This is a genomic window from Pseudomonas peradeniyensis (genome assembly GCF_014268935.2).
Classification (GTDB): Bacteria; Pseudomonadota; Gammaproteobacteria; order Pseudomonadales; family Pseudomonadaceae; genus Aquipseudomonas; species Aquipseudomonas peradeniyensis.
Map to the genome: position 1 here is coordinate 844,817 of NZ_JABWRJ020000001.1, position 57,671 is coordinate 902,487.

The following is a 57,671-nucleotide window of genomic DNA, read 5'->3' on the forward strand; positions in this document are numbered from 1 at the left end:
CATTGCGTTTTCATACGCCTCTCAGGACCCATGTCATGAGCCTCGATTCCTTCGATCGCGCACTGCTCGACGCCGTGCAGCGTGACGCCAGCACTTCGCAGATCGAGCTGGGTGCGCAGGTGAACCTGTCGTCAGCCGCGGTCAATCGCCGGCTGAAGAAACTCACCCACGACGGCGTGATCCAGCGAACCGTGGCCCAGGTGGACGCTGGCGCATTGGGCTACAGCCTGACCGTGATCACCGAAGTGGAGGTGGAGAACGAGCGACTCGACCTGCTCGACGCCATGAAGCGCACCTTCATGGCCTGCCCACAGGTGCAACAGTGCTATTACGTGGCGGGGGAATGCGACTTCGTGCTGATCATGCTGGTTCGGGACATGGAACAGTACACCCAGCTGACGCGAGCGCTGTTCTTCGAGAGCAACAATGTCAAGCGGTTCAAGACACTGGTGTCGATGAGCAATGTGAAGACAGGCATGCAGGTGCCTGCGGCCTGAGTCGATGCCGACGTGATCGATTCAGCCGCTTTGCAAAAGGTACACGAAGCGCTCCGCAGGCCACTCCTTGCGGTCGTGCTCCTGGCCGTTGCCCAGTTCCACGAGCGATAGACTGGGACGGGTGTCAGTCCACCCCGATTTCCTCCATGAACTCGGCCAGGAATGACGCCAGCCGCTGATGCCTGAGCGCGGCCAGGCGTGCGCCTTCGCCGGTCTGCAAGCCCGAGGCGAGCTTGAGCAGCTTGGTGTGGAAATGCTCGATGGTGAAGCGGTTGTCGCGATAGTCCCGGCCTGCGGCGGTGGGGTTCTCGACGTCGTAGAGCGCCGACCCCGTGCGCCCGGACACATAGAAGCAGCGGGCGATGCCGACGGCGCCCATGGAGTCCAGGCGATCGCTGTCCTGGAGGATCTTCGCTTCCAGGCTCTGCGGCGAAAGGCCCGCCGAGTAGCTGTGGGTCATCACCGCATGGGTCACCTGCTCGATGCGCGGTTGCGGCCAGCCCATGTCGGCGAGGATCGCGGCGGCGCGTTCGGCCGACAGCGTCGAGGCCTGCGAGCGCAGGGGCGAGTTCTTTTCCACTGCCACGCAATCGTGCAGCACGGTGGCGGCGAGCAGCACTTCGAGGTCGCCGCCTTCCCTGGCCTGGATACGCCGGACATTGCTCCAGACCCGTTGCAGATGGGCGAGGTCATGGGAGCCGTCGTTACTGTCGGCGGGCAGGTGGGGCAGCAACTCGGCCGCGAGGGTCTGCAAGGGGAAGAAGGGCGTGTTGGTCAATGAAGGGCTCCAGCGGATCAGGGGAAAGGCGCAACGTCGAATTGTCCCAGCAACAGCATCAGTAGCAGCAAGAGTACGACAAGGCCGATGGCCGCCGTCCACTCGGCCTCGGCGCGCTCGGTGTACCAGGCGCCCCTGGACGGGTACCTGCCCAGCGTGGCCAGCTTCACCAGTGGCCAGCCGAGCGGATAGCACAGGCTGCGGAACAGGACATGAACGGAGAGTTCGCTGATCATCGGAGGCTCCTGCGGCCATGGTAAGGACGGTGCCAGGCTGCCCACTGCCGTCAACTGGCGTACTGGGCGATACCGTTGCCGAACGACCAGTTCTCCTTGCGCACCTCGACCAGGTTGATGAACACATCCTGCGGTCGCACGCCGGCCTCGCGCTCGAAACCTTCGGCGATGGCCTGGTACAGCGCCTTCTTCTGCTCCAGGGTGCGGCCTTCGTTGAGGGTGATCTGGATGAACACCTGGCCGTCGGAGCGTTGGATGCCCAGGTATTGCGGGTCGTTCACCAGGCGGTCGCCGTCGTGTTCGGTCAGGATCTGGAAATTGTCGTGCTCGGGCACATTGATCGTTCGCCGCATGCAGGCGTAGACGATCTGGCCGAGTGTGCGCAGATGAGCCGGGTCGGGGTGGCGCTTGATATCGATGCGTACCAGTGGCATGTGGACTCCTTGGACGATGGCCAGGCGAGACGCAGAAGCTGGTAGGGCAGGATCAGGCATGAGCCCGGACAGGCGCCGGGCTCGGGAAGGCAACTACCGTTACTGTGGCAGCAGCTTGAGGGCACGCTCGCTGGCGTTATTGAAGACCTCGATCAGCCTTTTCGCCAGGGCGTCTTCGATGGCCGCGGCGGTGAGCAGGCCCTGGGTGAAACCGATGCCCTGGTCCTTGGCGACAGCCAGCTGCTGGCTGTTCTCTGCCTCGGCCATGTCGCCCAGGTAGTGGGCTGCACGATAGGCGTAGCGCTCGGGGAGTGTCAGCTGTTCGAGGTCCTTGAGCGAGAGGGCGAACTGGCTGGCGGCGGCGGGCTTCAGGCTGAGTTGCTCGAACTGGAGCAGGCTCAGGCGATCGGTAGTCAAGGCGAATCTCCGTTTCATTGCGGGAACACCCGGTTACTGTCCTGCCTTTTGCCGGTCAACGCAAGGGTGGCCAGGGCAGTGGCGCGAAAAGAATCCGCTTTCCCACGGCATGGGTGGTCCTGCTGGAGGGACAAGGCGGTGCTTGGCTCAGGTGCTAAAACGTTCTAGCCTTCGCGTTTTGCTCATTTTCTCAAGGAATGCCTGCATGATCACCACCCTCAGTCGCCGCCGCGTGCTCCAGGGCGCGCTCGGCTGCTCGGCCCTGCTGACCCTGCCCACCTGGGCGGACGATTCGCTGCGCCAGGCGATGCAACAGCTCGAGGCGGCCAGCGGCAGCAGCATCGGCCTGTGGGCCCTGGACACCGGCAGCGGTCGGCAACTGGCCTGGCGTGGCGAACAGCGCTTCGCCTTCTGCAGCACCTTCAAGGCCGTCCTTGCCGGTGCCGTCCTGCACCGCAGCGTGTCCGAGCCGGGCTTGCTGGCGCGGCGCATCGCCTATGGCACCGAGCAGCTGGTGGTCTATTCGCCGGTCACCGAAAAGCATGTCGGGCCTGGCATGACCGTCGCCGAACTGTGCGCCGCCGCCGTCCAGTACAGCGACAACACCGCTGGCAACCTGCTGCTTGAGCTGGTCGGCGGTCCGCCCGGGCTGACGGCGTTCGTCCGTGGCCTGGGCGATCCGACCTTCCGCCTCGATCGCAACGAGCCGACGCTGAACACCGCCTTGCCGGGGGATCCGCGTGACACCACGACGCCCCTGGCCATGGGCATGACCCTGCAGCGCCTGCTGCTCACCGATGGCCTGCCCGCCGCCGCGCAACAACAGCTGCAGGCCTGGCTCAAGGGCAACACCACGGGCGATGCCCGTATTCGTGCCGGGCTGCCGAAGGACTGGGTGGTAGGCGACAAGACCGGTTCGGGCGACTATGGCGTGGCCAACGATGTCGCGGTCATCTGGCCCAAGGGCCGGGCGCCGTGGATCCTGGTGGTGTTCAGCCGCAGCACGAAACAGGATGCGCCGTGGAACAGCGAGACGATCGCGGCGGCCACGCGGATCGTGGTGCAGGCCTGGAAGGGCTGAGCAATCGCACGGGCCTCATCGCGGGGCAAGCCCGCTCCCACGAACGGTGGGGCGCGTGCTCATCAGCGAGGGAGCGGGCTTTTCCCGCGATGAGGCCACAACAGGCCATCACCCCACCCGCACCCGCCGCCGCTTCTTGCGGTACATCTCGCCATCGGCATGGCTGAGCAAGGTGTCGGCATCCTCGCCATCGGTGGGATAGCAGGCCACGCCGATGCTGCAGGACGGCATCCTGACATCGCCGAACTCGGCCCCGAGCGGCTCCTCCATGACCATGGCGATCTGCTCGACCACCTCGTACACGGCGTCCTCCGACGGCACGTCGGTCAGCAGCACGATGAACTCGTCGCCACCGATCCGCGCCACGGTGTCCGCTTCCTGCACGCTGTCCTGCAGGCGTTGGGCGATGGTGCACAGCACGCGGTCGCCGGCCGCATGGCCGTGTACATCGTTGATACCCTTGAAGTCGTTGACGTCGAGGAACAGCAAGGCCAGTTGGCGCTGCTGATGGCGGGCGGCGCGCAGGGCGGTGGCCAGGCGGTCGTTGAACAGCGAGCGGTTGGTCAGCTTGGTCAGCGGGTCGTGATGGGCGAGAAAGCGCAGTTCCTGCTCGGCCTGGGTGAGGGCGGTGATGTTGCGCGCGACGCCGATCCGCGCGCCCACTTCGTCGGACCAGAAGGCCGCCCAGAGGATATGCACGATCTCGCCATCCTTGCGCACATAGCGGTTGCGAAAGTCGAAGTGCGGGGTGCCGTCCATGACCCGGACGATCGAGGCGCGGGTGGCCTCCAGGTCGTCCGGGTGCATGTAGCGGGTGATCGGGGTGCCGGTCAGTTCGTCGGCGCGGTAGCCGAGCAAGGCTTCGCAGGCGTTGCTCACGAACACGATGGTGTCGTCCCGGTCGACCACGAACACGGTGTCCAGCATCAGGTGGATCAGCCTGGGGTAGAGCGCTTGCAGGTCGACGGGCATAGGGCAGGGGTGTCCGATACGGGTAGCCCGGTCATGGTCCGATCACGCAGGGCGGCCGCGCGAGGTCCTGCAAGCCGCCGGGGGCCGCTCGCCGCGCCCGTGCAGCATACACAGGGTCGGGGGCGCGGCACACTACCTGTGGGCAAGCAGACCGTCGGCTACTTCAAGTGCCCTTGTCTGGCGGAAACGGCAACCGCCCCAGCAACTCGACGATTGTCGTCGCGCAGCGCCCATCGGGGTCCAGGTCCGGATCGAAGACCGTGACCGTCATGCCCCGGCAGCGTCGGTCCGCCACGAACGGGGTGAGGATCCTCGCCAGGTCGTCGGGGGCGATGCCCGGTGACCCGGGGCTGTCGACCGCGGGCATGATCGCCTGGTCCAGCACATCGACGTCCAGGTGTATCCAGAACCCCTGGCCAGGTACCTGCTGGAGCGTGTCCCTGATCCGTGCGATGACCGCGTCCGGGCCGATGGCCAGCGCCTCGAAGACGTCGATTCGGTTGATGGCCGTATGGTTGACGTCGGGCCAGGCGAAGTCGTGATCACGGTTCTCGCGCTCGCCCAGCTGGACAACCTGGGCATCGGCCACCAGCGGACCCGCTATGCCGGGCCAGTCGGTCGCCAGCGCCTCGCCACGGCCAGTGGCCAGGGCCAGGTCCATGCCGGCGACGGCACCCAGGCTTTGCGCCGGGTCGTAGTTGCCGGGGTGGCGGAAGTCGCTGTGCCCGTCGATGTGCAGGAGCGACAGCGGGCCTGCGTGGCGCGCACCGGCCAGTGCGCCGAGCAGGATGGAGCAGTCTCCGCCGATGACCAGTGCGAAGTCGTCTTGCAGCGTGGCGGCACGCACCAGGTCCGCCAGGGCGAGGTTGAACGCGCGCAGGGCGTGGCCGTTGCGCAGGCGGGTGCCGGGTTGTGCCTCGGCTGAGTAGAGCGGACGTGGCAGATGCCTCACGCTGCTGGCATTGATCGCCTGCAGCAGACCCGCTGCCAGCAGGGCTGACGGGGCGCGCCAGGTGCCGGGTTGGTGGCCTGGCCTGAGGGGGCTGAGGCCAAGGTTCGAGGGGGCGGCGATGACTTGCATGGGGCAGACCTTCGCTCGGTTGACGGCCTAGAGTTTCCAGCATCCGGCGAAGCGCTTGCAAACCCCTTCGCGTTGATCCAGTTCAGCCATGCTGCGCAGGTGTTCGAGGTTGATCTGCGCAATCGTCTCCTGCAGGACATAGTTGTAGTAGTAGGCCATGTCGCGCATGCGCTGGGCCTTGCTCGGCAGGCCCGCGTCGTTGTTGCCACCGGCCCAGACCTGCAACTGCTCGTCGCGCACGCTGCGCAGGTAGGCGCGGTTGTCGGCATCGAAGCGTTCCAGCGTACGTGCCTTGAGGTTGGCGAGCGCCTCGGCGAGCGTTTGCAAGTTCTGCTGGTACTGCTGCCAGTAGGACTCTGGCAGATCGAGGCCCAGTTCCCGCTTGCGCGCCGCTACCTGGACTTCGGGGGAGGCTTGCCGAGTGAGGGCGACGGCTTTACGCAACGTGGTCAGTTGCTCCATCTCCGGGGTGACACTGTCGCGGATGATGCTGTCGATCAACTCGGTGCGCCGGGCGGTGTCGGGCAGCGGCGTGGGTTGTTTCGGGAATATCGCCGAGGTACCCCAGCAGGCGCTCGGGATGGTGTCGATCATCGGATAGGGCTGGCGCTGGTCCTTGCCCTCGACCCGTTGCAGGCGCACCAGCGTCGCCTGGCAGTAACCAGGCGACTGGTCGAAGCGCAGTTCATATTCGGAGCCTGCCTGCGGTGTCAGGGTGAACGAGGCCGAGCAGACCGTGGTGGCGCCCTGGGTGTTGGCGCGAACATGTACTGGCTTGCCAGGTTCGAGGCGGATTTCGTAGTAGCTGTTGCTGTTTGCCGGCGGCGGCACGCTCATGTCGGCGCGCCGACGCGAGTCGGGCACGAACAGGTTGTTGAGCATACCGGTGGTCCGACCTTCACAGCGCTCGCTGTCGAACAGGTCGAGGGTGGCGCTGCCATTGCCCGAGATGTAGCGCAGCTTGGCGGCATCGGGGCGGGTGCTGTCGATGTAGGTGCCATTGATACTGCAGGCACTGACCAGGGAGAACAGGGCGAACAGGGCAAGCAGGCGGGCGGCGGGGGGCATGATCATCCGTGAGTGAGGCCGTGGGGGCGCCGATGCTAGGGCGATTCCGGCAATTCGTCCAGTGGGCCGGCAGCAGGTCTGCTGAGGGGTGCCTAGCCACCCAGGGATGGGCAGTTGTCGAATGTGTCGCGCTCCGGCAAATAGTGCATGGGCGGGCTTCGCTCGAGGAACATGTCCACAAAGCCATCCCCGTTTACATCCTCGAAATGCACGCCGGTCTTGGTGCTTATCGTGCAAAGCGCCTTGCCACGCATTGAAATGAGGTTGAAGTTCTCGCTGCCACTGGACCACAGGGTCGTCTCGCTGAGGCCGTATCGATCCAGGTAGACATTGTCCATTACCGCCTGCGACGCCTGAAGAGCCAGGGCCGAGCAGGCCAGCAGGGTGATCAGGCGCCGGTTGCGGCTGTGGAGCGTATGCACCGGCTCACGGCGCAGGACACCGATGCCCCAGAGCAGGCCCGCCGGCAAGGCAACGAGGACCAGGCCGAGGATGATCAACCCAAGGTAGTAGAACTCTTCTCCTTCCTTGTAGAACACCCACTGGTTGTTCAGGTAGAGGAGAGCGTTCGCCAGCGTACAGACACCGACGAGGGCCAGGTATTTCGCGGTCGGCTTGAACACGTGCAGCGTTTCCCTACTTTTCAGGAGCCATCGGCCTGGCTGGCCATCAGTGCGTTGAGTTCACCATAGCTGTGTGCCTTCAACCCGCTGGTGTCGAGTTGGCCGCTTTCCAGGAAGCGCTGGGCCAGGCCGCTCATGGCGCCATAGAGAAACTCGGCGATGCTCGATCCGGCACTCAGGCGGCGAACGCCAAGCTGTTGCAATTCGGCCGGGCCGGGCAAGCCTGCGCGCCAGAGCAGATTGACCGGCAGCGTCACCTCCCGGCACAGCGTGGCGATCTCGCCGGGCTCGACCACGCCAGCGGCGAACAGCCCGTTCGCGCCGCCAGCGGCATAGTGCGCAGCGCGCCGCAGGAGCTCCTCGAGGCGCTGTTCGGCGGGCAGCAGGTTCTTCAGGTAGACATCGCTGCGCACGTTGATGAACAGGTCGACCCCGCGCCGGCTCGCGGCGTTTCTGGCGGCGTCGAGCTTGGGCAGGAGCTGTTCGGGAGGCTGTGTGCCGTCCTCGATGTTGATCCCCACCGCGCCGGCGGCGATGACCGTGTCGACGACCTTGGCGACCTGCTCGGGGGCGTCCGAATAGCCGCCTTCGATATCCACCGTCAGCGGCACGCTGAGCACCCTTGCCATCGACTCGACGGTGCCGGCCAGCAGTGCCAGGGGCAGCTTGTCGCCGTCCTGGTAACCGTGCGACCAGGCCACGGCGGCGCTGCTGGTGGCGACCGCCTGGCTGCCCTGGCGCTCGACCAGGCGCGCGCCGCCGGCGTCCGCCACGTTGGCCAGGAGTAACAACCCTTGCTGGTGAAGACCATGAAATGCGCGATCCAGTGCTGCCATGACGACATGACTCCCTTGAACATCCTGTTGATGGTTCACTGCGTGGCCTAGGCTCTGTACGAAATGTATCTGCACTCGCCCATACTGCGTTGAAACGGGGCTCGGAATGCTCATGTACTCCAGTACACTCCGCTTCCTCCCCCCGTTTCGCCTTGTCTGGCCTTCGCGCAGACACATTTCGTACAGACCCTAGATTGCCATTTTCCCTGGGGTTCGACGAGCGTGTTGCAGCGCCTCGAAAGGACCAGCCCTCAAAGCCTGCCGATCTTCTCCAGCTCAACCCCAAGCTGATCGCGCCCGAGGCGGTCCAGGGGCAGGGCGAGGAACGCCCGGCAGCGCCGTTCGATATGCGCCAGGGTGGCGCGGAAGGCGGCGTCGATGGCCTGCTCGTCGCCCACCACCTCGGACGGGTCCGCCAGCCCCCAGTGGCACTTCAGCGCCGGGCCGAAGTACACCGGGCAGGTTTCTCCGGCGGCCTTGTCGCACACGGTGATGACGATGTCCGGCGGGTTGTGCGCGAAGGCGTCGTTGCCTTTGCTGCTCAGCCCCTCGATGGCGATGCCGGCCTGCTGCAGGGCGCTCAGGCTGCGCGGCAGCACCTGGCCCCTTGGAAAGCTGCCGGCGCTCACAGCCTGCAAGCCCGGCGGCGCCAGGTGGTTGAACAGGGCTTCGCTGAGGATGCTGCGGCAACTGTTGGCCGTGCACATGAACAGGACTCGCATGGGGCGCTCCGGGTATCAAAGGCTCAGGCGCAAGGCCAGGGCCGAGAGGGTGATCAACAGGACCGGCAGGGTCAGCAGGATGCCGACCTTGAAGTAGTAGCCCCAGGTGATGCGCATGCCCTTGCGTTCCAGCACGTGCAGCCAGAGCAGGGTGGCGAGGCTGCCGATGGGGGTGATCTTGGGGCCCAGGTCGCAGCCGATGACGTTGGCGTAGATCATCGCTTCGCGCACCAGGCCCTGGGCATCGCTGGCCTGGATCGACAGGGCGCCGATGAGCACGCTGGGCATGTTGTTCATCACCGACGACAGCAAGGCGGCGAGCAGGCCGGTGCCGAGGGTGGCGCTCCACAGGCCGTGCGCGGCCAGGCGGTCGAGCAGTTGCGTGAGCAGGTCGGTGAGGCCGGCGTTCTTCAGGCCGTACACCACCAGGTACATGCCCAGCGAGAAGATCACCACCTGCCAGGGCGCCTCGCGCAGCACGCGGCGGGTGGAGATGCGATGGCCGCGGGCGGCGACGGCGAACAGCATCGCCGCGCACACCGCCGCCACCGCGCTGACCGGCACGCCCAACGGTTCAAGGGCGAACAGCCCGACCAGCAGCACCACCAGCATCCAGCCGCCGACCACGAAGGTGGCGCGGTCATGGATCGCCGCCTCGGGGGCCTTGAGCGCATCGAGGGTGTAGTGACGGGGCAGGTCGCGGCGGAAGAACAGCCACAGCACGCCGAGGGTGGCGGCGACGCTGACCAGGTTCACCGGGACCATCACTGCGGCGTACTCGCCGAAGCCCAGGCCGAAATAGTCTGCCGAGACGATATTGACCAGGTTCGACACCACCAGCGGCAGGCTCGCGGTGTCGGCGATGAAGCCGGCGGCCATGACGAACGCCAGGGTCGTGGCGGCCGAGAAGCGCAAGGCCAGCAGCATCGACATGACGATGGGGGTGAGGATCAGCGCGGCGCCGTCGTTGGCGAACAGTGCCGACACCGCCGCGCCCAGCAGCACGCAGAAGGCGAACAGCCGGTAGCCGCTGCCATTGGCCCAGCGCGCCACATGCAGGGCGGCCCATTCGAAGAAGCCGGCTTCATCGAGCAGCAGACTGATGATAATGATGGCGATGAAGGTGGCCGTGGCGTTCCAGACGATGGCCCAGACCGCCGGGATGTCCTGCAGCGAGACCGCACCAACGGCCAGGGCGATCAGCGCGCCGAGTGCCGCGCTCCAGCCCACGCCCAGGCCACGGGGTTGCCAGATCACCAGCACCAGGGTGAAGACGAATACCGCGATCGCGATCAGCATGGGTGTTTTCCGGGGGGCAGGTTCAGCAGCAGGCGGCGCGTTGCGGGCGGCCGTCCATGTGCTGCAGGCGGGTGGTGTTGTCGTGCAGCCAGGCTTCGTTGGCCCGCAGGGTCAGCTGCAGCAGGTCATGTACCCAGGCGGGGAGCTGCGGGGCGAGGCGGTAGTACACCCACTGGCCCTGGCGGCGGTCCTGCAACAGGCCGCAGTTGCGCAGTTGAGCCAGGTGGCGGCTGATCTTCGGCTGGCTGTCACCGAGGGCGCACATCAACTCGCAGACGCACAGCTCGCCCGACTGGGCGATCAGCAAGGTGGCACGGGCGCGGGTCTCGTCGGCGAGGCATTTGAATACCTCGGGGGGCGTGAGCATAGTGATGGCCTATACATATGGAAAATCGAATATACGAATTTTCATATGTATCGCGCAACCCTATCGCGGGGCAAGCCCGCTCCCACGCTGTGCAAGCTAAATCAGCAAGTTATGTTTTGTTCCAGAGGGAAGCAGGCAGCGCATGGACTGTTCAGCGGCGATAGTAGCGGTGGTCGTCGTCATAGCGATGTCGCAGGGCGCGTTCGTGATGGCGCTCCCAGTAGCGCTGCCGTTCCATTTCCCGGCGGTGCTGCTCCCGGCGCCATTGTTCGCGGCGCCACTGTTCCCGACGCCAGTCGTCGCGGTGATCGTGCCAGCGCTCGTCATGTCGGTAGCGATCGTCATGGGCTAGCAGGGGCGCCGAGGGCGTGCTGGCCAGGCTTGGCCAAGGGTTTTCGCTGGCCTGGCGGTCCGCCAGGTCGAGGGTGTGGGCGGGAGGTGTCGAAGTCTTCATCGGTGTGGCGGATGCCGAGCCTGCGGCCGCGAGTGCGAACAGGCCAACGAGCAGCATGCATGGGGCAGGGAATTTCATGAGTGAAGACAACCTCTGATTGGCAGTTGAGCGTGCGTTTGGTGGCTGTGAAACCACCGTGGAACGCACTCACCCAATAGACCGGTAAAACAAAAAAAGTTCTGCCGGGCCGGTACCGGCGTAGTCGACGAATTCGACGCGTTACGCTGACAGGGCGGGAATGTATTGGTCAGAAATATGCGCTAATGCATTTATTGTTATTGCATAAATGCATGCAAATGCATAGAATATCTACCTGACGGCAAGCCACATGGCACGCCGGCAGGTATCAGTTTTAGCAAGGAGCAGTACCGATGGCACAAAAAGGATATACAGAACTGCAACCCCTGGTGATCGTTCCGGATCGCGTACAGACCTACGGGCCTGGCGGTGGCGGCGGTTATGTCGGCAACGCCGGAGGGTGGGGATTGCAAGAGGGACCGCGCCGAGGCGAGGGCTCGGGCGGCACGATTCGCGACATCGCCACGCCGAACGTGATGTCCGAGTTCATGAACGAGCAGATCGCCAACCAGGCCGTGATCGATACCGAGTACACCGCTCGTTTCAAGACCCTGACCGCCGACACCGAACGTGAGCTGGAGCAGAACAAACTGGCGGCCAAGGCAGGCCAGGCACTGACCCCGGCCCAGGCGGCTGCGGCCGAACAGCAGGCGGCGGTGAAGTTGATCGAGGCGAAGAAGGCCCAGTACATCACTATTGCCCCCAAGATGTATGGCATGTACGGCCAGAGTCCGTACTTCCTCATGGAAGTACTGCCGCAGCAGATGATGCGTGAGCTTCTCAACTCCCGAAAAATGACCCCCGACAGCCTGATGAAGCTTTGGGCCTTGTATGACGATGTCTACAAGTCGGCACTGGAGGTCAAGGCACTGTCGATGGCCGTGGGCGTGGTGGCGGGTAAGCTGGCAGGGCTGGCGCAGCAGCGTGACCGACTCGAGGCACAGGCGGTACCCAGCGAGGCGCAGCAGGAACAACGCCTGGCGCTGATCGCCCAGGAACGGGATATTCATTTCCAGCAACTGCCGGAGTTCCTGCAGAACGAAGTGATCAAGGCCGCTGGCAGCGTGGCGAGCATGTCCACGGCCCAGGCGTTGAACCACTACAAGGCGCTCATGGAGGGCATGGCCGCAGCCAAACTGGCCGCCGTCGGGCCCATCGTGGCACCACCGCCTTACAGCCGGGGCGGCATCACCATCCGCTTCTCGCCGAACAACCCGAAGATCAACGCACCGTTGAGCAAGCCTGAGCTGGAGGCGTTGAATGAACTGGTCTTCCTGCAGAACAACACCGAGATCGGCCGCAAATGGCTGAGCTACCATGACGCCCTGCTCAAGAAGGAGTCGGCGCGCCAGCTGAATGAAACGGCGGCAGCCATGGGCGGCCTGGCAGAGCGCGCCGGTGATGCCGACCAGATCAAGGATGCGGTCAAGTTCACCGCCGACTTCTACAAGGACCTGACCGCCAAGTTCGGTGACAAGGCATCTGCGCTGGCCAAGGAGCTGGCCGACAAGGCCCAGGGCAAGCGGATTCGCAACGCCCAGGAGGCGCTCAAGGCGTTCGACCAGTACAAGGACATCCTCGACAAGAAATTCAGCGCCAAGGACCGTCAAGCCATTGCCAATGCCCTCGAGGCCTTGGACAAGGAGCGCATGGCCAAGGACCTGGCCCGCTTCAGCAAGGCCTTTGGCTCGGTGGGCAATGTGATGGACTTCGTCGACCTGGCCACTGAAGCCCGCAAGGCGACCCAGACCGGCAACTGGACCCCGTTCTTCGTCAAGGCCGAAACCATCCTGGCGGGCAAGGCGGCCACGGCGGCGGTTGCGGTGATGTTCGGCATGTTGACCGGAGCGTCACTGGGGATCGTCGGTTTTGCCCTGGTGATGGCGATCACCAGCGCGCTGGTGACGGATGAGCGGGTGGCCAAGCTCAACGCGTTCATCATGGCGCTGTAAGGTGGGTTGGGCTGAGTGCGCTCAGCCCTTGGCGAACAGCCGGTAGAGCAGGTAGGCAGTACCCAGGGGGATGGCGAACAGCATGCACAGGAAGGACAAAAGGGCATTGAGGCCCGGGCTGTTCACATCCTCGCTGAAAAAGCCCCTGGTCCAGATTCGACGGCCGGCCAGCCGGTACGCACAAGCCTGCACCAGGTATCTGGCGAAGGGGTAGAGCAGGGTGCTGAGCACCATGAACAATACCCACCCAGGCGATTGGTAGAAGGCGTCACCGCTGGCGGACCAGGCGATACTGACCGCCAGCAGGTACAGGCAAGCCATTGCCAGGTGGCGGGTGAAATACTGTCGATCCATGTGGTACTCATCACGTACAGGCGTTGGCGCATTTCTGCGCCAACGCCTGTTTATGTTCGGGCAGGGGGCATCATTGCAGAATTGTGGGTTTCGATGAACCCATCCAGCTGATGGCCATGGCTATGCCTGCGAAGGACTGAACTGGCTGAAAATAAATGATAAGTATTATCATACATGTATTTCGCCTGCCTCCGGAGAGCCGCCGCATGCCTTCAACCAACCAGGGACTGACAGCCAATGTGGGGCGCGAGGCCACGCTTGAGGTCTGCAGGTATCGTTGCTGCGTGGTCTGTTGCTGATGAAGCCGGGCGTGGCGGATGAGCGGTGGCCCGGGGCACGCCTCCAGTTATCGCGAAGAACACTACTTGGTGGCCTGGCCATGGGGGGCGTGCTTGCCGCCACTGGCTATGGCGTTGATCCGCTTAGTCTGAAGCCAGCCCTGTTCAGTGACTGCGCCACTGGCACGGGACAACGACGTGGCTGGCGACTGGCACCGGGCCTTTCGGTGCTACTGGACAGCCGCAGTGCGCTGGACAGCGTTGGCCGCGCCGTGACCTTGCAACATGGGCGGGTGCTGCTGGAGGTGACACAGGGCGCAGGTGTCAGCCTGCGAACCACCCAGGTACGGATCATGCCGGGGCAGACGGCACGCTTGATCGTCCAGCAACAGGCGTCCGCCACCCTGGTGCAGATGCTCGATGGCATGGCATCCATCGCATGGGGTTCGGCCGCTCCGTTGATACTGGGCGCCGGTTGGCAGCAATTGTTCGGCGACACGGGCAGCGCCCCGAGGGTTGCATTGCCAGATGGGGCCGGCGCCTGGACTCACGGACACCTGGTGGCCGAGCGCATGCCCCTGGCCGAGGTGCTGGAGGAACTCGACAACTATCGCCCCGGCGTGCTCAGGTGCGACCCGCGGGTCGCGGGATTGCAGGTCAGCAGATCCTTGTCCCTTGACCAGCCGGACGACAGCCTGGCTCTGCTGAGCGAAGTGCTGCCGGTCCGGGTCCAGCGGGTGCTGGGGTTCTGGGTCAACGTGGTGCCGGCCTGAGCCTGCCGGTTTCCACTTGCGGGACAGTGTGCGGCCGGGACTTGCAACGCGCCGCACGCGTCAGTCACTCACTTCACCTGGCCGTTGTACACCACGGTCGCGGCGCCATCCTTCTTGATGGTCAGCTTGTTGCCCTCGGCCATGCTTTCGACCATTTCCGAACAGCCGTCCACCTCGGCCTTGCCATCCACGTACTCGCCGCTGGTGTCGAAGCTGAAGACATAGGTGGACGCTGGGCAGGCATTGCCGCCTTCGCCCGTGGACACCACCAGCACATAACGGTTGGGGCCGAAGGCGTAGGCTTTCTCGATGGCGACGTAGCCGGTGCTTTCGGCGTCTGTGACGATGGACTCCATGACATTCATCACGCCTGCCCGGGACTGGTAGTTCAACGCGGTGCCCAGTTCCATGCTCTGGACGCTGAACGGACCGGCGCCTTCGTCGCTGATCGGCAGCGGTGCATAGGCGATGCTTGGCGCCAGCGGCGCGGTGACGGCGGGCTTGGCCAGTAGCGCGGCCTGAGGCTGCGGGTTGACGCACTGGCCGCTTTCACAGATGCGCTCACCCTTGCAGTCGGTGTCCTTGGCGCATTGGCCGGACACCGCGGAGGGCTGTTCGGCCTTGTCGCAGCCGGCGATGGCCAGGGTGAGGAGGGTGAGGGCAAGCAGTCGCTTCATCAGCGAAGTCCTTTTCATGGATGAGGGCTGCGTAGTATCGCCAATCCGTTGGCGGATGTCGTGGGGCTGAACCTAGTGTGGTGTTTCACAAATAACGACCATAACTCGCGGCGCTTTTTGCGCTCATGCGGCGTTGTCGCTCCTCGCCGTAGCTGGGCTACGACTCGTCGCGACGCCTTGCCTGAGCGCAAAAATCGCTCGCGAGTTATTGGTCGTATTTGCAAAACACCACACTAGTTATTCACCAACAACTCCGGCCCCAGATACCGGTTGATCTGGTCGATGTCATCATCCCCCAGGCTGCCCACCGCCGAGGCCAGGCGCAGGCGTGACATCAGGTAGCGCAGCTTGGCCTCGAACAGGTCATGCCGTGCCACGAACAGCAGCTCCTCGGCGTCGAGCACATCGGCGTTGGTGCTGGTGCCGCCGGCACTGAAGCCCTTGCGTGCCGACAGCAGCGAGCGTTCGTTGGAGGCCACCGCCTTTTCCAGCGCGTGCACGCGCAGGGCGCCGCTTTGCACGCCACGAAACTCGCGGGTGGTGCCGGTGATGACTTCCTGTCGCGTGGCATCCAGTTCGTCCAGGGCCTTGGCGCTGTTGGCGCTGGCCTGGCGGCTCAGCGCACTGACGCCGCCGCCGCTGTAAAGCGGAATGTTCAGCTCCAGGCCGATCGAGCTGTAGTGGTTGCGCTGGTTCAGCTCGGAGATCGACTGGCTCTTGCCGGCGGTGTAGCCGGCGACGAAGTCCAGGGTTGGCCAGTGGCCGGCCTTGGCGCGCTTGACCTCTTCCTCGGCCAGCGCGTAGCTGTGCCGGCGCGCCTGGATCACCGGGCTGTCGGCCTGGGCCCTGGCCAGCCAGTCGCGCAGGTTGTCCGGCAGCAGCGGCGGGGTGGCGAAGTCCGCCTGCAGGGTGGTCAGCGACACGGGTGTCTCGCCGATGTACTCGGCCAGCTTGCGGCTGGCGTTGGCCAGGTTGTCCTGGGCCTCGATCAGTTCGGCCTCGGCGAGGTCACGGCGGGCCAGGGACTCGTCGATGTCGGTGATGGTGCCGGCCCCCAGTTGCATGCGTCGCCTGGCTGAGTTGAGCTGCTCTTCGAAGGCACCGAGCTTGGCCCGGGCCAGGCTGATGGTCTCGCTGGCCAGGAGCACGTCGAAGTAGCTGTCGGCCAGGCGCACGGCGGCGTCCTGGCTCTTGGCGTCGAACACCGCCACGCTGTAGTCGGCGCGTTGCTGGCCCTGGCGGTATTCGGCCATCTTCTGCTTGTTGAACAGCGGCTGGCGCAGGCGCAGGTTGGCGCCGGTGGCGTCATAGTCGAGGTCGTTGTCGATGCCGTGCTGGCGCTGGCTGCCGTCGATGCGGTTGGCGTAGGCCGAGGCGTTGACCTGCGGCAGCAGGCCGGCCTGGCCGATGGCGCGGTTTTCCAGACCGGCCTGCTGTTCATGCACCGCGGCGCGGTAGATCGGCCCCTGGTACTGCAGCAGGTCCCAGGCTTGCTTGAGGTCCATGGCGCCTGCTGGCGACGCCAGCGCCAGCAGGCACAGGCCAAGGCAGTGGCGGTTCATCTCATTGCTCCTTGAACGCGGCGTCGACGCGTTCGAGCAGGGGCTTGAGCAGGTAGCTCAGCAGGTTGCGCTCGCCGGTCTTGATGGTGACGGTGGCGGGCATGCCGGGGCGGATATGGTTGCTGCCGAGCAGGGCCATGCCATCGGCCGTGACCTCCACCTGGGCCAGGTAGAACGGCTGCTTGCTTTCCTCGTCGAGCAGGCGATCGGCGGAGACGGTCAGCACGCGCCCGGGAATGTTCGGCGTGCTGGCGTGGTTGAAGGCGGGGAAGGCGATGTCCACGGCCAGGCCCGGGGCCATGCGGTCGATGGCCTGCACCGGGATCATCGCGTCGACCTGCAGCGGTTCGTCGAGCGGGACGACCTCCATGATCCGGCTGCCGGGCTGGACCACCCCGCCGACGGTGGCGATGCTCAAGGCCTGGACCATGCCGTCGATGGGCGCGCGGATGATCGTATGGGTCACTTCGTAGTCCAGGGCGCGCAGGCGATCGGCCAGGGTGGTGCTTTCCTTGGCGGTGTCGGTCAGCTGCGACTGCACCTCCTTGAGGTAGTCGTGGCGGCGCTGCAGGACGCGCAGCCTGAGCTCGTTGATCTGGCTGCGCACCCGGGCGATGTTGTTGAGGTTCTCGGCCTGGCCGGCGGAGAGGTCGGCGTTGCTGCGCTCAAGCTCCAGCAGGCGGTTGCGCGGCACGTAGCCTTCGGCCGCGAGCATGCGCGTGCCTTGCAGCTCCTGGCCGAGGAAGCCGATCTGCGAGGCGCGGGCGCCATACACCTGCTGCAGGCCCTTGAGCTGCACCGCCGAGGCGGCGAGGTTCTCCTCGAGGATGCCGATCTCGCCGGCCAGGCCCGCGCGGCGGGTCGCCAGCAGGTGCTGTTGCAGGTCCATGGCCGCCAGCAGCCGCGGATCGTCTGCGAACTGGCGTAGCAGGGCAGGGGCGAAGGTCACCGTGTCGTGGCCGTCGCGCTCGGCCTCCAGGCGGTTCTCCACGGTCTTGCTGACAATGTACTGGGCGCTGACCGCGCCTTGCTCGGCCACCGCATGCAGGGCGTCGAGGCGTACCAGCGCCTGGCCTTTGTTCACCCGCTCGCCCTCGTGCACCAGGATCGCTTCGACGGTGCCGCCGGTCAGGTGCTGCACGGCCTTGCGGTTGCTGGTGACCTTGACCGTGCCGGTGGCGACCACGCCGGCGTCCAGGGGCGCCAGCCATGACCACAGGAGGAAACCGCCGAAGCCGGCGAGCACCAGCCAAAGGCCCCAGCGCACGGGTTTGCCGACGTCGAGGTCGATCGAGGTGCCGTCGCTGGGCAGCAGTTCGGTGTGCGTGGAATGGATCATGATCGGTCACTCCCGTACCTTGACGGCGGCCAGCGGGGTCGCGGCGCCAGCGGGGATCACGCTGGCCGTGCGCAGGGCGGCGAACACTTCTTCACGGCTGCCGAGCATCTGCACGGCGCCGTCGCGCAGCATCAGCACCTTGTCGACGGCGCAGAGCACGTTGGGGCGGTGCGAGATCAGCACCACCGTGGCGCCGCGGCCCTTGAGCTCGGCGAGGGCGTCGACCAGGGCCTTCTCGCCGAGGTCGTCGAGGTTGGCGTTCGGCTCGTCCAGCACGATCAGGTTGGGCTCGCCGTACAGCGCGCGGGCCAGGGCGATACGCTGCTTCTGGCCGCCGGACAGCGGGCCGCCGTCGCTGTCCAGGCGGGTGTCGTAGCCCTGGGCAAAGCGCAGGATCATGTCGTGCACGCCGGCGCTCCTGGCGGCGCGAATCACTGCCTCGCTGTCCACTTCGGCGAAGCGGGCGATGTTGTCGGCGATGCTGCCTTCGAACAGCTCGACATCCTGGGGCAGGTAGCCGAGCCAGGGGCCCAGTTCGCGCTTGTTCCAGGTGAAGATGTCGGCGCCGTCCAGGCGTACCTTGCCAGCCTGTGCCGGCCACACCCCGACCAGCAACCGCGCCAGGGTCGACTTGCCCGAGGCGGACGGGCCGATCACCCCGAGGCTTTCACCCGGGGTCAGGCCCAGGCTGACGCCTCGCAGGATGGTACTGCTGGTGCCGGGCGCGCCGGCATAGACGTTCTCCACCGCCAGCATGCCCAGCGGCCGTTGCAGCGACATGCTCGGCGGGCGCTGCGGATAGTCCTGCAGCAAGCCGTTGAGCCGCCCCCAGGCCAGGCGGCAACCGAGCAGTGGCTTCCACGCGGCGATCACTTGCTCCACCGGGCCCAGGGCCCGGCCAGTCAGAATCGAGCAGGCGATCATCATGCCCGGGGTGATCTTGCCCTCGATCGCCAGCAGGGCCCCGGTGCCGAGGATCAGCGACTGCAGGGTGATACGCACGAAGCGCCCGATGCTGCCGATGACGGCGGCGCGGTCGGAGGCCAGGGTCTGCATCTGCAGGATGCGCAGGTGGCTCTGGAACCAGCGCTGGCTGATCGACGGCAGCATGCCCATGGCCTCGATCACCTCGGCGTTGCGCAGGTTGTTGTTGGCGTAATGGGCGCAGGCGAGGGCGGCGTGGTTGGCCTCGCCCAGGGGCTGCTTGGTGGCCTTTTCGGTGAGCCAGGCCAGGGCCGCGAGGATCAGCGAGCCGCCCAGCGTGACCAGGCCGAGCAGCGGGTGGATCAGGTAGGCGACGAGCAGGTAGATCGGTGTCCAGGGCGCGTCGAAGAAGGCGAACAGGCCGTTGCCGGTGAGGAACTGACGCACCTGCGCCAGGTCCTGCAGGGCCTGGCCGGGGCTGCCGCCGGCACGGCTGAGGTTGCGCTCGAAGGCGGCGCTGAACAGGCGCCGGTTCAGCGCCATGTCCAGGCGGTTGCCGACCCGCACCAGCACCCGGCTGCGCAGCATCTCCAGGGTGGTCATCAGCAGGAACAGCCCCACCACCAGCACCGTCAGCATGCCCAGGGTGGTGAGGTTGCGGCTGACCAGCGCGCGGTCGTACACCTGCAGCATGTACACGGCGGGCGTCAACATCATGACGTTTATCACCCCGCTGAACACCGCCAGGGCATAGAAACTGCGTCGCAGTTGAAACAGTGCCTCGGCCAGCTCGGAGCGGGTGCCTGTCTGCCTGGTCATCGGGGGAGCCTCCCTCTGCGCAAAATGCCGACCGCCGTTGCGGTGGTCGGGCTAAAAGCCTTGTGGTTGCTGGCCTGCAGAAGGTTTTGTCGCTCTTTTGGCGGGTTATTCCGAATACGTTGCAGGGAGCCCACTAGCAGCAGAGTAGGTTGTGTAGAAATATCTTGTAATATCTTTTTGCTCTATATGTTCCTTCAAGTTCCTATTAAAAACAGTGGCTTGAGAAGCATTATCGATGCGAGGTATTTTTTGCTGACGAAATATTGACAAGATTTTGCCGCGCAACTTTAGTCTTAATCAGTTCGTGGGAACTTTCGCCGCAGGCCTGCTGTCGCCCCGACCCCTCGCGAATCCTTGTCGACATTCCTGTGGGAGCAGAACATGACTCGTCTCCTGTTCTTGTACCGAGTGAATGGGCTCTACAGGACGTTCCCCTGCCATTCGAGAAACCATGGCCCGCCCCGGGCCCGGGAGCGCCGCGCCTGAGCGACGGCGAGCCCTGAACCTTCGCGAATCCGAGGCACGTAGCCCGCATGACGGGTAACGCTGTCGCGCGCCTGTATTCGCCATAAAAAAACCAACCGCATGACCGTGCACGCCACCGACCGGGCGCGACGGGCGCCTGCGCCTCGCTCCCGACAGACAGAGGTCAGCCATCATGGCCAATTTCAGCAAGTCCGACCTGCAATTCATCCTCCAGCAGATCTTCATCGCCGAGGCCCACGCCCAGGGCGCCAGCCTCATCGACCTGCTGCCCAACAGCCAGGTGCCGTTCGGCCTGCGCACCGTCGACGGCAGCTACAACAACCTGGTGACCGGGCAGAGCGAGTTCGGCGCCTCGGACAACGCCTTCCTGCGCCTGATGGATGCCCAGTACCGGGCGGCGTATGCCGGCACCGGCACGGTGAGCGACAGCCAGCCGCGCACCATCAGCAACCTGATCGTCGACCAGACCGCCAACAACCCGGCCGCGGTCGATGCCAACGGCGGCGCCGCTCCGGTGCTCAGCCCCGGCATCGACGGGGTGTTCGGCACCGCCGATGACAAAGAGGTGTTCTTCATCCCCAACCAGTCGCCGGACGCCGGCCTGACCGCCGGCTTCAACGCCTGGATGACCTTCTTCGGCCAGTTCTTCGACCATGGCCTGGACCTGGTCACCAAGAGCAGCAGCCAGATGGTGTTCATCCCGCTGCAACCGGACGACCCGCTGTACGTGGCCAACAGCCCGACCAACTTCATGGTGCTGCCACGCGCGGTACGCAGTGCCGGTGCCGATGGCGTGGTCGGTACCGCCGACGATGGCCAGACCAACACCACCTCGCCCTTCGTCGACCAGAGCCAGACCTACAGCTCGCACCCCTCGCACCAGGTATTCCTGCGCGAGTACGCCCTCGACGCGGCCGGTCACCCGGTGGCCACCGGGCGGTTGATCACCAACCGTGACCTGGGCGCCGATGGCAAGTTCGGCACCAGCGACGATGGCAACGGCGAGAACGGCGGCATGGCCACCTGGGCCGTGGTCAAGGCCCAGGCCCGCGACATCCTCGGCATCAACCTGACCGACGCCGACGTGCACCGGGTGCCACTGCTGGCCACCGACGCCTATGGCAACTTCCTGCGCGGACCCAACGGCATGCCGCAGGTGGTGATCCGCGTGGGCAATGGCGCCGACGGCATTGCCGGTACCGCCGACGACGTCACCCAGCTGGTCGAAGGCAATCGCGCCGCGCCCATCAGCCTGGCCAATGCCGTGAGCACCGGCCATGGTTTTCTCGACGACATCGCCCACAACGCCGAGCCGGTGCTGGTCGGCGGGGTGCTGCAGGCCGATGCCGACAGTGCCGTGGGCAATGCCCAGCCCATGGGCCCGGGCGGCAACAACCTGACCTACGACAACGAACTGCTCGACGCCCACTACATCGCCGGTGACGGCCGGGTCAACGAGAACATCGGCCTGACCGCCGTGCATCACGTGTTCCACTCCGAGCACAACCGCCTGGTCCAGCAGACCAAGGACACCATCCTCGCCTCGGGCGACCTGGCGTTCCTCAACGAGTGGTTGATCGACGATGTGGCCGCCTTGCCCGCCACGCCCGCCGAGGTAGCGGCGCTGGTGTGGAATGGCGAACGCCTGTTCCAGGCGGCCAGGTTCGGCACCGAGATGCAGTACCAGCACCTGGTGTTCGAGGAGTTCGCCCGCACCATCCAGCCTCAGATCGACGAGTTCCTCGCCCCCAGTGGCTACGACACCTCGATCAACCCGGCGATCCTCGCCGAATTCGCCCATGTGGTGTACCGCTTCGGCCACTCGATGCTGACCGAGACCGTCGACCGCTTCGACCCAGCGTTCAACCCGATCCTCAGCGATCCGGACAACCCGGACCAGCAACTGGGCCTGATCGCCGCCTTCCTCAACCCGCTGGCCTTCGCCGGCAGCGGCGCCACCGCCGATGAAGCGGCCGGGGCGATCATCCGTGGCGTGACCCGCCAGCTCGGCAACGAGATCGACGAATTCGTCACCGAGGCGCTGCGCAACAACCTGCTCGGCCTGCCCCTGGACCTGCCGGCGTTGAACCTGGCCCGTGGCCGCGACACCGGCATTCCCTCGCTCAACGAGGCGCGGCGCGAGTTCTACGCCATGACCGGCGACAGCCAGCTCAAGCCCTACATCAGCTGGGTCGACTTTGCCGACCACCTCAAGCACCCCGCGTCGCTGGTCAACTTCATCGCCGCCTACGGCACTCACGCCTCGATCACCTCGGCGGCCACCCTGGCCGACAAGCGCGCCGCCGCCCTGGCCCTGGTGCTGGGCGGCAGCGGCGCGCCGTCCGACCGCCTGGACTTCCTCAACGGCAGCGGCGCCTGGGCCAACGTGACCAAGGCCGGCAAGGACGGCGTGCTGGGCACCGCGGACGACCTGAGCGGGGTGACGGTGACCGGGGTCGACGCCATCGACTTCTGGGTCGGCGGCCTGGCCGAGCAGAAGATGCCCTTCGGCGGCATGCTCGGCTCATCCTTCAACTTCGTCTTCGAGACCCAGCTGGAGGCCCTGCAGAACGGCGACCGCTTCTATTACCTGTCGCGTACCGCGGGCCTTAACTTCGGCGCGGAGCTGGAGAACAACTCGTTCGCCAAGCTGATCATGGCCAACTCCGATGTCACCCACCTGTCCAACACCGTGTTCCTCACCCCGACCTTCACCCTCGAGGTCAACCAGGCCAACCAGTTCACCGGCCTTGGCGGCGACGGTCGCGCCGACCCCACCGGAGGGATCGAGATCAACGGCGTGGAGATCGTGCCGCTGGTCATTCGCGACAACCCCGACACCGTGGGGCCGGACGGCAACTACCTGCACTACACCGGCGAGGACCATGTGGTGCTCGGCGGTACCTCGGGCGATGACATCATCCTTTCCGGCGAAGGCGACGACACGCTCTATGGCGATGGCGGCAACGACTACCTCGAGGGCGGCGCCGGCAACGATGCCGTGCTCGGTGGCGCAGGCGACGACATCATCACCGATTCGTTCGGCGACAACCGCCTGGAAGGCAACGCCGGCAACGACGTGATCGTCGCCGGCAGCATGCTCGCCGCCGGCAATCTGATCCTCGGCGGCGACGGCCAGGACTTCATCATCACCACCGAGGACATCAGCACCACCTTCGGCGGCCAGGGCGACGACTTCATCCTCGGCGCCAAGACCAACCTGCCGCCCACCGGCAACGAAGGTGACGACTGGATCGAGAAGGGCACCCAGGACGGCGCGCCGGGCGACAACTTCGCGCCGCTGCTCACCGATGAAGTGGTGGGCAACGACATCTTCGTCGGCGGTGGCGGCTTCGACGAAATGATCGGCGAGGGCGGCGACGACATCTTTGTCGGCAGCGATGCCCAGGACAAGATGGACGGCATGTCCGGCTTCGACTGGATCACCTACAAGAACGATCAGGTCGGTGTCACCGCCGACCTGAGCCTGGCCGCGCTGGCACAGCCCCATGGCAACGCGCCGAACCAGAACGCCGGGGTGTTCAACCCGGTCGGCGCCTCGCCGGCGTCGATCCTCGATCGCTTCGCCGAGGTCGAGGGACTGTCCGGTTCGCGCTTCGCCGACGTGCTCAAGGGCGACGACGTCGATGCGGTTACCATCCTCAACCATGGCGGCACCACCGGCAGCGCCCTGAGCAATGTCGCGCTCATCCGCGGCTTGGCGCAGTTCCTCGCCGACGCGGGGCTGCCGACCACGGGCTTTGCCACCGGCAACATCCTGCTGGGTGGTAATGGCAGCGACCTGATCGAGGGCCGTGGCGGCGACGACCTGATCGACGGCGACAAGTGGCTCAACGTGCGTATCGCGGTCTACGCCGCCGATGACGTCGACCACACGGGGCCAGAAATCGCCAGTTTCGACAGCATGGTCGAGATGATTCCGTTCATGCTCGACCGCACCTACAACCCCGGCCAGCTCAAGGCCATCCGGGAAATCCTGCCCGGCACCTCGACTGGTGGCGCGGCCTTCGACACTGCGGTGTTCTCCGGGGTGCAGGCCGAGTACGTGGTGACCCAGGACACCCGCGGCACCGCCGACCTGGCGGACGATGTGTGGACCGTGGCCGATACCGTGGCCGGGCGTGACGGCACCGATACCCTGCTGCACATCGAGCGCCTGCAGTTCGCCGATGCCCAGCGCGTGCTGGTGCCGGGCCTGAACGCGCAGCCGACCGGCAGCCCGAGCCTCAGTGACGGCAACGGTGGCGCGATCACCGTGGGCGATATCCTCAGCGTGAGCATGGCCGGGGTGCGCGACGGCGACAACGTCACGGCGGGCAACCCGCTGGGCACCCTGGCCAATGCCTCGGTGTCCTACTACTGGCAGTTCGAGGCCGACCCCGGTAGCGGCGTGTTCGAGGACATCATCCTGCTGCCGGCCGGCGACCTGGCGTTCCAGAGCGCCGATGGCACCGCGTTCAAGGTGTCGCCGGACCTGGTCGGCCTGTCGCTGCGGGTCAAGGCGATCTACCAGGACGCCCACGGCACCACCGAGGTGCTGTTCTCCGCGCCCACCAGCGTGGTCGAGGCCGGCGCGCCGGTGGTGCCGACCGCGCCCACGCCGGTGGTCGATGCCAGCGCGGGGGGCGAGGGCCTGCACATGGTCCGTTCCGACCTCAACTTCATCCTTGCCCAGATCAAGATCGCCGAAGCGGATGCCGCCGGGCAGGACATCCTCTCGCTGATCCCCAACATCCGCGCACCCTTGGGCCTGCGCGCGGTCGACGGTTCGAACAACAACCTGATGAACCTCAATGGCCATGACCACACCGAGTATGGCGCCGCCGACAATGTCTTCCCGCGCCTGACCGACCCGGTGTTCAATGCCGCCGAGGGCGCGCCTGCCGGGTTCTTCGGCCCCGGCTCGCCGGCCATCCCCGGCTCGTCGTACCAGCAGACCAGCGGCTACGTGTTCGACTCAGAGCCGCGCACCATCAGCAACCTGATCGTCGATCAGACCTCGAACAACCCGGCGGCCTACGCCAGCGCCTACGACCCCGGGGCCAACGGTGTGCTGGACTTCGGCACGCCGGGCAACGACGACCAGCTCAAGGACGGTGTGCGGGTGGTCGCCAGCCCAGGCATGGATGGCCAGTTCGGCACCGGCGACGACCATGATGTCTTCCTGTTCGAGAACACCTCGGCGGATGCCGGGCTGTCGGCGCCGTTCAACGCCTGGATGACCTTCTTCGGCCAGTTCTTCGACCACGGCCTGGACCTGGTCACCAAGGGCGGTTCGGGAACCATCTTCATACCTCTGCAGCCGGACGACCCGCTGTACGTGCCGGGCGGCGCCGCCAACTTCATGGTGCTGACCCGGGCCACCAACCTGCCGGGGCCGGACGGCATCCTCGGCAACGCCGACGACATCCACGAGCACACCAACACCACCACGCCGTTCGTCGACCAGAACCAGACCTACAGCTCGCACCCCTCGCACCAGGTCTTCCTGCGCGGTTACCAGCTCAGCGCCAGTGGCCCCATCGCCACCGGCCGGCTGATCACCAACCGCGACCTGGGCGCCGACGGCAAGTTCGGCACCGGTGACGACAGCGAGATCGGTGGCATGGCCACCTGGAAGGTGGTCAAGGCCCAGGCCAACGACATCCTCGGCATCCACCTGACCGACGCCGACGTCGACAACGTGCCGCTGCTGGCCACCGATGCCTACGGTAACTTCATCAAGGGGCCGCATGGCTATCCGATGGTGGTGATGAAGGGCGCCGACGGCCTGGGCGGCACCGCCGACGATGTGCTGGTCGAAGGCAACCCGCTGGCGCCGATCGACCTGGCCAACGCCGTGCGCACCGGCCACCAGTTCCTCGCCGACATCGCCCACAATGCCGTGCCGGTGTCCATCGGCGGCGTGCTGGCGCCAGATGCCGACAGCGCCACCGGCAACGCCGTGCCGGTCAACCCGCACACTGGAGCCAACCTGGCCTACGACAATGAACTGCTGGACGCCCACTACATCGCCGGCGATGGCCGGGTCAACGAGAACATCGGCCTGACCGCGGTGCATGCGATCTTCCATTCCGAGCACAACCGGCTGGTGGCGCAGACCCAGGACACCGTGCTCGACTCGGGCGACCTGGCCTTCCTCAACGAGTGGCTGCTGACCCCGGTCAGCGCCTTGCCCGCCAGCCAGGCCGAGATCGACGCCCTGGTGTGGAACGGCGAGCGGTTGTTCCAGGCGGCCAAGTTCGGCACCGAGATGCAGTACCAGCACCTGGTGTTCGAGGAGTTCGCCCGGACCATCCAGCCGCGCGTCGACCTGTTCTTCGCCCCGACCCAGGTCTACGACGTCGACCTCGATGCCTCGATCGTCGCCGAGTTCGCGCACACCGTGTACCGTTTCGGCCACTCGATGCTGACCGAAACCGTCGACCGCTTTGACATCGACTTCAAGGTGATCGGCGACCCGGCCAGCGCCAACCCCGAGCAGCAGATGGGCCTGATCGCGGCGTTCCTCAACCCGCTGGCCTACGCCGCCAGCGGCGTGACCCCCGAGGAGGCGACCAGCGCCATCGTGCGCGGGGTGACCCGCCAGGCCGGCAACGAGATCGACGAGTTCGTCACCGAGGCGCTGCGCAACAACCTGCTCGGCCTGCCGCTGGACCTGCCGGCGATCAATATCGCCCGTGGTCGCGATGTCGGCATCCCCTCGCTCAACGCCGTGCGCCGCGACATCTTCGGGCAGACCGGCGATACCCAGCTCAAGCCCTACACCAGCTGGGTCGACCTGGTGCAGCACCTCAAGCACCCGGAATCGCTGATCAACTTCATCGCCGCCTACGGCACCCACGGCTCCATCACCTCGGCCACTACCCTCGACGGCAAGCGCGCCGCGGCCCTGGCCCTGGTGTTCGGTGGCGCGGACGCGCCGTCCGACCGCCTGGACTTCCTCAACGGCAGCGGTAGCTGGGCCAACGTGACGCTGGCGGGCAAGGACGGGGTGCTGGGCACTGTCGATGACCTCAAGGGCGTGACCGTGACCGGCGTCGATGCCATCGACCTGTGGATTGGCGGCCTGGCCGAGGCCAAGACCCCGTTCGGCGGCATGCTCGGCAGCACCTTCAACTTCGTGTTCGAGAACCAGCTGGAGAAACTGCAGGACGGCGACCGCTTCTATTACCTGGAGCGCACCGCCGGCCTGTCGATGAACGCCGAGCTGGAAAGCAACTCGTTCGCCAAGCTGATCATGGCCAACACCTCGGCCACGCACCTGCCGGGCCTGGTGTTCTCCGACCCGGGGTTCTACCTGGAGCTGGACCGCAGCAAGCAGTACAACGACGGCCTGGGCAACGCCGACCCGCTCGGCGACAACGGCCAGCAGGTGGTGTTCCGCGACAGCCCGCTGACCGAAGGGCCCGACAGCAACTACATCCGTTATGCCGGTGACCAGCACATCGTGCTGGGCGGCACCCAGGGCGACGACATCCTCGTCTCCAGCGAAGGCGACGACACGGTCTGGGGCGACGGCGGCAACGACCGCATCGAAGGCGGCTACGGCAACGACCAGCTGCGCGGCGGTGCCGGCGACGACATCATCAGCGACATGGGCGGTGACGACAACATCCAGGGCGGCGACGGCAACGATGTGCTGCATGGCGGCAATGGCGTCAACCTGATCATCGGCGGCTTCGGCAACGACTTCATCGTCACCGGCGAGGATGCTTCCGAGGCCATCGGCGGCCAGGGCAACGACTTCATCCTCGGCAGCAAGGCCAACGAGCAGGACATGGGCAACGAAGGCGACGACTGGATCGAGAAGGGCACCTCGGACGGCGCCCCCGGCGACAACTTCGACCCCCTCGGCAACGACCCGGTGATCGGCAACGACGTGTTCGTCGGCGGCAACGAGAACGACAAGTTCAACGGTGAAGGCGGCGACGACATCATGGTCGGCAGCCTCGGCTTCGGCGATCGCTACATCGGCGGTTCCGGCTATGACTGGGCGACCTTCAAGGGCTTGGCCCAGGGCGTGACCGTCGACTACAGCGACCGCTTCTTCGATGTGCCGCCGGTACCGGGCTCGGGGGCTTCGGCGCTGGTGCGCTTCGACATCATGGAAGGGCTGTCGGGCTCGGCGCACGGTGACTTCCTGCGCGGCGACAACGAGGACGCCACCTCGCTGCCGACCGCCGGGGCCACCGGCAGCGTGCTCACCAACATCAGCCTGATCAACGGCCTGGCCGGGCTGCTGCCCGTCGGTGCGACCTTCTACGACGGCGGCAACATCATCCTCGGCGGCAGTGGCAGCGACCTGATCGAAGGGCGTGGCGGCGACGATATCCTCGACGGCGACAAGTGGCTGAACGTGCGCATCAGCGTGCGGGCCAACAGCGACGGCAGCGGGCCGGAGATCGCCTCGTTCGACAGCATGGAGCCGATGGTGCCGCTGATGCTCAAGGGCACCTACAACCCCGGCCAGCTGGTGATCGTGCGGGAGATCCTCAGCGGTACCGACCAGTACGACACCGCGCTGTTCTCCGGTATCGCCACGGACTACCGCATCGTCGTCGAAGGCAACACGGTGATCGTCACCGACACGGTGGTCGGACGCGACGGTGTCGATCGCCTGACCGGCATCGAGCGACTGCAGTTCGCCGACGGCGCCCAGGCTTCCGGCGTGGGCAGCGCGCTGAACAACGGCCCCAGCGGCCACCTGGCGATCGTCGACGATGCCACCGGCCTGCGCGACGACACGCCCGTGGCCGGGCAGTTGCTGCGGGTCAGCGACCTGGCGGTGCACGATGCCGACAACCAGGGCGCGAGCAACCCCAGCGGCGCGCTGAACGGGCCGGTGGCCTACTACTGGCAGGTGGAGAACATCCCCGGCACGGGCGTCTACGAGGACATCACCTTCGTCGCCGCCGGCGAGGTCTCGCGGGCGATCGGCAGCACCTACCGGGTGGCGGACGATGTCGCCGGCCTGAACATCCGCGTGCGGGCGGTGTACCAGGATGCCAAGGGCACCCTGGAGATCGTCGACTCCTCGGCCAACAGCGCGCCCAGCAGCGGACCCGCCGTGGCCGGGCTGCTGGTGCAGAACCAGGTGCTGAGCGCCAACCCGGCGACCATCGTCGACGCCGACGGCATCGGCAGCGCGCCGTTCACCTTCCAATGGCAGATGAACAACGGCGCCGGCTGGGTCGATATCGCCGGTGCCACCGCCAGTACCTTCACCCTTGGCCAGCCCCAGGTCGGCCAGCATGTCCGGGTGCAGGTGGGCTACGTGGATACCTTCGGCGTGGCCGAGCGCGCCGCCTCCGACATCCTCGGACCAGTGGCCAACGTCAACGACGCGCCGACCGGCACGGTGCTGATCAGCGACACCACGCCGGACCAGGGGCAGCTGCTGACCGCCTCGACCGCCGGCATCGCCGATCTCGACGGGCTGGGCGCCTTCAGCTTCCAGTGGCAGCAGGGCGTGGGCGGCAACTTCGTCGACATCGCCGGCGCCACCACGGCGAGCTACACCCCGGGCTTCGCCCAGGGCAACCAGCAACTGCGGGTGATCGTGCGCTACACCGACGGCTTCGGCGCCCAGGAAACTGTGACTTCCGCCGCGACCACGGCGGTGCGCCTGCTGACCGGCGTCACCCTGGTGGGCACCAACGCGGCGAACACCCTCACCGGCGGCGCCGGCAACGATGTGCTGCGCGGCCTGGGCGGCAACGACACGCTCAATGGCCTGGGCGCGGTGGACCAGCTGTTTGGTGGAGCGGGCAACGACATCCTCAACGGCGGTGACGACGGTGACTTCCTGTTCGGCGAGGACGGCAACGACACTCTCAACGGTGGCGTTGGCGCGGATGCCATGGACGGCGGCCTGGGCAACGACACCTTCGTGGTCGACAATGCCGGCGACAGTGTCGTCGAGGCGGTCGGTGGCGGTACCGACCTGGTGCAGACCAGCCTGCTCAGCTATCAGCTCGGCGCCAACGTCGAGAACCTCACCTTCACCGGCAGCGGCAACTTCACCGGCACCGGTAACGCGCTGGCCAACACCCTCACCGGCGGGGCCGGCAACGACCAGCTCAATGGCGGCGCCGGTGGTGACCGGATGGTGGGCGGTGCCGGCAACGACACCTATATCGTCGACTCCACGTCGGATGTGGTGGTCGAGGCGGGTGGCGGTGGCATCGACACCGTGCTGACCGCGCTGGCCAGCTACAGCCTGAGCGCCAACGTCGAGAACCTGACCTACACCGGCGTCGGTAATTTCGTCGGCACCGGCAACGGGCTGAACAACGTCATCACCGGCGGTGCCGGCAACGACACCCTCAGTGGCGACGGCGGCAACGATACCCTGGTCGGCAACGCCGGCAACGACACGCTCAACGGCGATGCCGGCAACGACCAGCTGATCGGTGGCCTCGGCGCCGACAGCCTGAACGGGGGCGGTGGCGACGACAGCCTTGACGGAGGGGAGGGCGATGACGCGCTCAATGGCGGTGTCGGCAACGACACGCTGCAGGCCGGGGCGGGCAACGACAACCTCGACGGTGGCGTCGGCATCGATGTGGTGGCCGGTGGCGACGGCAACGACACGGTGCTGGGCGGTGGCGGCAACGATATCGTGCAGGGCGGCAACGGCAACGACTTCGTCGATGGCGGGGCCGGCGACGACATCGTCAGCGGTGGTGCCGGCAATGACTCGCTGGTGGCCAGCGACGGCAACGATATCTTCCAGTTCGCCGCAGGCTTCGGCACCGACCAGGTGTTCGGCTTCGATGCCGCCCCGGCAGGCGGCCAGGACCGGTTGGATATCACGGCGCTGAGCATTACTGCGGCGAGCTTTGCCGTCAGTGTCAGCATTGCCGATGTAGGCGCCGATACGCTGGTCAGTTTCGGTGGGCCTGACTCCATTCGCCTGGTCGGGGTGGGGGATGCGACCAGCGTGACGGTGGCGGACTTTATCCTCGCGTCTTGAGGGAGCGTGTGCCGTTGTCGCGGGCAAGCCCGCTCCTGCAGGAGTGGACTTGCCCGCGATGGGCCATCAGAAATCGTAGCTCAGGCTGGTGTAGTAGAACGCCCCCTGCGCTCCTTCGGGGCTGGTGATCGAATACTTCGGCACGCCGTACAATTGCGCGCCCTCGAGCTTGTCGGGGTGGCTGTCGAACAGGTTGATCGCCCCCACCGACAAGGTCAGCCCCAGCCCGAAACGGTAGGCCACGTCCAGGTCGGTCACCCACTGCGCGCCGAAGGTCTGGTCCAGCGCCGGGTTGGCGGCGTTGCGGTTCTGCCACTGGCCGTAGCGGCGCTGGGCCACGGTCACGTTCCAGCCCTGGTACTGCCAGTTGGCGCTCAGGGTCAGCTTGTCCTTGGGCGTGCCGTCCTCGATCAGCCCCTGGGTGTTGCGGCCGATGATCTGGTTGCCGGCAATGCCGCCGACATCGTCCAGCCCGGTGATGCGCGTGTTGGTGCGCGCATAGCCGCCGTTGAGGTCCAGCCGGCCCCAGGCGCCGAGGTCGAGCTGGTAGTGCCCGGCCAGTTCGATGCCGTCGGTGCGGGTGTCGGCGATATTGCTGTAGAACGCCGCGCTCTGGATGTTGGCGTACGGCGTGCCGGCGAAGATCGGCCCGACCACCGAGGCCGGCAGCTGGTCGGACAGGGTGATGCGGTTGTCGATGTCGATGCGATAGGCATCGACGGTCAGCGACGCGTTGGCCAGCGGACGCCATACCAGACCGACCGAGAAGTTGGTCGACTCCTCGGGCTTGAGCGCCTTGCCGCCCAGCAGCCGCGCCTCGGGGCTGTCGGCACGCAGGGTGCGCTGTTGCACCTCGACCCAGTTGCCGCTGCCCGGCGGCTGCTCGACCACCTGCACGCTGAACGACGACAGCCCCGACTGCACCAGCGACGGCGCGCGGTAGCCGGTGCTGGCGCTGGCGCGGGCGGCGATCTCGGGGGTGAAGTCGTAGCGCAGCGACAGCTTGCCGTTGGTGGTGTCGCCGAAGTCGGAGTAATGCTCGCTGCGCAGGGCGAAGCCGGCCTGGAGTTGCTCGGTGATCTGCCCTTCGAGGTCGAAGTAGGCGCCGATCACCCGGCGGTCGAGGGCGGCGGCGTCGACCTGGGTGATGCCCGAATAGTAGCCGGGGATGCGCCGACCGGTCAGCGGGTCGACGGTGTTGAACAGCGGCCCGTTCTGCCAGCCCTGGGCGTCGCCGGCGCTGAGTTGGTAGTTTTCCTCGCGCCAGGCCAGGCCGGCGGACACCGTCAGTGGCTTGAACAGCAGGTCGGTGGCGAAGTCGCGGGTCCAGTCCAGGGTCAGGTTGGTCTGGTCGGCCTCGCGTCGACCGGTGTAGAGGGTCGAGGCGCTGGCCGTGCCCCAGCTGGGGTTGATGGCGTCGCGGTCGGTGGAGTCGACGCGGTTGTTGCCATGGTTCAGGGCCAGGTCGAAGTGCCCGAGGGTCTCGTCCTCGTAGCGCAGGCCGCCGGTGACGGCGTAGTCCTCCAGGCCGTAGCGGGTGATCGGCAGGCGCCCGTCCGGGTAGCGCGCCAGGGCCACGCTACCGTAGTTGCTGCGCAGGGTAGTGGGCGGGTCGAAGAAGTTCTCGGCGTCGGTGTTCTTGTGCGCGTAGGTGGCCAGGCCGTAGGCGCTCAGGCCATCGCCCAGCCCCATTTCGGCGTTGGCGGTGAAGTTGTACTGGTCCGAGACATTGCCCGAGCCCCAGCGCCAGTTGCGGTAGCGGTTGCTCTGCTCGCGCGGGGTCGCGGTGCTGGTGGAGCCGGGGTAGAAGATCCGGTTGTCGTCGCGGGTGTCGCTGGCCGGGTCCTGGCTGCCAGCGTCGAAGGCCAGGGTGAGGAAACCGTCATTGGGCAGGGCGAAGCCTTTCCAGCCGCTGAGCTTGCGCTGCAGGCCGTCGCCTTTGTCGTAGCCGCCGAAGCGGTAGCCGAGGTTGCCGCCTTCGTCGCGCTCCTTGAGGACGATGTTGATCACCCCGGCGATGGCGTCCGAGCCGTACTGGGCGGCGGCGCCGTCGCGCAGGATCTCCACCCGCTCGACCGCCGCCAGCGGGATCAGGCTCAGGTCCACCGCCGCCGCGCCACGGCCGTTGGCCAGGCCCTGGCGGGTGACGTTGGCGCTGGTGTGGCGGCGCTTGCCGTTGACCAGCACCAGCACCTGGTCGGAGGCCAGGCCGCGCAGCGAGGCGCCCTGGGCGATGGAGCCGGCGAAGGCGCCCTGGGGCGACTGCGGGTAGTTGAACGAGGGCGACAGCGCGGTGAGGGCGCCGGACAGGTCGCGGGCGCCGGTTTCCTGGAGCTTGTCGCCGCTGAGCACGTCCACCGGGGCGGCGCTTTGCAGGGCGGTGAGGTCACTGCGGTGAGTGCCGACCACGACCACGGTGTCGAGGCGGTCGGTGGATTCGGCGGCCAGCGCGGGCACGGCGAGGCTGCCGATGGCCAGGCTCAGGGCCAAGGGGGTGTGGTGGGGCATGGGGATTCCTGCTGAAAAGAAGTGTGGGCTGTGTCGGCCCTGTCGCGAGGCAAGCCCGCTCCCACGCCAGACCTGCAACGGCAGCGTTGGCGTGGGAGCGGGCTTGCCCCGCGACAGGGCCGCAAAGGGCGACCTAGAACCGGCTGGTAACGCTCATCCCCACGGTGCGCGGGTCGCCATAGGTGATCACGTACTGCCCGGCACCGCCGTTGGGCCGGCCATGCACCTGGTAGCGGCGGTCGGTGAGGTTGTTGACGAAGCCGCTGACGCTGAGCTTGTCGTCGGCGCTGAACCAGCTCAGGCGCGCATTGGCCAGGGTGTAGTGGGGCTGGCTGAGGGTTTGGTCGGCGCTGCTCTGGCGGTCGGCGAGGAAGTACTCCTTGTCACGGAAGCTCACGTCGCCCCCGGCCACCACGCGCCCGGGCACGTCCAGTGGCAGGGTGTAGTCGGCGCCCAGCGACACCACGTTGCGCGGCGAGCGCACGAAGCTGTTGCCGCTGTAGTCGCCGGTCACCGCGCCGGTGGTGGGGTTGGTGTTCTTGAAATCGGTGTACTCGGTGTCGAGGAACGACAGGGCCGCGCGCAGGTGCAGGCGCTCGGTGGGCTGGCCCTCGATCTCAAGCTCGGCGCCCTTGACCTTGCCCTTGGCGCCGTTGGTCAGGGCGGTGGTGAGCACGCCGTTGTTGACCGTCAGCAGGTTTACCTGGATGTCCGAGTAGTCGTAGTAGAAGACGTTGGCGTTGACCGTCAGGCGCCGGTCGAACCACTCGGACTTCAGCCCCAGCTCGTAGGCGTCCAGCTCTTCCGGATCGACCGTGGTCAGCTGCGCCAGGCTGGTGGAAAGCCCCGTGTTGAAACCGCCGGAACGGAAGCCATGGGCATAGCGGAAGAACACCCGCAGGTTGTCGTTGATGCGGTACTCCGGGGTCAGGTCGTAGGTCCAGGCTTCCCAGGTCTTGTCCTGCTGGCGGTTGCCGTTGCTGCCGGCGCCGGCGATGGGGATCAGCGGGCCGTTGGCGCTGGCGCGGGTCAGCTGCACCAGGTCCAGGTCGATGTCCTTCTTTTCCTGGGTCCAGCGCAGGCCACCGGTCACGCTGAAGTCGTCGGTGAAGTCATAGGTGACGTTGCCGAACAGCGCGTAGCTGTCGGTGCGGTGGTCGAAGCCCAGATCGCGAAACGCCGTGGTGCCGACCTGGTTGGAACCACTGCCGTTGGGTGTCGGGCCCGGGGTGACGATGCGCTGCGAGGCGCTGTCGAGGTCTTCGTGGAAGTAGTGGGCGCCGAGCAGCCAGTGCAGCGGTCGGTCCTCCGGCGAGGCCAGGCGCAGTTCCTGGGACCACTGGCGGTAGCTGTTGTCGGTGATCGAGGCGCCATTGACCTCGTAGGGGGTGTAGTCGGCGTCGGTGGTGGAGCGGTTGCGGATGTAGTCGTAGGCGCTGATCGAGGTCAGGGTGTAGTCGCCCAGGTACCAGTTGAAGGTCAGCGAGGCGCCGTCGTGGTCGAGGCGGTAGTCCTCGTTGACGTTGAGCGAGATGTCGCGGCCATTGGGGCGCTGGTAGCCGACGTTGTAGTAGCGGCCCACCGGCAGCGAGCCGTTGCTGCCGTCGCCCTTGAACTGGCGGCTGTGGATTTTCAGCAGGGCGTCCAGGTCCGGGTTGAGCTGGGCGAGGAACTGCAGGCGCACGGCCTTCTTGTTGACGTCGCCGTAGCTGTTGCCGTCGAAGTCATTGTGCTGGAAGCCGTCGCGTTCCTCGGAATACAGCGACACCCGGCCAGCCAGTTTCTCGTCCACCAGGGTACCGCCGAGGGCGCCGTTGAGGATGCGTTCGTTCTTGCTGCCGAAGCCGACCGTGCCATAGCCGTCGGTGTCGAAGGTCGGTTTCTTCGAGATCACGTTGACCGCGCCGGCGGTGGTGTTCTTGCCGTACAGGGTGCCTTGCGGGCCGCGCAGGATCTCGATGCGCTCCAGGTCGAACAGCGGCCCGCCGCCGGCGATGGGCGCGTTGAGGTAGACGTCGTCGGCGTAGATGCCCACCGGGTAGACCGTCGCCGCGCCGGTGTCGCCGGTGCCCAGGCCACGGATGTACCAGCGCGGGCGGCCGTCGCCATCGGGGTTCTTGGCCGAGGCGTTGGGCACGAAGGTGGTGATGTCACCCATCGAGCGCACGCCGTCGGCGACCAGTTGCGTGCCCTTGATCGCCGACACGGCCACCGGCACTTCCTGCAGGGTCTGTTCGCGGTGCTGGGCGGTGACGGTGACGGTCTCCAGGGCTGGCTCGGTCTTGGTGTCGCTGGCGGCGAAGGTGTGGCTGGCGGTGCTGCCCAGCAGCAGCGCGAGGCTGATCTGGCGGGCTAGTGGATGGCGCTGGTGCATGTGGAATCTCCCCGAGTGAAAGCGTTGTTGGGGAAGACAGAGCAGGGACTGTGCCAGGCTCATAACACACTGTTTTTATTGATATTTATTAGTTGTTGAGGCGATCGATGTGGATGGCGCAGCAGCGGGTGTTTGGCGGGTGTTGCTGGGGCAGCAGGGCTGCCCCAATGCCCTTTCAGGTTCAGACAGCCAATCGCGATGTGGAGCCGATCACTTGCTCCAGCACGCTCGAATCGATCCACTCGCGCACATCGATGCGCCGCGGGATGAAGCCCCAGCGATGAAGGAATTCGCTGAAGTCCTGCAACGCCGCGATGGAGCGGCCATCCAGCGCCGTGCGCAGGCGTCGGTGGGCATCCTCGCCATAGGCCGCCGCCACCCAGTACTCGCTGGTGTTCAGCTCGCGGGCGAGAAAGCGCCGGGTGTCCTCGGGGTTGGCCCAGGCCCATTGCTCGGTGCGCAGCACAGTGTCGACCAGGGTGCGACTGGCCTCGAAATGCTCGTGCAGCAGGTGGGTGTCCACCGTCAGCGTGCGCGGCGTGCCGTTGTTGCTGCGGATCAGCGGGTCGGGGTGGCTGCCGGTGTCGACCACCACCCGCAGGCCGAACTCGTGGGCCAGCTGCACCGCGTGGGCGCCCTTGAGGAAAATCGCGTCGATGTCGCCACGCAGCAGGCCGATCAACTCGTTGTTGCGCCGACTCACGCGGCGGGTGTCCAGTGCCACCTCAGAACCGTACAGATGCTGCTTGGGCTCATCGCTGTAGGTGCCGCCGTAGGGGTAGTCGACCAGCTCGACGTCAGCCACGTTCAGGCCTTCGAGCTTGAGCGCGTTCTCCAGGCCGCGCAGGGCCTGGGCGCGGGTGAAATCGATCTGCACGTTGGCCCACTTGGGCAGGCCGAAGCGGCGGTTCTTCAGGTCGCGAATGCCACGCACGCCGCTCTCTTCGGTGGTGAGGATCAGCTGTACCTCGTCGATCCAGCTCAGCCCCAGCACCCGGGTCTCGACGCCGCTGGCGTAGGCCCAGATCGCCGGGATGCTGCCGCCATGACGCACCGAGTTCTGCAGGTGGTGGTCGTAGTGGGCCTCGCGCACCTCGCGCTCGCTGGACTCGCGCAGCGACTGGATGCGCGTGCCGAACGGCGCGAAGGCCTGGGCCAGGCGCCCGGACTGCACGGCGATGCCAAGGCCGGTGGGTACCGGGCTGTGGGTGTACCAGAGGGTTTCCAGGGGCTTGCTCATAAGGCGATGGGTTTCCTGTCCATGGGAGAAGGGGCGGCGAGCAGCGCGTCCAGCGGCTGCCGGTCGATCCAGTCGCGCACCGCGAAGCTGGCCGGGATGAAGCGCCAGCGCACGAGGAACTGCACGAAGTCCTGCAGCGCGTCGATGGCCTGTTCGTCCAGGGCGGTGCGCAGGCGCAGGTGAGCGTCGTTGCCATAGGCCACGCCGACCCAGTATTCGCTGCTGTTGGTTTCGCGGGCCAGGTAGCGGCGGGTCTCGTCCGGGTGCTGCTGCGCCCAGTGCTCGGCGCGCAGCACGCTGCCCAGCAGCGTGCGGGCCACCTGCGGGTGCCGCTCGAGCAGATGGCTGTCCACGGCCAGCGTGCGCGGCGTGCCGTTGTTGCTGCGGATCAGCGGGTCGGGGTGGCTGCCGGTGTCGATCACGGTACGCAGGCCGAAGGCGTGGGCCAGCTGCACGGCGCTGGCGCCCTTGAGGAAGATCGCGTCCACCTCGCCGCGCAGCAGGCCGGCCAGCTCCAGGTTGCGGCCCTCGCCCTGGCCGGTGGACACCGGCGTGCCGGCGACATTGCGTACCGGGCGGTCGCTGAAGGTGCCGTGGTAGCGGTAGTTGACCAGGTGCAGGTCACCCACCTGCAGGCCGTGCAGCTTCAGTGCGTTTTCCAGGCCGCGCAGGGCCTGGGCACGGGTGAAGTCGATCTGCGCCGCGCTCCAGTCGGGCAGGCCGAAGCGCCGACCCTTGAGGTCCTGCACGCTGTGGATGGCGCTGTCCGGGCGGGTCAGGATCAGCTGCGCCTCGTCGGCCCAGGACAGGCCGATCACGCGGGTCTCGCGGCCCTGGGCGCGGGCCCAGATCGCCGGGATGCTGCCGCCGTGACGCACCGAGTTGCGCAACGTGTGGTCGAAGTGCGATTCGCGCACGGCCTGCTCGTCGGCTTCGCGCAGCGACTGCACGCGGGTGCCCAGGGCCGCCAGGTCCTGCTGCAGCCAGCCTTGCTGCACGGCGATGCCCAGGCCGGTGGGCACCGGACAGCGGGTGTACCAGAGGGTGTCGAGGGGTTGGCTCATGGTCGTTCTCCTCAGGCGCTGGCCTTGAGCGGCGCGGCGGCGGCCTGCTGCACCAGCGGCAGGACTTCCTGGCCGATGCGCAGGGCCTCTTCCAGGTGCGGGTTGGCCGCCAGGATGAAGGTCGAGAAGCCGGCGTCGCGGTATTCGGCCAGGCGCTCGGCGATGTTCTGGTGGCTGCCCACCAGCCCCACGGTCGGGCCGGGCTTGGCCTTGGCGAAGCCGGCCCAGAGATTGCGCGCCAGCTTCAGTTCGTCGAAGTCCTGCAGGTGCTGGTGATAGGCCGCCTGGCGGGCGCCGCCGACCGAGTCGGAGCCCGTGACGAAGCCCTTGGCGATGGCGCTGCTCTTGCCTTCGAGGCGTTCGAACTGCTGGCGCAGCTCGCGCCAGGCCTGCTCTTCGGTTTCGCGGGCGAACAGGTCGACGCGCAGGCCGAAGCGCACCGTGCGGCCCTGCTTGTCGGCCAGTTCGCGCACCCGCTCGAGATGCGGCTTGAGCTTGTCGATCGGCTCGGCCCAGTTCAGGTAGACGTCGGCGTGGCGGGCGGCGACCTCCAGCGCGGCGTCGGAGAAGCCGGAGAAGTACACCCCGGGCTTGCGCTCGTGGGCCAGGCCCGGTGGCAGGCTGCCGTGCTCCAGGCGGTAGATGTCGCCTTCGTAGGAGAAAGTGTCGTTGGCCCACAGGCCCTGGATCACGTCGAGGAATTCGCCGGTGCGCTTGTAGCGCAGGTCGTGTTCGAGGAAGTCGCCGTTGGCGCGCTGGCTGGCCGGGTTGCCGCCGGTGATGATGTTCCAGTCCAGCCGCCCGCCGCTGAGGTTCTGCAGGATCGCCGCCTGCTGCGCGGCGTAGGCGGGCAGGGTCCAGGTGGCCTGGAAGGCGATCAGGAAGCGGATGCGCCGGGTCTCGCGGGCCAGCGCCGCGGCGGCGATCCACGGCTCGGGGCCGGTGGGCAGCAGGGCGCCTTCGAAACCGGCCAGTTCGGCGGCCTTGGCCACCTGGGCGATGTAGTCGATGTAGGTGAAGCCGTCGGCCTCGCCGTTGGGCAGGCGGCCGGGGGCGATGTGGCCCGGGCGGTGCTGCGGGTTGCCACGGGTGTGGCGGTCGGTGGACAGCTGCGGCCCGTCGGTGCCCAGGGGCAGGCGCCAGAAGAATTCGGTGGTCATGGGAGCTCCTGAAGGGGAGGTTGTCGATGGGGAGGGTGGTGCAACGGCTGTGCCATGGCACTGCAGGGCCGGAACTGCGAGGGATGGCGAGGATGAGGTGTTGCTGTGGCAGCAGCCGGGCAGCAGTGATTGCATGAGCAGCAGCAGGGCCCTATCGCGGGGCAACCTAGTTCCTGATGGCGACCTCCCCGGCACTGCGCAGATACGTCGCGTACAACCCGGCATACACCCCGCCGGCCTCGACCAGCGCGGCATGCCGCCCCAGTTCGACCACCTGCCCGTGGCGCACCACGGCGATCCGGTCGGCGTCGCGGATGGTCGCCAGGCGGTGGGCAATGATGATCGCCGTGCGCCCCTGGCACAGCCGACGCAGCGCCTGCTGGATACGCCGTTCAGTGTGCACGTCGACCGCCGAGGTCGCTTCGTCGAGCACCAGTACCGCAGGGTCAGCCAGGTAGGCGCGCACCAGGCACACCAGCTGGCGCTGGCCATGGCTCAGGTGGCTGCCCAGCGGGCCGACTTCGGTGTGGTAGCCCAGCGGCAGGCGCTCCAGCACCTCGTCGGCACCCAGCTCGCGGGCGGCGGCGATCAGCTGGGCATCATCGGCGCCGGGCCGGGCCAGGCGCAGGTTGTCGAGAAGGGTGCCGCTGAACAGCACATTGTCCTGCAGCACCACGCCGACGTTGCGCCGCAGGTCGTGCTGGGCCAGTTCGCGCAGGTCGATGCCGTCGAGCTTCACCGCGCCGTGGCGCACGTCGTAGAAACGCGTGAGCAACTGCACCAGGGTGCTCTTGCCATGCCCTGAGGGACCAACGATGGCCAGCACTTCGCCCGCCGGGATCTGCAGGTCGAGCCCGTCGATCACCGGGCGGGCGCTGGCGTTGTAGGCGAAGCCGACCTGCTCGAAGTCCACCTGGCCACGGGCCCGGCCCAGCGTCCGAGGCTGTTCGGGGTCGAGCACCTGGGCGCGGGTGTCGAGCAGCAGGAAGATGCGCTGCGCCGAGGCGCTGCCGGTGGCGTAGCGCTCGAACAGGTCCGACAGCTCCTGCAGCGGGCCGAGGAACAGGAACACGTAGAACAGGCTCTCGGCCACCTGGCCGACGCTCACCCGGCCTTCGGCCAGGCCGAAGGCGCCCACCAGCAACAGCACGGCCATGCCCGCCGTGCCCAGCAGCGCGGTGAACGGCGCGAACCAGCCAGTGCGCAGGCTGCCGTGGATCAGCGCCTGGTTGAAGGCCTCCAGCAGGTGCCGGTAGCGCCTCTGGTTGCTGGCCTCGCGCCCGCACTGCTGGATCAGGCGCACGCCGCTGACGCTTTCGACCAGGTGCGCGGTGAAGCGGCTGCGCTGCTCGGCGACCTTGGCCCAGTTGCGCTGCGACACCCGCTTGAAGCGCCAGGTGGCCAGTGCCAACAGCGGCACGGTGGCCGCCAGGCTGTAGAAGAAGCTCGGCTCGATGCGCCACAGCATCACCCCGGCCAGGCCGCAGCGCAGCAGGGCGCCCAGCAGCTCCGGCGGGCCTTGCACCAGCAACGGCTCCAGCGCGTCGACGTCGCGGTCGGCACGGGCGATGATGCGCCCGGCGCGGGTCTGGTCGAAGTAGCTCACCGACAGCGCCTGGACATGGGCGAACACCTGCACGCGCAGGGCGTTGAGCACGCCGATGGCGGCGCCGCCGGCAATGAACTGCGAGACGCCCGCCAGCAGGAAACGGCCCAGCCAGCTGGCCGCCAGGCCCAGGCCGAGCCACAGCACCAGGCGTTCGTCCAGCAACCAGTGGCCGGCGTCCTGGATCAGCCCGCGGTCGAGCAGCTCGCGGACGAACCACGGCCGCAGGAACACGGTGAACACCAGCAGCAGTTCCAGGCCGATCACGCTCAGGATCGCCCCACGGATCGGCCGCAGCAGCGGCAGCAGGCGGCCCAGCATGCCGCGGTCGAGGGCCTGGCGGGCCAGGCGCTGTTCGATGTCGATATCGCTTTCAGCCATGCTCGATCCCCAGCAGGTCGCGGTAGTGGGCGTTGTTTGCCGTCAGCTCGGCATGGCTGCCGCTGGCGCTGATGCGCCCGCCGTCGAGCAGCAGCACGCGGTCGGCCAGCAGCAGGGTGGACAGGCGGCTGGTGATCAGCAGCAGGGTCGGCGCGCGGCCGGTCTGGCTGCGTTGACGGCGCAGGTTGTCGAGCACGCGGCGCTCGCTTTGGGCGTCCAGGGCGCTGGTGGCGTCGTCCAGGCACAGGATGTCGGGCGCGCCGAGCAGGGCGCGGGCCAGGCACAGGCGCTGGCGCTGGCCGCCGGACAGGGTCACGCCACGGTCGCCCAGCGGTGTGTCCAGGCCGTGGGGCAGGCGCTCCAGCACATCCTCGGCGGCGGCCTGGCGCAGGGCCTCGCGCAGCTCGCTGTCGGTGGCGTCGGGCGCGGCCAGGCGCAGGTTGGCGGCGAGCGAGTCGGAAAACAGGAAGCTTTCCTGTGGCAGCACCTGCACCCGGTGGCGCAAGGCCGCCAGGTCGAGATCGCGTACATCGTGCCAGCCATGGGTGTCGCTACCGACCCGCACGCTGCCGCCATCCACTTCGGCCAGGCGCGGCAGCAGGCTGGCCAGCAGGCTCTTGCCGCTGCCGGTGGCGCCGACCAGCGCCACCACCTCGCCGGGGCGCAGTTGCAGCGAGCAGTCATGCAGCAGGTCGCGGCCGGCCTGCGGCGCGGCCACGCGCACCTGCTCCAGCTTCAGGCCCAGCGGCCCTTCTGGCAGCGTGCCCTGACCGCTGCGGATGGCGGGGCGCTCGTCGAGCAGTTGCCAGATGCGTTCGGCGCTGGCGCGGGCGTCGGCGAAGGTCTGCATGACCCGGCCGATGCCTTCGATGCGGAACACCAGGGTGGTGCCCACCAGCAGCGAGGTCACCAGCTCGCCGATGCCCAGGCGCCCGGCGGCCACCTGGTGGGCGCCGTACACCAGGATCCACACATGGCCGAGGGCGACCACCGCCTGTGGCAGGGGAATGCGCGAGCTGGCATAGGCCAGCGCCGTGCGGGCATGGCCGCTGAACAGCGTCACCTGCTCGGCGAAGCGGGCGATGCGCCGGTCCTCGAGGCCGAACGCCTTGATCACCCGCACGCCGCCGATGCCTTCGGCCAGGTCCTGGCTGACCTGGTCGTAGGCCGTGGCCACGGCCCGGTCGAGGCCGACCAGGCGTTCGGTCTGACGCACGAACAGCCACAGTCCGATGCCGGTCAGCAGCAGCGGCACCAGGCCCAGCAGCGGGTCGTACCAGGCCAGCAGGCCGACCGCCGCCAGCAGCACCAGCGGGGTCTCGACGATCTGCCGCCAGAAGGTGATCAGCGCATCGCGCACCTTGTCGGCGTCGCGGGTGGTGCAGGTCACCAGCTCGCCCATGCCATGGTGCCAGTGGTAGCCCAGGTGCAGGGCCTGGACCTGTTCGAGAATGCGTTCGCGCAGGCGCGTCAGCAGGGCCTGGCTGAGCACCAGCGACAGCACCGCGGCGGCGTACTGCAGCAGGCCGCGGGCCAGGGCGATGGCCAGCAGGCTCCACAGCCAGTGCCAGCCCAGGCTGGCGTCGAGGCTGCCGTCGGCCAGGCGGGTGACGGCGCGGCCGGCGCCGACATCGTCGACCGCGTGGCCGATCAGCCATTGCTGCCAGGCCAGGCCGAGGTTGCCGGCGATGTACAGGGTGGTGACCAGGGTGAAGCGCCAGGGCATCTCGCGGTAGATGGCCAGGGCGCGCAGGAGGGGGTGGCTGGAGGTCATGCAGGGCTCGGGTCTGGTGGTGGGGCGGGCCTCATCGCGGGGCAAACCCGCTCCCACGCCGATTGTGTCGTTGCAGGTCTGGCGTGGGAGCGGGCTTGCCCCGCGATGGCGTCAGCGACGTGTAGCGCCTTGCGCTTCCTTGGCATTGAGCACCGCCGTGTACTCCCCCGGATCCACCCCGTTGAGGTAGTAGTTGCCGACGTTGTGCAGGCGCCAGCGGATCGGGTCGTGGGTGGTGTGCACCCGGGCATCGCGCCAGAAGCGGTCCAGGTTCCACTTGCTCAGCGAGGCGCTGGCCCCCAGCAGCGAGAACAGGTCGCTGGCGATCTTCAGCGCCGCGCCGTCGGCATGCGCCCGGGCGGTGGCCACCGAGAGGATCAGCTCGTCCTCCAGCGCCTTGTCCGCCGGGTCGCGTTCATGGGCGTCGAACACCCGCGCCGCCTCGCGCAGCACCGACTCGGCGCCGCGCAGGGCCACGGCGTACTCGCCGACCTGGCGGATGATGTGCGGCTCGTCGCTGGCCCGTTCGACGCCGCTCTCGACCCAGGCCCGGGCGTGCTCGCGCAGGTAGTCCACCGCCGCCTGCAGGGCGCCGGCGGCGATGCCGCTGTCGATGGCGGCGTGAAGGATCTGCGGGAAGGTCAGGCCGGTGCGCTTCATCGGCCCGCTGCGCAAGGTGACGAAGCGCTCGTCGAGGACGATCTCGTCGAACTTCACCGTGCCGCTCACCGAGTGCTGCTGGCCGAAGGCGTCCCAGTCATCGACCAGGGTCAGGCCGGGGGTGTCGCGGTGCAGCAGTACGCCGGCGCCACCGTCCTCGCTGGCGGCGGTCAGCGAGATCCAGTCGGCCAGGTAGGCGCCGGTCGAATAGAACTTGCTGCCGTTGAGCACCAGCTTGCCGTCGGCGCGGCGTTCGACGCGGGTCTTGAGGGCGAACTTGTTCTTGCCGCCGACCTCGGCCAGGGCATTGCCCAGGCGCTTGCCGGCCAGCACATCAGCCAGCACACGGTCGCGGACCTCGTCGGGGTAGCCGCCGAGCACACCGCGCAGCATCACGTTGTGGATCTGCAGCAGTTGGCCGACGCCGCCGTCGGCGCTGGAGACCAGGCGCACGGTCTCGACGATGGTCGCGACCGAGGCGCCGAGGCCGCCGAATTGCGTCGGCACGCCGATGGCGGTCAGGCCGCTGCTCGACAGCAGCTCGGCCTGGCGGCGGGGCAGTTGCCGGTTGTTGCCTGGGTCGGCGGCGAGGGCGGCGATTTCGCCGGCGACCTGGCGGGCGATGTCGATGGCTTCAGCTTCATGGGTGATGCGCCGGGCTGGCGGGTGTTCGATGGTGGTCATGGGTTACCTCGGTGGCGGTGTATGGCCCATCGCGGGTCGGTGTGGGAGCGGGCTTGCCCCGCGATGCCTACGAACACCAGAGCAACTTCTTTGCCACAGCCCTGAAGTCCATGGAGTACAGGGCTTTCAGCGCACCCTTGCTGCTCCAGCAACACCCCTGGTCGCGGTTTCTGCTGATCTGGCAACACCCGCGCCGCAATCCTGCATCCTGGTCAGCAATCACCACCTTGGCCATCATCGAGAAGCCCCTTGTTCCGGGCATTACAGCCCTTGGCACGGCCGCTGCAATGGTCCTTGCACGACGTCCAAGGAGCCACCCATGACCCTCCCTCAAGCCACTGTCAAAACTGAAACCCTGGAGCGCCTATGGTTCACCCGTTGCCCGGTGCCCACCGCCTCGGGCATCGCCTACAAGCTCGGCTGGCTGCAAGACGAATTCGCCGCCGACGGCCTGCCCATCGATACCTTGCAGGAGGCCCGCCAGCTCGGCCATCACCACTACGATCACCAACTCCCCGGCCTGTTCCGCGAGGGCGGCAACCTGCCGGCCCTGGCCGCCCGCGCCGCCGGTGCGCCAACGCGGCTGATCGGTCTGACCTGGATCGAGGAATGGCAGACCATCCTGGTCCGCCCCGACAGCAACATCCGCCGCCCTGAGGACCTGCGCGGCAAGCGCCTGGCCCTGCCGGCCTGGGGTGACAACCGCCCCGGCAGCATTGCCCGGGCCATGAGCCTGCACGGCTACAAAGGCGCGCTGGCCTCGGCCGGCCTGGGCTTCGATGACGTGCACCTGGTGGAGGTGGCGCTGCTCGACCAGTTCGATGCCGGCACCCCGCAACTGGGCCTGCAACGGCTGTGGTCGGGGCTGGATCCGCTGGTGCGCGGCGAGGTGGACGCGGTGTACGTCAAAGGCGCCGCTGCCGCCGATGCCGCCCGCCGCCTGGACCTGGTGGTGGGCATCGACCTCGATGCCCTGCCTGACCCGCGCTACCGCATCAACAACGGCACGCCACGGCCGATCACCGTGCACCAGCGCCTGCTCGACGAGCACTTCGACCTGGTGACGCGCTTCCTCGCCCAGACCCTGCGCGCCGCCGACTGGGCCGCCGGCAACCGCGACGCGCTCAACGCCATCCTCGAGGACGAGACCCGCGCCGGCAGCCAGGGCGTGGCCGACGCCTATCGCGGCGACTTCCACACCACCCTGGCACCGGACCTGTCGCCCCAGCGCCTGGCCTTCCTCGACATCCAGAAAACCTTCCTCAACCTGCACGGCTTCCTGGAACGCGACTTCGACCTCGCCGACTGGGTCGACCACCGCCCCCTGCAAGCCGCCCACGACCTGCTGGCCCAGCGCCGCGCCTGATACCGGAGACCGAACATGACCGCACTGATCAACGAACGCCCCCTCACCGCCGAGCTGCAAGCCTTCACCGACCAGGTGCTGGCCGAGGCCGAAGCGGCCTTCAGCGTGTTTCGCGAAACCCGCACCATCACCGCCAATGGCACCGTCGGCTTCATCGAGCGGGTGCCCGGCGAGGAGCTGCTGGTGTCGGTGAACTACGGCGGCCCGTGGAACCACCGCAAGCCGCTGGAGGCGACGGTCAGCGACTTCGCCGGCAATACCATCCTCGGCAAGGGCAAGGGGGGACTGGGCCGCTACACCAAGCTGTTCCAGACCCACGCCGACATCACCACCGTGTCCCACGTGCACAGCCCCTACCTCGGCGCCTGGGCCCAGACCCACCGCAGCCTGCCGTTCCACTACGTGCCGGTGCAGCGCTACCAGCTGGCCCGCGAGCTGCCGGTGTACATCGATCGCCGCCAGGCTGAGGTGGACTTCATCCTCGAGCAGATCGCCGCCAACCCGTTCAACCTGGCCATTCTCGAGGCCAACGGCGGCGCCACCGTGTGGGGCAAGCAGGGCCTGCGCGCCACCGCCGAATTCATCCTGCTGCTGGAGGAGGGTGCGCAGATCCAGCTGCTCGCCGACGCCCTCGGCGGCTCGCGCCCCTATGGCCCGGGCGTGCTCACCCAGCAGTGGAAGATGAGCGGCCTGTACGAGCGTGCCAGTGAGCTTGGCCTGGTGCCCGGCATCGACCGCCGCAACTGATCCCCACCTTTCGCGCAAGGAGCACGCCCATGGAGGTCAAGATCCTCTGGGGGCGTGCGTCCCGTCCTGCCGTGGACACGCTGCGGCAATGCATCAGGTGAAGGCTGCGCAGACCAGCCGCCACCTCCGTACGTTTGCAACTGCCAGCTTGGCCACCTGCGCCTGCGGTTGGGCAAGGCCGCTCCTACAGGGGGCAGTGCTCAGCCTTTTAGCCAGAGATTCTCGAAGCGCCATACACTGAACGGCGGCGCTCTGGCTGCGCGCCGCCGAGGTCAGGCCTGGCCCGGACGGGTGAGCGGGGCGCGTTGGTCACGGAAATGCGGCAGGATGTGTTCGCCGAGGCGGTAGGCCTCTTCCAGGTGCGGGTAGCCGGCGAGGAAGAACAGGTCGATGCCGATGGCATGGTATTCGCGGATCCGCGCCACCACGTTGGCGTGGCTGCCGACCAGGGCGCAGCCCGGCGGGATGCCGATGTAGCCGAAACCGGTCCACACGTTGGGGTGGATGAAGAAGTCGTCGAAGGCCCGCGCTTCATCCTGGTCGGCGTATTCGTGCTCGTAGCTCAGCTTGCGCGCGGTGCGCAGCCCGGCATGGGCAGCGCGGGCCTTCACCGTGCCCTTGGCCACGCCCTCGTCGAAGAAGCGCTTGGCCTCGGCCAGCGCGGCTTGCTCGGTGTCGCGGGTGATGACATCGATCGACAGACCGAAACGGATATCGCTGCGTCCGTGCTTCAAGGCGCGAGCGCGGATGTCGGCGATCAGCGCGGCGATTTCGTCGGGGTGCTCGGCGCGCATCAGGTAGAAGTCGGCGTGCCGGGCGGCGAACTCCCGCGCCGCCTCGGACGAACCCGCAGTGCAGATCAGCGGCAGCTCGGCCTTCTTCAATGGCCCGCGCAGGCCACCGCCTTCGGCGCTGTAGTAGCGGCCCTGGTAGTGGAAGTCGGGGTTGTGCCAGTAACCGCGCACCACGTCCATGAACTCGGTGGCGCGGGCGTAGCGCTCATCGTGTCCTTCGAAGTCGCCGACCTGGCGCTGGATCGCGTCCGAGCCGCCGTTGATGATGTTCCACACCAGCCGGTTGCCGGTGGCGCGCTGGTAGGTGGCGGCCTGCTGCACCGCCACCCAGGGCGTGTAGTGGTAGGGCTGGAAGGCGGTGACGAACTTCAGCGTGCGGGTCTCGCGGGCCAGCAGCGAGCACACCGTCCACGGCTCCTCGCCGGTCGGCGCGTTGACCATCAGCGCGCCGCCGAAGCCGTTGATCTCGGCGGCGCGGGCCACCTGGCCGAGGTAGTCGATGTAGCTGAAGTGGTCGCCCACGGCGAAGCCCGAGACGGCCCCGGTGCTGGGGCCGCCGGCATGCCAGTCGCCGCGGTTGCGCGGGTCGCCCGGGAGGAACTGGGTCTCGCCGTGCAGCGGCAGGCGGGTGAAGAATTCGAGGCTCATGGTTGCGCTCCTGGCTTACTGGACACTGGGGTTGCAGATCGGGGTGACAGGCTGGCCGCTGATGACCTGGCGGGCGAACGGAATCGAGTCCCTGAGCGAGGCATTGACCGTCTCGCTGTGGCCCAGGCCCTTGTACAGGTGGCCCTGGACCACGGAACCGGCCTTGCAGGCATCCTGCATCAGCGCCACCTGGGTGCTGGCGGCGGGGGTCTTGTCCTCGGCGCCGGTGCCGATGAAGATCGGTTGCGCCAGCTTGAGGGTCGGGTACGACACCTGGGCCAGCCAGGCCTTGAGCTGGTCGCCCTGATAGTCTTTTTTGGCATTGGCCGGGGTCAGCCCGCTGCCGACCACATCGCTGACCAGGGCGGACAGGCAACTGCTGCGCGCCTGCTCGAACAGCGGCAGGGCCTTGTCGGTGTAGAAGTCGCGCGGGTCGATGCTCGGGTCGTACTGCTGCGCCGCCAGCAAGGTGTAGAAACCGTAGGCCAGCGCCGGATCGACCTTGTTCACATCCTGTTCGCCGACGTTCTGCGCGCCGATGGTGTAGATCACCCCGGTGCCGACGCTGCCCTTCACCCCCAGGTCCGGCGCGTAGGTGGCGGCATAGGCGCCGGCGGCGAAGGCCCCGGCGCCGCCTTGTGACTGGCCGACGATCAGCACCTTGTTGGCCAGGCCCGGTACACCGGCGACCACGGCCTTGGCCGCGTCGAGGATGCCGTAGGCGGCCATGCGGTTGTTCAGCAGTGGGTGGCCGCCGGGCACGCCCAGGCCCTGGTAGTCGGTGGCGACGATGGCATAACCCTCGTCGAGCCAGCGGTTGAGGTACTGCACGTCACGGTACGAGCGGCCGGCCCAGGACGGCGCGCAGATATCGGCGACGCCCACGGTGCCGTGGCCCCAGCTGGCCACCGGCCAGCCGCCGGCGGGCGCCTTGCCCTTGGGGATGAACAGCGCGCCGGAGACCACGATCGGCGTCTTGCCGTCGATGCCGTCCAGCGAGGTGTAGAGGATGCGTTGCGCGCTGGCGGCGCTGGGCAGGCTCAGGGCGCTGTCCAGCGGCTCGCTGCGCAGCAGCTTGCCGGGGGTGGCCGGGATGGCCTTGCTCCAGGTGTAGAAGGTCGAGACCCGGCCGTCGCCCTGTTGCGGGTCGGGCCTGGGGGCGAAGGTGTCGGCGGCCACGGCGGCGATGGACAAGGCCAGGGCCGACAGGCCCAGGGCGAATGAGACGGGCAGTTTCATGGGCGGATCTCTTGATCAGTGTTGGCTGAGCTGGGCGTCGAGGGACGGCCAGTAATGGGTGAGCTGCAGGTCGCTCAGGGCCTGGCGGGTGAAGCCGGTGGCCAGGTCCGGGCCAATGTCGTAGGGCGTGCGGATCAGGCGGTTGTCCAGGGCGTAGCGGGCCAGCGCCTGGTAATGGGCCTTGAGCTGGGCATCGCTCTTCGGCGCCCAGCGCGCCTGCCAGGCCACCGGGTCGTCCTGGTCGTCGCGGCGCAGCACGCTCTCGGCCACGCCCGCGCGGGACGAGAGCTTGTAATAGGCGTCGCGGTTCTGCTCCTGGGAGATCCACCAGGCAGCCTTGACCCAGGCGGTGGCCACCAGCTGGGTGAGGTCGGCGTGCTGCTCGACGAAACGGTCGGTGGCCCACAGGTCCGAGACCAGCCGCCAGTCGTCGGCGCCTTGCTTGGTCGACCAGAGGATGCGCGCCACGCCCTTGTCTTCCAGGGCATAGGCTTCGTTGAGCAGCACCGCCGCATCCACCTTGCCCGCCGACACCGCCGCCGCGCCGACCTGCGGGTTGAGGTTGGCGATCTTGAAGTCGCTCAGTTGCAGCCCCTGGCTGACGAGGAAGTTGCTGAAGGCGAACTCCCATGGCCGGCCACGGTGCAAGGCCAGGCGCTTGCCCTTGAGATCCTGGATGCTGCGGGCGCTGGAGTTGGCCGGCACCACCAGGTACACGTTGTTGCCGCTGCCACCGGGCACCACCAGCTTGCCCGGCACGTTGCCGGCGCCGGCGATCACCGACGGCAGGTCGCCGCGCACGGCGAAGTCCAGGCTGTCGTTGCTGAAGCCTTCGTTGATCTGCGGACCGGCGCCGGCGTGGGGCAGGGCGACCCAGTCCAGGCTGATGCCGCGCTGGGCCAGCTGCTGGGCGAGCCAGCCATCCTCGATCACCCGCCCGGGGATGCCGCCGAACACCGGCACGCCTCCCTGGGTGAAGGCGACGATGGCGATGCGTACGGATTTGGGTGGCTCGCCGGCCCAGGTGGTGAGGCTCAACAGCAGGCCGAGCAGGGCGAGGCCATGGCGCCAGAGGATTTTCATGATGTTGCGCTCCCGACAGTGTGCGGGCCGCGTGCTTGAGCGGCCCAGGCGTTTGTCAGGGCTGAGCGAAATGCATGCCAGGGCGCTGTTGGCAGGGCTGCAGGCCTTGTGCGGCAAGGGTTACGCGCTACAGCCAAGGCATTGTCACGCGGTTCGAGGTGCTGATCGGCAGGCAGGCCGTTGCTGACCGGTTGCTGCTCCAGCAGCAATGCAACGGTTGGTTTCTTGTATATTCGTTTATCGAATATATAAATATTTATTAATAATTTTTCGGTCTAAATTGTTTCATGCACTATGAGGGCGCGCACACACTGCCAGGAATGCCCCCATGTCGCTGATTACCCATCCCAATGCCCGCGAGCTGACCAAATCCGTGCGCGCCACCGTGCTGGTGTTCAAGGACCCGCGCTCCCAGGAGCTGCTCAGCCGCATCGAGCGCCTGGCCCCCAGCGAAGCCAACACCCTCATCATCGGCGAGACCGGCACCGGCAAGGAACTGGTGGCCCGCCATATCCACAACCTCAGCCGCCGCCATCGCGAGCCTTTCGTTGCGGTGAACTGCGGCGCCTTCGCCGAGACCTTGGTGGAGAGCGAGCTGTTCGGCCACGAGAAGGGCGCCTTCACCGGCGCCACCTCGAACAAGGCCGGCTGGTTCGAGGCCGCCAATGGCGGGACGTTGTTCCTCGACGAGATCGGCGACCTGCCGCTGAACATGCAGGTGAAGCTGCTGCGGGTACTGCAGGAGCGTGAAGTGGTGCGCCTCGGCTCGCGCACCCCGGTGCCGATCAACGTGCGCCTGGTGGCGGCGACCAACGTCAACCTGGCCGACGCCGTGGTGGCCGGGCACTTTCGCGAAGACCTGTTCTACCGCCTGCACGTGGCGACCATCCGCCTGCCGGCGCTGCGCGAGCGGCCGGGGGATATCCTGCCGCTGGCCGAGTTCTTCATCGAGGAGCATTGCCGGCGCCTGGGCTACGAGCGCGCCAGCCTGAGCATCGAGGCCGAGCGCAAGCTGCTGGCGCACAGCTGGCCGGGCAACATCCGCGAACTGGAGAACGCCATTCACCATGCGCTGCTGGTGTGCCGCCAGCAGCAGGTGGCGCCGGGGGACCTGCACCTGGTGGACATGCGCCCGCAGGCGCTGGGGCAACCGGAGGTGACCGGATTGCCGGCACTGGGCGCGGTGGCGCCGGTGAGCCTGGAAAGCGCCTTGCTGGCATTGTTCGAGCAGAATATTCCGGACCTGTACGAGCACATCGAGGAGACTGTGTTCCGCGCCGCGTACCGGTATTGCCATGGCAATCAGTTGCAGACCGGGCGGTTGCTGAACATCAGCCGCAATATCGTGCGGGCGCGGTTGGAGAAGATCGGGGAGTTGGGGGGACGTTAAGCGAGTGATGGCGAAAGACGGCCATGCGCGTTCCCCTGTAGGAGCGGCCTTGTGTCGCGAAAGGGCCGCGTAGCGGCCCCGGCGATATCAGCGTGAGGCACAAATTCTGGGGGCGCTTCGCACCCCTTTCCGGCCGGTCCGACGCCTCGGCAAGGCCGCTCCTACAGGCATCTTGAATGGCTTGGGGCTGCTACACGCCTGCTGGCTGTCGTGCCATCGACCCTGCTTACGCTGAGCATTTCACCGACCCTGACCTTGCGTCGGGGACTGGCCTTGCCCAGTACTGTCCGGGCACCATCAGCCTCGATACGTACCAGTTCACCCCCGTCGACACACAGAATGCCGCATGGGCTGTCTTGCACGGCGCGTAGGTAGGCCGAGTGCGTGGCCAGGGTGGCGAACAGAGGAATCTGTTGCTCAAGGGCATCAAGAGGTCTCATCGGGCTGTTCTGGAGTGGAGTCGCCCTGCAGTCTGGCACAACGCTGCGCTCACCGTTTCCCAGGCTCACGTAGTCCGTTTCCCAAACCTGAAACGGGGCCGTCGAGCGGCCCCGCAGATCCGGCGTCGGTCCTCAGAAGCCGAAGTCGCTCAGCCCAGGATGATCGTCCGGGCGGCGTCCCAGCGGCCAGCGGAACTTGCGCTCGGCTTCACTGATGGGCTGTTCGTTGATGCTGGCGTGGCGGTTGCGCATCAGCCCGTCCTCGGCGAACTCCCAGTTCTCGTTGCCGTAGGCGCGGTACCACTGGCCGCTGTCGTCGCGGTATTCGTAGGCGTAGCGCACGGCGATGCGGTTGTCGGTGAAGGCCCAGAGTTCCTTGATCAGGCGGTACTCCAGTTCGCGGTTCCACTTGCGGGTGAGGAAGGCCTGGGCCTCTTCGCGGCTGCTGCAGAACTCGGCGCGGTTGCGCCAGTGGGTGTCGAGGGTATAGGCCAGGGCCACCTTGGCGGCGTCGCGGCTGTTCCAGCCGTCTTCGGCCAGGCGCACCTTCTCGATGGCGGTTTCACGGGTAAAGGGGGGCAGTGGTGGGCGGGACATCGTAGTCGATCCTTGCGGGAAGTGGGTTTGCAGGACCGAGATTAGACCCGTCGCAGGGCAGGGAGAATCGGTGCGCCAGGCACTTCATAATTGTCCTCGGAGGAACAATCCGCGCGGGGGGACCAGGCCTGGCTGTCTATAGTTACCGCACCAGCCAGCCCCACTGGAGCCCACTCATGAACCTGATCAGCCGCGAACCCTGGTGGCTCGTCCCGCCCAAGCCCGGGCAGACCGAGCAGGACCTGCACTGGGGCTACCTGGAAATCTACGCCGACGGCCGCACCGTGTTCGTCGACCAGCGCCCCAGTGAGCGGGAGCTGGCCGAACGCAAGAGCTGCCGCCACTTCCCCGACGCCGAAAAGCCCTGAGTCAACCTTCGAGCTGGGCCAGGCGCGCCTCCAGCGCCGCCACCCGGGCTTCCAGCGCCTCGATGCGCTCGTCCGCCGCGCTGGCGACGCGGCCGCCGCCATCCTGCTGGCGGGCGGCGAGAATCGCCTCGATCTCGGCCGGGTCGCCCAGGGCGTGGGTGTAGCGGTCTTCGCGCTGGCCGGCCTGGCGCGGCAGATGCAGGGCCAGTTCGCGCGAGACCAGGCGCTCGAGCTGGTGCTGGACCTGATCGACGTCCTCGAAGGCGTACAGGCGGTTGCTGCGGGTCAGCAGCTCGCTGAGGGTCTGCGGGCCGCGCAGGAACATCAGCCCCATCAGCACCAGCTGCGCCGGCACCAGTTCCAGGGCCTTGTCCACCCGCTGTTCCCAGCGGTCGGCGCGGCTGCCCATCTGCAGGCGAGCCATCTCCTGGTTCTCCAGGGCGCGCAGGGCCTGGCCGACTTGGCCGGGGGAGAGGTTCATGACGGGTTCGCGGCTGGTCTTCTGGTTGCAGGCCAGGACCAGGGCATTGAGGGTCAGGGGGTAGGTTTCCGGGCTGGTGGCCTGCTTCTCGATCAGCGAACCGAGCACGCGGATCTCGATGCTGCTGAAACGGCCTTCGCCGGTGGTTTCGTATTCTGACATGGCCCTGTCTCATTGCGAGGAAAAGGCCACTAGCCTAGGTAAAGCGCCGGGCTTAAGCAATCACCGGGGCATCGCGGGTCAAGCTCGCTCCCACCGGGAACGGCTTGACCCGCGACAGGGGCGTCAGGCGCTGCGTTGCTCCATGGCCTGGCACGCCGCCGCGGTGAACAGCACGTCGGTGGAGGAGTTCAGCGCGGTTTCCGCCGAATCCTGCAGCACGCCGATGATGAAGCCGACCGCCACCACCTGCATGGCGATCTCGCTGGGGATGCCGAACAGGCTGCAGGCCAGCGGGATCAGCAGCAGCGAGCCGCCGGCCACGCCCGAGGCGCCACAGGCGCAGACCGCCGCCACCACGCTGAGCAGCACCGCGGTCGGCAGGTCCACCGGGATGCCCAGGGTGTGCACGGCGGCCAGGGTCAGCACGGTGATGGTGATCGCCGCGCCGGCCATGTTGATGGTCGCGCCCAACGGGATCGACACCGAATAGGTGTCCTCATGCAGGCCGAGCTTTTCCGACAACGCCAGGTTGACCGGGATGTTGGCCGCCGAGCTGCGGGTGAAGAACGCGGTGATGCCGCTCTCGCGCAGGCACAGCAGGGTCAGCGGGTAGGGGTTGCGGCGGATCTTCCAGAACACGATCAGCGGGTTCATCACCAGCGCCACGAACAGCATGCAGCCGATCAGCACGCCGAGCAGGTGCAGGTAGCCGAGCAGCGCGTCCAGGCCCGATTGTGCCAGGGTGGCGCTGACCAGGCCGAAGATGCCCAGCGGGGCGAAGCGGATCACCACGCGCACGATCAGGGTCACGCCGTTGGACAGATCCTCGACCACGGTGCGGGTGGTGTCGTTGGCATGACGCAGGGCCACGCCCAGGCCGATGGCCCAGGTCAGCACGCCGATGAAGTTGGCGTTGAGCAGCGCGTTGACCGGGTTGTCCACGGCGCTGAGCAGCAGGTTCTGCAGCACCTCGGAGATACCGCCGGGGGCGCTCAGCGCGGCATCGCTGGTAGACAGCGCCAGGTTGGACGGGAACAGCATGCTCGCCGCCACGGCCACCACCGCCGCGGCGAAGGTGCCCAGCAGGTACAGCCAGAGGATCGGGCGGATGTGGGTTTCCTGGCCATGGCGGTGGTTGGCGATCGAGGCCATCACCAGGATGAACACCAGCACCGGCGCCACGGCCTTCAGGGCGCTGACGAAGACCTTGCCGAGGAACGCCAGGTCGCGGGCCACGGCGGGGGCGAGCAGGGCGAGGAGAATGCCGGCCACCAGGCCGATGCAGATCTGCGTCACCAGGCCGGTGCGGTTGATGAGGCGGAGGATGGGGGTCATGTGCAGCGCAATCCAGTTACGTGAAAGCGCGCGACTTTATCACAGACCCGCAGGGCATAGCGTGGGTGGGGCTTGCCCTGCGATCATCGGCCGCTCTACCAGTGAAACAACTCCCGCCGCGCGCCCTCGGTGATCGCCAGGATCCCCGGGTGCTTGACCTTGCGCTCCACCGAAATGGCGTAGAACGACTCGTTCACCGCCTCGGTCTGGCCGATCAGGCGCACCCCGTACTGGCGGCAGACCTCCTCGGCGATCACGCTGGGGGCGACGAAGATGCCGCTGCCCGACTGGCCGAAGGCCTGCATCAGCGCGCTGTCGTCGAATTCGCCGACGATGCGCGGCTGCACCTGCTGTTCGGCCAGCCAGCGCAGCAGCCGGCTGCGCACCACGGTCTCCTGGCCGGGGATCAGCAACGGCGCGTCGTCCAGGCAGGCGGGGAAGGGCCGGTCGAGGCGTTCGGCCAGCGTGGGCGTGGCGAAGAAGCTCAGGCCGCATTCGCCGAGTTTCTGGCTGTAGCCCTTGATGTCCAGGTGGCTGGGCATGGGGCTGTCGGAGATCACCAGGTCCAGGCGCTGGATCGCCAGGTCCGCCAGCAGCCGCTCGAGCTTGTCCTCGCGGCAGCTGATGCGCAGCACCTCGTCCAGCTCCATGGTCGGCGCCAGCAGGCGGTAGACGATGGACTTGGGCACCACGTCGGCCACCCCCACGCGAAACAGGATCTGCTCCTGCGGCCCGGCCCGCAGCATGGCCTCCAGCTCACCGCCGATCTGGAACATCTGCTCGGCGTAGACCAGCGCCTGACGCCCGGTCTCGGTCAGCTCCAGCTGGCGGCCGACGCGCTGGAACAGCTCCAGGTTCCAGGTCTGCTCGAACAGGCTGATCTGGCCGCTGATGGTCTGCGGGGTGAGGTTCAGTTGCTCGCTGGCGCGGGCGATGCTGCCGGTCTTGGCCACGGCCCAGAAATAGTGGAGCTGGCGGTAGTTGAGCATGGCCTGCCTCAGTTCGAAAAAACCGAAGTATACACGCCGAAAAAACGAATTTTCCGGATGTTTCAGCCTCTTTAGAATGCCTCCCCATCAGGCGCATGACGCGCCGCCCGGAATTCGACAAGCGAGGACCTCATGCTACAACTCAAATCCATTGGTACACCGCTGGTGCTGGCCCTGGCCCTGTTCGCCATGTCCGGTTGCGACCAGGCCGAGAAATCCGCCCAGCAGATGCTCGACCAGGCCGCCGAAACCGCCAAGCAGGCCATCGACAAGACCAACGACGCCGCCCAGCAGGCCCTGAGCGACGCCATCGGCAGCGATGCCGAGAAGGCCAAGGCCGAAGACGACAAGAAAGACACCCAGGACATCTGAGAGCAGGACTGACCAATGGAATATTTGCTGGAACTCGCCGCAAGCCCCACCGCCTGGGTTGCCCTCGCCACCCTGGTGGCCATGGAGGTCGTGCTCGGCATCGACAACCTGATCTTCATCTCCATCCTCACCAACAAGCTGCCTGAGCAGTACCGCTCCAAGGCCCGCCGTATCGGTATCAGCATGGCCCTGGTCATGCGCCTGGCGCTGCTCAGCACCGTGGCCTGGATCGTCCAGCTGACCGAACCGGTCATCGAGGTGTTCGGCCACACGTTCTCGTGGAAGGACATGATCCTCATCGCCGGTGGCCTGTTCCTGCTGTGGAAGGCGACCAAGGAGATCCATGAAAGCGTCGACCCGCATGGCGCCAAGGAAGAGTCCAAGGCCGGCAACGCCGTGACCATCGGCTTCACCGCGGCAATCTTCCAGATCCTGCTGCTGGACATCGTCTTCTCGATCGACAGCATCATCACCGCCGTGGGCATGACCGAGCACCTGCCGATCATGATCATCGCCGTGATCAGCGCCGTGATCGTGATGCTGGTGGCCGCCGACCCGCTGGCCAAGTTCATCAACGACAACCCGACCGTGGTGATGCTGGCCCTGGGCTTCCTGATCATGATCGGCATGACCCTGATCGCCGAAGGCTTTGGCGCCCATGTACCGAAGGGTTATGTGTATGCGGCCATGGCGTTCTCGACGGCGATCGAGATCCTCAACATCCTGGCGCGCCGGGCGCGTTTGAAGCGTGAGGCGGCCGAGGGCAACTGAGCCGCGAGCTGCAAGTGATAAGCAAGAGGGAGCCTAGGCTCCCTCTTGTCGTTCATGGCTCGAAGTTTGTAGATGCTGTCAATGCGCCCCGGCATGGCGCCGGGCACGGCGCACCGGCGGGGCCTTGGCCACGGCCTGTGGGGGCAGATGGTGAGGGTGGGAATGCCGGCGCACGATGCGCAGCACCCCCCAGAGCATGGCCGCCGCGACGCTGAGCCACATGCCGACCAACACGAGAATTGCCATTGTCAGGCTCATGTGTGCCTCCTTCTCTCTGGCGAGCCGTGCTCGCCATCCAGACACAGCTTCAGTCTAGCCTGTTGCCTGTGACG

At 67.1% G+C, this 57,671-nt stretch carries 45 protein-coding genes; 11 read left to right on the forward strand and 34 right to left on the reverse strand.

Translation table 11 applies throughout. The features are described from left to right. Positions 1-35 precede the first annotated feature (35 nt). Complete coding sequence (locus tag HU751_RS03820) at positions 36-497, forward strand: Lrp/AsnC family transcriptional regulator (RefSeq protein WP_050705167.1); 462 nt, start codon at positions 36-38, stop codon at positions 495-497. Positions 498-621: 124 nt separating this feature from the next. Here HU751_RS03820 and HU751_RS03825 read toward each other — a convergent pair whose 3' ends face one another. The 4 genes from HU751_RS03825 to HU751_RS03840 all read right to left on the reverse strand — a co-directional run bounded on the left by HU751_RS03825 (position 622) and on the right by HU751_RS03840 (position 2,362). Beyond that, a complete protein-coding gene (locus HU751_RS03825; RefSeq protein WP_186732583.1) occupies positions 622-1,275 on the reverse strand; it encodes an HD domain-containing protein in 654 nt (217 codons plus the stop codon). Positions 1,276-1,292: 17 nt separating this feature from the next. After that, entirely contained in the window at positions 1,293-1,511 is a 219-nt protein-coding gene (locus HU751_RS03830) for a hypothetical protein (protein WP_189657284.1), read from the reverse strand. Between the two features lie 50 nt (positions 1,512-1,561). Further along, the gene (locus tag HU751_RS03835) at positions 1,562-1,945 is read right to left on the reverse strand and encodes a tautomerase family protein (protein ID WP_186732582.1); all 384 of its coding nucleotides are present in this window, start codon (positions 1,943-1,945) and stop codon (positions 1,562-1,564) included. 99 nt (positions 1,946-2,044) lie between these two features. Beyond that, positions 2,045-2,362 carry a hypothetical protein gene (locus HU751_RS03840; protein WP_050705170.1) on the reverse strand — a complete coding sequence of 106 codons (318 nt, stop codon included), beginning with the start codon at positions 2,360-2,362 and terminating at the stop codon, positions 2,045-2,047. 205 nt (positions 2,363-2,567) lie between these two features. Between HU751_RS03840 and bla the strand changes: the two genes are divergently transcribed. Further along, positions 2,568-3,443: a class A beta-lactamase gene (bla, locus tag HU751_RS03845; protein WP_186732581.1), complete on the forward strand. Its 876-nt coding sequence runs from the start codon at positions 2,568-2,570 to the stop codon at positions 3,441-3,443. A gap of 108 nt (positions 3,444-3,551) precedes the next feature. On the opposite strand, the gene HU751_RS03850 is transcribed toward bla, so the two are convergent. The 9 genes from HU751_RS03850 to HU751_RS03890 all read right to left on the reverse strand — a co-directional run bounded on the left by HU751_RS03850 (position 3,552) and on the right by HU751_RS03890 (position 10,943). Beyond that, positions 3,552-4,415 (reverse strand): sensor domain-containing diguanylate cyclase, encoded by an 864-nt coding sequence (locus HU751_RS03850; RefSeq protein ID WP_186732580.1) that lies wholly within the window; start codon positions 4,413-4,415, stop codon positions 3,552-3,554. 163 nt (positions 4,416-4,578) lie between these two features. Then, on the reverse strand, positions 4,579-5,496 hold the full coding sequence (locus HU751_RS03855; protein ID WP_186732579.1) for an arginase family protein: 918 nt from the start codon (positions 5,494-5,496) through the stop codon (positions 4,579-4,581). Between the two features lie 27 nt (positions 5,497-5,523). Beyond that, positions 5,524-6,564 carry a hypothetical protein gene (locus HU751_RS03860; RefSeq protein WP_186732578.1) on the reverse strand — a complete coding sequence of 347 codons (1,041 nt, stop codon included), beginning with the start codon at positions 6,562-6,564 and terminating at the stop codon, positions 5,524-5,526. 92 nt (positions 6,565-6,656) lie between these two features. Next, positions 6,657-7,187, reverse strand: a complete 531-nt coding sequence (locus HU751_RS03865; protein WP_186732577.1) for a hypothetical protein — start codon at positions 7,185-7,187, stop codon at positions 6,657-6,659. A gap of 20 nt (positions 7,188-7,207) precedes the next feature. Then, positions 7,208-8,023, reverse strand: coding sequence for an isocitrate lyase/PEP mutase family protein (locus tag HU751_RS03870; RefSeq protein ID WP_186732576.1), 816 nt, complete (start codon positions 8,021-8,023; stop codon positions 7,208-7,210). A 251-nt stretch (positions 8,024-8,274) separates the two neighbouring features. Then, the gene (locus tag HU751_RS03875; RefSeq protein ID WP_186732575.1) at positions 8,275-8,745 is read right to left on the reverse strand and encodes an arsenate reductase ArsC; all 471 of its coding nucleotides are present in this window, start codon (positions 8,743-8,745) and stop codon (positions 8,275-8,277) included. Positions 8,746-8,760: 15 nt separating this feature from the next. Further along, positions 8,761-10,044 (reverse strand): arsenic transporter, encoded by a 1,284-nt coding sequence (locus HU751_RS03880; RefSeq protein ID WP_186732574.1) that lies wholly within the window; start codon positions 10,042-10,044, stop codon positions 8,761-8,763. A 22-nt stretch (positions 10,045-10,066) separates the two neighbouring features. Further along, positions 10,067-10,411: a metalloregulator ArsR/SmtB family transcription factor gene (locus tag HU751_RS03885; RefSeq protein WP_186713469.1), complete on the reverse strand. Its 345-nt coding sequence runs from the start codon at positions 10,409-10,411 to the stop codon at positions 10,067-10,069. A 151-nt stretch (positions 10,412-10,562) separates the two neighbouring features. Further along, positions 10,563-10,943 (reverse strand): hypothetical protein, encoded by a 381-nt coding sequence (locus tag HU751_RS03890; RefSeq protein ID WP_186732573.1) that lies wholly within the window; start codon positions 10,941-10,943, stop codon positions 10,563-10,565. Positions 10,944-11,236: 293 nt separating this feature from the next. Between HU751_RS03890 and HU751_RS03895 the strand changes: the two genes are divergently transcribed. Continuing rightward, entirely contained in the window at positions 11,237-12,895 is a 1,659-nt protein-coding gene (locus HU751_RS03895; RefSeq protein WP_186713467.1) for a colicin-like pore-forming protein, read from the forward strand. A gap of 21 nt (positions 12,896-12,916) precedes the next feature. Here HU751_RS03895 and HU751_RS03900 read toward each other — a convergent pair whose 3' ends face one another. Then, positions 12,917-13,249 carry a colicin E1 family microcin immunity protein gene (locus HU751_RS03900; protein ID WP_186713466.1) on the reverse strand — a complete coding sequence of 111 codons (333 nt, stop codon included), beginning with the start codon at positions 13,247-13,249 and terminating at the stop codon, positions 12,917-12,919. A gap of 298 nt (positions 13,250-13,547) precedes the next feature. Between HU751_RS03900 and HU751_RS03905 the strand changes: the two genes are divergently transcribed. Next, a complete protein-coding gene (locus HU751_RS03905; protein ID WP_225933277.1) occupies positions 13,548-14,300 on the forward strand; it encodes a FecR domain-containing protein in 753 nt (250 codons plus the stop codon). A 68-nt stretch (positions 14,301-14,368) separates the two neighbouring features. On the opposite strand, the gene HU751_RS03910 is transcribed toward HU751_RS03905, so the two are convergent. From HU751_RS03910 to HU751_RS03925, 4 genes are all read right to left on the reverse strand, one after another. Beyond that, positions 14,369-14,977, reverse strand: coding sequence for a hypothetical protein (locus tag HU751_RS03910; protein ID WP_186732571.1), 609 nt, complete (start codon positions 14,975-14,977; stop codon positions 14,369-14,371). A 233-nt stretch (positions 14,978-15,210) separates the two neighbouring features. Further along, positions 15,211-16,539 carry a TolC family outer membrane protein gene (locus HU751_RS03915; protein ID WP_186732570.1) on the reverse strand — a complete coding sequence of 443 codons (1,329 nt, stop codon included), beginning with the start codon at positions 16,537-16,539 and terminating at the stop codon, positions 15,211-15,213. A 1-nt stretch (position 16,540) separates the two neighbouring features. Beyond that, a complete protein-coding gene (locus HU751_RS03920; RefSeq protein ID WP_186732569.1) occupies positions 16,541-17,878 on the reverse strand; it encodes an HlyD family type I secretion periplasmic adaptor subunit in 1,338 nt (445 codons plus the stop codon). A gap of 6 nt (positions 17,879-17,884) precedes the next feature. Beyond that, entirely contained in the window at positions 17,885-19,621 is a 1,737-nt protein-coding gene (locus HU751_RS03925) for a type I secretion system permease/ATPase (RefSeq protein WP_186732568.1), read from the reverse strand. A 658-nt stretch (positions 19,622-20,279) separates the two neighbouring features. On the opposite strand from HU751_RS03925, the gene HU751_RS03930 reads away from it, so the two are divergent. Next, positions 20,280-31,106, forward strand: coding sequence for a peroxidase family protein (locus tag HU751_RS03930; RefSeq protein WP_186732567.1), 10,827 nt, complete (start codon positions 20,280-20,282; stop codon positions 31,104-31,106). 66 nt (positions 31,107-31,172) lie between these two features. Here the strand turns inward: HU751_RS03930 and HU751_RS03935 are convergent, their stop codons facing one another. The 8 genes from HU751_RS03935 to HU751_RS03970 all read right to left on the reverse strand — a co-directional run bounded on the left by HU751_RS03935 (position 31,173) and on the right by HU751_RS03970 (position 44,557). After that, positions 31,173-33,614, reverse strand: a complete 2,442-nt coding sequence (locus HU751_RS03935; RefSeq protein ID WP_186732566.1) for a TonB-dependent receptor plug domain-containing protein — start codon at positions 33,612-33,614, stop codon at positions 31,173-31,175. Positions 33,615-33,747: 133 nt separating this feature from the next. After that, positions 33,748-35,988, reverse strand: a complete 2,241-nt coding sequence (locus tag HU751_RS03940; protein WP_186732565.1) for a TonB-dependent receptor — start codon at positions 35,986-35,988, stop codon at positions 33,748-33,750. 181 nt (positions 35,989-36,169) lie between these two features. Continuing rightward, a complete protein-coding gene (locus tag HU751_RS03945; RefSeq protein ID WP_186713457.1) occupies positions 36,170-37,228 on the reverse strand; it encodes an ABC transporter substrate-binding protein in 1,059 nt (352 codons plus the stop codon). Next, positions 37,225-38,292, reverse strand: coding sequence for an ABC transporter substrate-binding protein (locus tag HU751_RS03950; protein ID WP_186732564.1), 1,068 nt, complete (start codon positions 38,290-38,292; stop codon positions 37,225-37,227). The genes HU751_RS03945 and HU751_RS03950 overlap by 4 nt, the downstream gene beginning before the upstream one ends. A gap of 11 nt (positions 38,293-38,303) precedes the next feature. Further along, positions 38,304-39,452, reverse strand: a complete 1,149-nt coding sequence (locus HU751_RS03955) for an LLM class flavin-dependent oxidoreductase (RefSeq protein ID WP_186732563.1) — start codon at positions 39,450-39,452, stop codon at positions 38,304-38,306. A 166-nt stretch (positions 39,453-39,618) separates the two neighbouring features. Beyond that, positions 39,619-41,439 (reverse strand): ABC transporter ATP-binding protein, encoded by a 1,821-nt coding sequence (locus tag HU751_RS03960; protein ID WP_186732562.1) that lies wholly within the window; start codon positions 41,437-41,439, stop codon positions 39,619-39,621. Next, on the reverse strand, positions 41,432-43,213 hold the full coding sequence (locus HU751_RS03965; protein WP_186732561.1) for an ABC transporter ATP-binding protein: 1,782 nt from the start codon (positions 43,211-43,213) through the stop codon (positions 41,432-41,434). The genes HU751_RS03960 and HU751_RS03965 overlap by 8 nt, the downstream gene beginning before the upstream one ends. Positions 43,214-43,324: 111 nt before the next feature. After that, complete coding sequence (locus tag HU751_RS03970; RefSeq protein WP_186732560.1) at positions 43,325-44,557, reverse strand: acyl-CoA dehydrogenase family protein; 1,233 nt, start codon at positions 44,555-44,557, stop codon at positions 43,325-43,327. A gap of 319 nt (positions 44,558-44,876) precedes the next feature. Here HU751_RS03970 and HU751_RS03975 point away from each other — a divergent pair, with 319 nt between their 5' ends. Together HU751_RS03975 and HU751_RS03980 are read left to right on the forward strand one after the other, a co-directional pair. Further along, positions 44,877-45,923 carry an ABC transporter substrate-binding protein gene (locus tag HU751_RS03975; protein ID WP_186732559.1) on the forward strand — a complete coding sequence of 349 codons (1,047 nt, stop codon included), beginning with the start codon at positions 44,877-44,879 and terminating at the stop codon, positions 45,921-45,923. Between the two features lie 15 nt (positions 45,924-45,938). After that, complete coding sequence (locus tag HU751_RS03980; RefSeq protein WP_186732558.1) at positions 45,939-46,670, forward strand: class II aldolase/adducin family protein; 732 nt, start codon at positions 45,939-45,941, stop codon at positions 46,668-46,670. Between the two features lie 272 nt (positions 46,671-46,942). Here HU751_RS03980 and HU751_RS03985 read toward each other — a convergent pair whose 3' ends face one another. The 3 genes from HU751_RS03985 to HU751_RS03995 are packed head-to-tail and all read right to left on the reverse strand — an operon-like array spanning position 46,943 to position 50,434. After that, a complete protein-coding gene (locus tag HU751_RS03985; protein WP_186732557.1) occupies positions 46,943-48,112 on the reverse strand; it encodes an LLM class flavin-dependent oxidoreductase in 1,170 nt (389 codons plus the stop codon). Between the two features lie 15 nt (positions 48,113-48,127). Continuing rightward, the gene (locus tag HU751_RS03990; RefSeq protein ID WP_186732556.1) at positions 48,128-49,351 is read right to left on the reverse strand and encodes a lipase family protein; all 1,224 of its coding nucleotides are present in this window, start codon (positions 49,349-49,351) and stop codon (positions 48,128-48,130) included. Positions 49,352-49,366: 15 nt separating this feature from the next. Next, positions 49,367-50,434 (reverse strand): ABC transporter substrate-binding protein, encoded by a 1,068-nt coding sequence (locus tag HU751_RS03995; protein WP_186732555.1) that lies wholly within the window; start codon positions 50,432-50,434, stop codon positions 49,367-49,369. Between the two features lie 328 nt (positions 50,435-50,762). Here HU751_RS03995 and HU751_RS04000 point away from each other — a divergent pair, with 328 nt between their 5' ends. After that, a complete protein-coding gene (locus HU751_RS04000) occupies positions 50,763-51,824 on the forward strand; it encodes a sigma-54 interaction domain-containing protein (protein WP_186732554.1) in 1,062 nt (353 codons plus the stop codon). A gap of 572 nt (positions 51,825-52,396) precedes the next feature. Here the strand turns inward: HU751_RS04000 and HU751_RS04005 are convergent. After that, entirely contained in the window at positions 52,397-52,861 is a 465-nt protein-coding gene (locus HU751_RS04005) for a nuclear transport factor 2 family protein (protein ID WP_050705204.1), read from the reverse strand. Between the two features lie 176 nt (positions 52,862-53,037). Here HU751_RS04005 and HU751_RS04010 point away from each other — a divergent pair, with 176 nt between their 5' ends. Further along, positions 53,038-53,229, forward strand: coding sequence for a hypothetical protein (locus tag HU751_RS04010; protein WP_186732553.1), 192 nt, complete (start codon positions 53,038-53,040; stop codon positions 53,227-53,229). Position 53,230: 1 nt separating this feature from the next. Here the strand turns inward: HU751_RS04010 and HU751_RS04015 are convergent, their stop codons facing one another. From HU751_RS04015 to nhaR, 3 genes are all read right to left on the reverse strand, one after another. After that, positions 53,231-53,872 carry a YceH family protein gene (locus HU751_RS04015; protein ID WP_186732552.1) on the reverse strand — a complete coding sequence of 214 codons (642 nt, stop codon included), beginning with the start codon at positions 53,870-53,872 and terminating at the stop codon, positions 53,231-53,233. A gap of 123 nt (positions 53,873-53,995) precedes the next feature. After that, positions 53,996-55,207, reverse strand: coding sequence for a serine/threonine transporter SstT (gene sstT / locus HU751_RS04020; protein ID WP_186732551.1), 1,212 nt, complete (start codon positions 55,205-55,207; stop codon positions 53,996-53,998). Between the two features lie 95 nt (positions 55,208-55,302). After that, positions 55,303-56,196, reverse strand: coding sequence for a transcriptional activator NhaR (nhaR, locus tag HU751_RS04025; protein ID WP_050705208.1), 894 nt, complete (start codon positions 56,194-56,196; stop codon positions 55,303-55,305). Between the two features lie 132 nt (positions 56,197-56,328). Between nhaR and HU751_RS04030 the strand changes: the two genes are divergently transcribed. Next, a complete protein-coding gene (locus HU751_RS04030) occupies positions 56,329-56,568 on the forward strand; it encodes a hypothetical protein (RefSeq protein WP_050705209.1) in 240 nt (79 codons plus the stop codon). A 15-nt stretch (positions 56,569-56,583) separates the two neighbouring features. Next, positions 56,584-57,339, forward strand: a complete 756-nt coding sequence (locus tag HU751_RS04035; RefSeq protein WP_186713437.1) for a TerC family protein — start codon at positions 56,584-56,586, stop codon at positions 57,337-57,339. A gap of 78 nt (positions 57,340-57,417) precedes the next feature. On the opposite strand, the gene HU751_RS04040 is transcribed toward HU751_RS04035, so the two are convergent. Next, positions 57,418-57,597 carry a hypothetical protein gene (locus HU751_RS04040; protein WP_186732550.1) on the reverse strand — a complete coding sequence of 60 codons (180 nt, stop codon included), beginning with the start codon at positions 57,595-57,597 and terminating at the stop codon, positions 57,418-57,420. Positions 57,598-57,671: the final 74 nt, after the last annotated feature.

Excerpts from the sequence above, each read along its gene's own strand:
- HU751_RS03820 (WP_050705167.1), top strand. The coding sequence starts at position 36 with ATGAGCCTCGATTCCTTCGATCGCGCACTGCTCGACGCCGTGCAGCGT.
- HU751_RS03830 (WP_189657284.1), bottom strand. The coding sequence starts at position 1,511 with ATGATCAGCGAACTCTCCGTTCATGTCCTGTTCCGCAGCCTGTGCTAT.
- HU751_RS03835 (WP_186732582.1), bottom strand. The coding sequence starts at position 1,945 with ATGCCACTGGTACGCATCGATATCAAGCGCCACCCCGACCCGGCTCAT.
- bla (WP_186732581.1), top strand. The coding sequence starts at position 2,568 with ATGATCACCACCCTCAGTCGCCGCCGCGTGCTCCAGGGCGCGCTCGGC.
- HU751_RS03850 (WP_186732580.1), bottom strand. The coding sequence starts at position 4,415 with ATGCCCGTCGACCTGCAAGCGCTCTACCCCAGGCTGATCCACCTGATG.
- HU751_RS03855 (WP_186732579.1), bottom strand. The coding sequence starts at position 5,496 with ATGCAAGTCATCGCCGCCCCCTCGAACCTTGGCCTCAGCCCCCTCAGG.
- HU751_RS03860 (WP_186732578.1), bottom strand. The coding sequence starts at position 6,564 with ATGCCCCCCGCCGCCCGCCTGCTTGCCCTGTTCGCCCTGTTCTCCCTG.
- HU751_RS03870 (WP_186732576.1), bottom strand. The coding sequence starts at position 8,023 with ATGGCAGCACTGGATCGCGCATTTCATGGTCTTCACCAGCAAGGGTTG.
- HU751_RS03875 (WP_186732575.1), bottom strand. The coding sequence starts at position 8,745 with ATGCGAGTCCTGTTCATGTGCACGGCCAACAGTTGCCGCAGCATCCTC.
- HU751_RS03880 (WP_186732574.1), bottom strand. The coding sequence starts at position 10,044 with ATGCTGATCGCGATCGCGGTATTCGTCTTCACCCTGGTGCTGGTGATC.
- HU751_RS03885 (WP_186713469.1), bottom strand. The coding sequence starts at position 10,411 with ATGCTCACGCCCCCCGAGGTATTCAAATGCCTCGCCGACGAGACCCGC.
- HU751_RS03890 (WP_186732573.1), bottom strand. The coding sequence starts at position 10,943 with ATGAAATTCCCTGCCCCATGCATGCTGCTCGTTGGCCTGTTCGCACTC.
- HU751_RS03895 (WP_186713467.1), top strand. The coding sequence starts at position 11,237 with ATGGCACAAAAAGGATATACAGAACTGCAACCCCTGGTGATCGTTCCG.
- HU751_RS03900 (WP_186713466.1), bottom strand. The coding sequence starts at position 13,249 with ATGGATCGACAGTATTTCACCCGCCACCTGGCAATGGCTTGCCTGTAC.
- HU751_RS03905 (WP_225933277.1), top strand. The coding sequence starts at position 13,548 with ATGAAGCCGGGCGTGGCGGATGAGCGGTGGCCCGGGGCACGCCTCCAG.
- HU751_RS03910 (WP_186732571.1), bottom strand. The coding sequence starts at position 14,977 with ATGAAGCGACTGCTTGCCCTCACCCTCCTCACCCTGGCCATCGCCGGC.
- HU751_RS03915 (WP_186732570.1), bottom strand. The coding sequence starts at position 16,539 with ATGAACCGCCACTGCCTTGGCCTGTGCCTGCTGGCGCTGGCGTCGCCA.
- HU751_RS03920 (WP_186732569.1), bottom strand. The coding sequence starts at position 17,878 with ATGATCCATTCCACGCACACCGAACTGCTGCCCAGCGACGGCACCTCG.
- HU751_RS03925 (WP_186732568.1), bottom strand. The coding sequence starts at position 19,621 with ATGACCAGGCAGACAGGCACCCGCTCCGAGCTGGCCGAGGCACTGTTT.
- HU751_RS03930 (WP_186732567.1), top strand. The coding sequence starts at position 20,280 with ATGGCCAATTTCAGCAAGTCCGACCTGCAATTCATCCTCCAGCAGATC.
- HU751_RS03935 (WP_186732566.1), bottom strand. The coding sequence starts at position 33,614 with ATGCCCCACCACACCCCCTTGGCCCTGAGCCTGGCCATCGGCAGCCTC.
- HU751_RS03940 (WP_186732565.1), bottom strand. The coding sequence starts at position 35,988 with ATGCACCAGCGCCATCCACTAGCCCGCCAGATCAGCCTCGCGCTGCTG.
- HU751_RS03945 (WP_186713457.1), bottom strand. The coding sequence starts at position 37,228 with ATGAGCAAGCCCCTGGAAACCCTCTGGTACACCCACAGCCCGGTACCC.
- HU751_RS03950 (WP_186732564.1), bottom strand. The coding sequence starts at position 38,292 with ATGAGCCAACCCCTCGACACCCTCTGGTACACCCGCTGTCCGGTGCCC.
- HU751_RS03955 (WP_186732563.1), bottom strand. The coding sequence starts at position 39,452 with ATGACCACCGAATTCTTCTGGCGCCTGCCCCTGGGCACCGACGGGCCG.
- HU751_RS03960 (WP_186732562.1), bottom strand. The coding sequence starts at position 41,439 with ATGGCTGAAAGCGATATCGACATCGAACAGCGCCTGGCCCGCCAGGCC.
- HU751_RS03965 (WP_186732561.1), bottom strand. The coding sequence starts at position 43,213 with ATGACCTCCAGCCACCCCCTCCTGCGCGCCCTGGCCATCTACCGCGAG.
- HU751_RS03970 (WP_186732560.1), bottom strand. The coding sequence starts at position 44,557 with ATGACCACCATCGAACACCCGCCAGCCCGGCGCATCACCCATGAAGCT.
- HU751_RS03975 (WP_186732559.1), top strand. The coding sequence starts at position 44,877 with ATGACCCTCCCTCAAGCCACTGTCAAAACTGAAACCCTGGAGCGCCTA.
- HU751_RS03980 (WP_186732558.1), top strand. The coding sequence starts at position 45,939 with ATGACCGCACTGATCAACGAACGCCCCCTCACCGCCGAGCTGCAAGCC.
- HU751_RS03985 (WP_186732557.1), bottom strand. The coding sequence starts at position 48,112 with ATGAGCCTCGAATTCTTCACCCGCCTGCCGCTGCACGGCGAGACCCAG.
- HU751_RS03990 (WP_186732556.1), bottom strand. The coding sequence starts at position 49,351 with ATGAAACTGCCCGTCTCATTCGCCCTGGGCCTGTCGGCCCTGGCCTTG.
- HU751_RS03995 (WP_186732555.1), bottom strand. The coding sequence starts at position 50,434 with ATGAAAATCCTCTGGCGCCATGGCCTCGCCCTGCTCGGCCTGCTGTTG.
- HU751_RS04000 (WP_186732554.1), top strand. The coding sequence starts at position 50,763 with ATGTCGCTGATTACCCATCCCAATGCCCGCGAGCTGACCAAATCCGTG.
- HU751_RS04005 (WP_050705204.1), bottom strand. The coding sequence starts at position 52,861 with ATGTCCCGCCCACCACTGCCCCCCTTTACCCGTGAAACCGCCATCGAG.
- HU751_RS04010 (WP_186732553.1), top strand. The coding sequence starts at position 53,038 with ATGAACCTGATCAGCCGCGAACCCTGGTGGCTCGTCCCGCCCAAGCCC.
- HU751_RS04015 (WP_186732552.1), bottom strand. The coding sequence starts at position 53,872 with ATGTCAGAATACGAAACCACCGGCGAAGGCCGTTTCAGCAGCATCGAG.
- sstT (WP_186732551.1), bottom strand. The coding sequence starts at position 55,207 with ATGACCCCCATCCTCCGCCTCATCAACCGCACCGGCCTGGTGACGCAG.
- nhaR (WP_050705208.1), bottom strand. The coding sequence starts at position 56,196 with ATGCTCAACTACCGCCAGCTCCACTATTTCTGGGCCGTGGCCAAGACC.
- HU751_RS04030 (WP_050705209.1), top strand. The coding sequence starts at position 56,329 with ATGCTACAACTCAAATCCATTGGTACACCGCTGGTGCTGGCCCTGGCC.
- HU751_RS04035 (WP_186713437.1), top strand. The coding sequence starts at position 56,584 with ATGGAATATTTGCTGGAACTCGCCGCAAGCCCCACCGCCTGGGTTGCC.
- HU751_RS04040 (WP_186732550.1), bottom strand. The coding sequence starts at position 57,597 with ATGAGCCTGACAATGGCAATTCTCGTGTTGGTCGGCATGTGGCTCAGC.